The 56,352-nt window shown below is 72.9% G+C and carries 54 protein-coding genes and 1 pseudogene (2 of these 55 running past the window's edge); 36 read left to right on the top strand and 19 right to left on the bottom strand.

Annotated elements, in window-relative coordinates:
• On the top strand, positions 1-551 hold the 3' portion of the coding sequence (locus BMX74_RS05285) for an oligopeptide/dipeptide ABC transporter ATP-binding protein (protein ID WP_218153881.1). 415 nt of this gene lie to the left of the window's left edge; 551 of the gene's 966 nt are visible here — the last part of the coding sequence; the start codon falls outside the window, past its left edge; it ends in the stop codon at positions 549-551.
• Positions 552-562: 11 nt separating this feature from the next.
• Here the strand turns inward: BMX74_RS05285 and BMX74_RS05280 are convergent, their stop codons facing one another.
• Positions 563-1,255, bottom strand: coding sequence for a TetR/AcrR family transcriptional regulator (locus BMX74_RS05280; RefSeq protein ID WP_091098674.1), 693 nt, complete (start codon positions 1,253-1,255; stop codon positions 563-565).
• 53 nt (positions 1,256-1,308) lie between these two features.
• Here BMX74_RS05280 and BMX74_RS05275 point away from each other — a divergent pair, with 53 nt between their 5' ends.
• Positions 1,309-2,433, top strand: coding sequence for an FAD-dependent oxidoreductase (locus BMX74_RS05275; protein WP_091098672.1), 1,125 nt, complete (start codon positions 1,309-1,311; stop codon positions 2,431-2,433).
• A 12-nt stretch (positions 2,434-2,445) separates the two neighbouring features.
• Here BMX74_RS05275 and BMX74_RS05270 read toward each other — a convergent pair whose 3' ends face one another.
• Positions 2,446-3,585 carry a serine hydrolase domain-containing protein gene (locus BMX74_RS05270; protein ID WP_177227232.1) on the bottom strand — a complete coding sequence of 380 codons (1,140 nt, stop codon included), beginning with the start codon at positions 3,583-3,585 and terminating at the stop codon, positions 2,446-2,448.
• 122 nt (positions 3,586-3,707) lie between these two features.
• Between BMX74_RS05270 and BMX74_RS05265 the strand changes: the two genes are divergently transcribed.
• The 5 genes from BMX74_RS05265 (at position 3,708) to BMX74_RS05245 (ending at position 8,552) form a co-directional block, all read left to right on the top strand.
• Positions 3,708-4,013 (top strand): helix-turn-helix domain-containing protein, encoded by a 306-nt coding sequence (locus tag BMX74_RS05265; protein WP_055501862.1) that lies wholly within the window; start codon positions 3,708-3,710, stop codon positions 4,011-4,013.
• Positions 4,014-4,022: 9 nt separating this feature from the next.
• The gene (locus tag BMX74_RS05260) at positions 4,023-4,655 is read left to right on the top strand and encodes a TetR/AcrR family transcriptional regulator (protein ID WP_055501861.1); all 633 of its coding nucleotides are present in this window, start codon (positions 4,023-4,025) and stop codon (positions 4,653-4,655) included.
• Between the two features lie 59 nt (positions 4,656-4,714).
• Positions 4,715-6,238 (top strand): AMP-binding protein, encoded by a 1,524-nt coding sequence (locus BMX74_RS05255; protein ID WP_256256782.1) that lies wholly within the window; start codon positions 4,715-4,717, stop codon positions 6,236-6,238.
• Complete coding sequence (locus tag BMX74_RS05250; protein WP_091098666.1) at positions 6,235-7,023, top strand: enoyl-CoA hydratase/isomerase family protein; 789 nt, start codon at positions 6,235-6,237, stop codon at positions 7,021-7,023. Before BMX74_RS05255 ends, BMX74_RS05250 begins: the two co-directional genes overlap by 4 nt.
• 179 nt (positions 7,024-7,202) lie before the next feature.
• Positions 7,203-8,552: an amino acid permease gene (locus BMX74_RS05245; RefSeq protein WP_177227230.1), complete on the top strand. Its 1,350-nt coding sequence runs from the start codon at positions 7,203-7,205 to the stop codon at positions 8,550-8,552.
• 43 nt (positions 8,553-8,595) lie between these two features.
• On the opposite strand, the gene BMX74_RS05240 is transcribed toward BMX74_RS05245, so the two are convergent.
• Entirely contained in the window at positions 8,596-8,991 is a 396-nt protein-coding gene (locus BMX74_RS05240; protein WP_055501858.1) for a RidA family protein, read from the bottom strand.
• 137 nt (positions 8,992-9,128) lie between these two features.
• Here BMX74_RS05240 and BMX74_RS05235 point away from each other — a divergent pair, with 137 nt between their 5' ends.
• Positions 9,129-10,103, top strand: a complete 975-nt coding sequence (locus BMX74_RS05235; RefSeq protein ID WP_091098661.1) for a helix-turn-helix transcriptional regulator — start codon at positions 9,129-9,131, stop codon at positions 10,101-10,103.
• A 104-nt stretch (positions 10,104-10,207) separates the two neighbouring features.
• Complete coding sequence (locus BMX74_RS05230) at positions 10,208-10,735, top strand: pyridoxamine 5'-phosphate oxidase family protein (RefSeq protein ID WP_055501856.1); 528 nt, start codon at positions 10,208-10,210, stop codon at positions 10,733-10,735.
• A gap of 28 nt (positions 10,736-10,763) precedes the next feature.
• Here the strand turns inward: BMX74_RS05230 and BMX74_RS05225 are convergent, their stop codons facing one another.
• Entirely contained in the window at positions 10,764-11,564 is an 801-nt protein-coding gene (locus BMX74_RS05225) for an MBL fold metallo-hydrolase (protein ID WP_055501855.1), read from the bottom strand.
• Between the two features lie 260 nt (positions 11,565-11,824).
• On the opposite strand from BMX74_RS05225, the gene BMX74_RS05220 reads away from it, so the two are divergent.
• Positions 11,825-12,370 (top strand): YceI family protein, encoded by a 546-nt coding sequence (locus BMX74_RS05220; RefSeq protein WP_091098660.1) that lies wholly within the window; start codon positions 11,825-11,827, stop codon positions 12,368-12,370.
• A gap of 226 nt (positions 12,371-12,596) precedes the next feature.
• Here the strand turns inward: BMX74_RS05220 and BMX74_RS05215 are convergent, their stop codons facing one another.
• A complete protein-coding gene (locus BMX74_RS05215) occupies positions 12,597-13,196 on the bottom strand; it encodes a TetR/AcrR family transcriptional regulator (protein WP_091098657.1) in 600 nt (199 codons plus the stop codon).
• A gap of 178 nt (positions 13,197-13,374) precedes the next feature.
• Between BMX74_RS05215 and BMX74_RS43840 the strand changes: the two genes are divergently transcribed.
• Entirely contained in the window at positions 13,375-14,541 is a 1,167-nt protein-coding gene (locus tag BMX74_RS43840) for a YbfB/YjiJ family MFS transporter (RefSeq protein WP_177227229.1), read from the top strand.
• Between the two features lie 49 nt (positions 14,542-14,590).
• Positions 14,591-15,265, top strand: a complete 675-nt coding sequence (locus BMX74_RS43835) for an alpha/beta fold hydrolase (RefSeq protein ID WP_177227227.1) — start codon at positions 14,591-14,593, stop codon at positions 15,263-15,265.
• Positions 15,266-15,389: 124 nt separating this feature from the next.
• Here the strand turns inward: BMX74_RS43835 and BMX74_RS45410 are convergent.
• A pseudogene (locus BMX74_RS45410) lies at positions 15,390-15,557 on the bottom strand (DUF4158 domain-containing protein); the annotation flags it as partial.
• Between the two features lie 162 nt (positions 15,558-15,719).
• Positions 15,720-16,298, bottom strand: a complete 579-nt coding sequence (locus BMX74_RS05200; protein WP_055501850.1) for a TetR/AcrR family transcriptional regulator — start codon at positions 16,296-16,298, stop codon at positions 15,720-15,722.
• Between the two features lie 59 nt (positions 16,299-16,357).
• Between BMX74_RS05200 and BMX74_RS05195 the strand changes: the two genes are divergently transcribed.
• Positions 16,358-17,545 carry an FAD-dependent oxidoreductase gene (locus BMX74_RS05195; RefSeq protein ID WP_091098653.1) on the top strand — a complete coding sequence of 396 codons (1,188 nt, stop codon included), beginning with the start codon at positions 16,358-16,360 and terminating at the stop codon, positions 17,543-17,545.
• A gap of 60 nt (positions 17,546-17,605) precedes the next feature.
• Here the strand turns inward: BMX74_RS05195 and BMX74_RS05190 are convergent, their stop codons facing one another.
• On the bottom strand, positions 17,606-18,073 hold the full coding sequence (locus tag BMX74_RS05190) for a MarR family winged helix-turn-helix transcriptional regulator (RefSeq protein WP_055501848.1): 468 nt from the start codon (positions 18,071-18,073) through the stop codon (positions 17,606-17,608).
• A gap of 154 nt (positions 18,074-18,227) precedes the next feature.
• Here BMX74_RS05190 and BMX74_RS05185 point away from each other — a divergent pair, with 154 nt between their 5' ends.
• The 16 genes from BMX74_RS05185 (at position 18,228) to BMX74_RS05115 (ending at position 35,352) form a co-directional block, all read left to right on the top strand.
• A complete protein-coding gene (locus tag BMX74_RS05185; RefSeq protein ID WP_091098652.1) occupies positions 18,228-19,442 on the top strand; it encodes a cytochrome P450 in 1,215 nt (404 codons plus the stop codon).
• Entirely contained in the window at positions 19,436-20,122 is a 687-nt protein-coding gene (locus tag BMX74_RS05180) for a TetR/AcrR family transcriptional regulator (protein WP_091098649.1), read from the top strand. The genes BMX74_RS05185 and BMX74_RS05180 overlap by 7 nt, the downstream gene beginning before the upstream one ends.
• Positions 20,119-21,327, top strand: coding sequence for a cytochrome P450 (locus BMX74_RS05175; protein ID WP_091098648.1), 1,209 nt, complete (start codon positions 20,119-20,121; stop codon positions 21,325-21,327). The genes BMX74_RS05180 and BMX74_RS05175 overlap by 4 nt, the downstream gene beginning before the upstream one ends.
• A gap of 360 nt (positions 21,328-21,687) precedes the next feature.
• Positions 21,688-21,909 (top strand): hypothetical protein, encoded by a 222-nt coding sequence (locus tag BMX74_RS43830; RefSeq protein WP_177227226.1) that lies wholly within the window; start codon positions 21,688-21,690, stop codon positions 21,907-21,909.
• 33 nt (positions 21,910-21,942) lie between these two features.
• Complete coding sequence (locus BMX74_RS05165) at positions 21,943-22,398, top strand: GbsR/MarR family transcriptional regulator (RefSeq protein WP_091098645.1); 456 nt, start codon at positions 21,943-21,945, stop codon at positions 22,396-22,398.
• Positions 22,399-22,408: 10 nt separating this feature from the next.
• The gene (locus tag BMX74_RS05160; RefSeq protein WP_091098643.1) at positions 22,409-23,221 is read left to right on the top strand and encodes a class I SAM-dependent methyltransferase; all 813 of its coding nucleotides are present in this window, start codon (positions 22,409-22,411) and stop codon (positions 23,219-23,221) included.
• Positions 23,222-23,365: 144 nt separating this feature from the next.
• Complete coding sequence (locus BMX74_RS05155; protein ID WP_055501841.1) at positions 23,366-23,710, top strand: ArsR/SmtB family transcription factor; 345 nt, start codon at positions 23,366-23,368, stop codon at positions 23,708-23,710.
• Complete coding sequence (locus BMX74_RS44880; RefSeq protein ID WP_256256781.1) at positions 23,707-24,111, top strand: SRPBCC domain-containing protein; 405 nt, start codon at positions 23,707-23,709, stop codon at positions 24,109-24,111. The genes BMX74_RS05155 and BMX74_RS44880 overlap by 4 nt, the downstream gene beginning before the upstream one ends.
• Positions 24,078-24,803 (top strand): dihydrofolate reductase family protein, encoded by a 726-nt coding sequence (locus tag BMX74_RS44875; RefSeq protein ID WP_256256780.1) that lies wholly within the window; start codon positions 24,078-24,080, stop codon positions 24,801-24,803. Before BMX74_RS44880 ends, BMX74_RS44875 begins: the two co-directional genes overlap by 34 nt.
• 109 nt (positions 24,804-24,912) lie before the next feature.
• Entirely contained in the window at positions 24,913-26,298 is a 1,386-nt protein-coding gene (locus BMX74_RS05145) for a serine hydrolase domain-containing protein (protein ID WP_091098641.1), read from the top strand.
• A 134-nt stretch (positions 26,299-26,432) separates the two neighbouring features.
• Entirely contained in the window at positions 26,433-28,511 is a 2,079-nt protein-coding gene (locus BMX74_RS05140; RefSeq protein WP_091098639.1) for a dipeptide ABC transporter ATP-binding protein, read from the top strand.
• Complete coding sequence (locus tag BMX74_RS05135; RefSeq protein WP_055501839.1) at positions 28,508-29,458, top strand: ABC transporter permease; 951 nt, start codon at positions 28,508-28,510, stop codon at positions 29,456-29,458. Before BMX74_RS05140 ends, BMX74_RS05135 begins: the two co-directional genes overlap by 4 nt.
• Positions 29,455-30,330, top strand: a complete 876-nt coding sequence (locus BMX74_RS05130; protein ID WP_082534689.1) for an ABC transporter permease — start codon at positions 29,455-29,457, stop codon at positions 30,328-30,330. The genes BMX74_RS05135 and BMX74_RS05130 overlap by 4 nt, the downstream gene beginning before the upstream one ends.
• A gap of 47 nt (positions 30,331-30,377) precedes the next feature.
• Positions 30,378-32,228 (top strand): ABC transporter substrate-binding protein, encoded by a 1,851-nt coding sequence (locus tag BMX74_RS05125; protein ID WP_055501838.1) that lies wholly within the window; start codon positions 30,378-30,380, stop codon positions 32,226-32,228.
• Positions 32,210-33,307: an erythromycin esterase family protein gene (locus BMX74_RS05120; protein ID WP_091098636.1), complete on the top strand. Its 1,098-nt coding sequence runs from the start codon at positions 32,210-32,212 to the stop codon at positions 33,305-33,307. The genes BMX74_RS05125 and BMX74_RS05120 overlap by 19 nt, the downstream gene beginning before the upstream one ends.
• The gene (locus BMX74_RS05115) at positions 33,304-35,352 is read left to right on the top strand and encodes a prolyl oligopeptidase family serine peptidase (protein WP_091098633.1); all 2,049 of its coding nucleotides are present in this window, start codon (positions 33,304-33,306) and stop codon (positions 35,350-35,352) included. The genes BMX74_RS05120 and BMX74_RS05115 overlap by 4 nt, the downstream gene beginning before the upstream one ends.
• Here BMX74_RS05115 and BMX74_RS05110 read toward each other — a convergent pair.
• The 4 genes from BMX74_RS05110 to BMX74_RS05095 all read right to left on the bottom strand — a co-directional run bounded on the left by BMX74_RS05110 (position 35,330) and on the right by BMX74_RS05095 (position 39,742).
• Positions 35,330-36,976 (bottom strand): helix-turn-helix domain-containing protein, encoded by a 1,647-nt coding sequence (locus BMX74_RS05110; RefSeq protein WP_201784445.1) that lies wholly within the window; start codon positions 36,974-36,976, stop codon positions 35,330-35,332. The two genes, BMX74_RS05115 and BMX74_RS05110, sit on opposite strands and share 23 nt — an antisense overlap.
• An 87-nt stretch (positions 36,977-37,063) precedes the next feature.
• Positions 37,064-38,176, bottom strand: a complete 1,113-nt coding sequence (gene menC / locus BMX74_RS05105; RefSeq protein WP_055501835.1) for an o-succinylbenzoate synthase — start codon at positions 38,174-38,176, stop codon at positions 37,064-37,066.
• Positions 38,173-39,048, bottom strand: coding sequence for a GNAT family N-acetyltransferase (locus BMX74_RS05100; RefSeq protein WP_236714597.1), 876 nt, complete (start codon positions 39,046-39,048; stop codon positions 38,173-38,175). The genes menC and BMX74_RS05100 overlap by 4 nt, the downstream gene beginning before the upstream one ends.
• Positions 39,049-39,154: 106 nt before the next feature.
• Positions 39,155-39,742, bottom strand: coding sequence for a TetR/AcrR family transcriptional regulator (locus BMX74_RS05095; protein WP_055501834.1), 588 nt, complete (start codon positions 39,740-39,742; stop codon positions 39,155-39,157).
• Positions 39,743-39,803: 61 nt separating this feature from the next.
• Between BMX74_RS05095 and BMX74_RS05090 the strand changes: the two genes are divergently transcribed.
• Positions 39,804-40,628 carry a class I SAM-dependent methyltransferase gene (locus BMX74_RS05090; RefSeq protein WP_091098629.1) on the top strand — a complete coding sequence of 275 codons (825 nt, stop codon included), beginning with the start codon at positions 39,804-39,806 and terminating at the stop codon, positions 40,626-40,628.
• A 24-nt stretch (positions 40,629-40,652) separates the two neighbouring features.
• Here the strand turns inward: BMX74_RS05090 and BMX74_RS05085 are convergent, their stop codons facing one another.
• Positions 40,653-41,411, bottom strand: a complete 759-nt coding sequence (locus BMX74_RS05085; protein ID WP_055501832.1) for a PIG-L family deacetylase — start codon at positions 41,409-41,411, stop codon at positions 40,653-40,655.
• 422 nt (positions 41,412-41,833) lie between these two features.
• Between BMX74_RS05085 and BMX74_RS05075 the strand changes: the two genes are divergently transcribed.
• The 3 genes from BMX74_RS05075 (at position 41,834) to BMX74_RS05065 (ending at position 44,982) form a co-directional block, all read left to right on the top strand.
• Positions 41,834-42,799, top strand: coding sequence for an alpha/beta hydrolase (locus BMX74_RS05075; RefSeq protein ID WP_256256778.1), 966 nt, complete (start codon positions 41,834-41,836; stop codon positions 42,797-42,799).
• A gap of 61 nt (positions 42,800-42,860) precedes the next feature.
• Positions 42,861-43,982, top strand: a complete 1,122-nt coding sequence (locus BMX74_RS05070; RefSeq protein WP_256256777.1) for an acyltransferase family protein — start codon at positions 42,861-42,863, stop codon at positions 43,980-43,982.
• Positions 43,983-44,043: 61 nt separating this feature from the next.
• The gene (locus tag BMX74_RS05065) at positions 44,044-44,982 is read left to right on the top strand and encodes a hypothetical protein (RefSeq protein ID WP_091098897.1); all 939 of its coding nucleotides are present in this window, start codon (positions 44,044-44,046) and stop codon (positions 44,980-44,982) included.
• An 81-nt stretch (positions 44,983-45,063) separates the two neighbouring features.
• Here BMX74_RS05065 and BMX74_RS05060 read toward each other — a convergent pair whose 3' ends face one another.
• The 3 genes from BMX74_RS05060 to BMX74_RS05050 form a co-directional block, all read right to left on the bottom strand.
• Complete coding sequence (locus tag BMX74_RS05060) at positions 45,064-45,339, bottom strand: hypothetical protein (RefSeq protein ID WP_055501830.1); 276 nt, start codon at positions 45,337-45,339, stop codon at positions 45,064-45,066.
• Positions 45,340-45,896: 557 nt separating this feature from the next.
• Positions 45,897-46,328, bottom strand: coding sequence for a hypothetical protein (locus BMX74_RS05055; protein ID WP_091098622.1), 432 nt, complete (start codon positions 46,326-46,328; stop codon positions 45,897-45,899).
• 146 nt (positions 46,329-46,474) lie between these two features.
• Positions 46,475-46,948, bottom strand: coding sequence for a pyridoxamine 5'-phosphate oxidase family protein (locus tag BMX74_RS05050; RefSeq protein ID WP_091098620.1), 474 nt, complete (start codon positions 46,946-46,948; stop codon positions 46,475-46,477).
• Between the two features lie 154 nt (positions 46,949-47,102).
• Between BMX74_RS05050 and mgtA the strand changes: the two genes are divergently transcribed.
• Positions 47,103-49,838 (top strand): magnesium-translocating P-type ATPase, encoded by a 2,736-nt coding sequence (mgtA, locus tag BMX74_RS05045; RefSeq protein ID WP_091098618.1) that lies wholly within the window; start codon positions 47,103-47,105, stop codon positions 49,836-49,838.
• On the opposite strand, the gene BMX74_RS05040 is transcribed toward mgtA, so the two are convergent.
• A complete protein-coding gene (locus BMX74_RS05040) occupies positions 49,804-50,679 on the bottom strand; it encodes an alpha/beta fold hydrolase (protein ID WP_055501826.1) in 876 nt (291 codons plus the stop codon). The two genes, mgtA and BMX74_RS05040, sit on opposite strands and share 35 nt — an antisense overlap.
• Positions 50,680-50,764: 85 nt before the next feature.
• Between BMX74_RS05040 and BMX74_RS05035 the strand changes: the two genes are divergently transcribed.
• The gene (locus BMX74_RS05035) at positions 50,765-51,370 is read left to right on the top strand and encodes a CGNR zinc finger domain-containing protein (protein WP_091098616.1); all 606 of its coding nucleotides are present in this window, start codon (positions 50,765-50,767) and stop codon (positions 51,368-51,370) included.
• 123 nt (positions 51,371-51,493) lie between these two features.
• Here BMX74_RS05035 and BMX74_RS05030 read toward each other — a convergent pair whose 3' ends face one another.
• The gene (locus BMX74_RS05030; protein ID WP_177227224.1) at positions 51,494-54,547 is read right to left on the bottom strand and encodes an AfsR/SARP family transcriptional regulator; all 3,054 of its coding nucleotides are present in this window, start codon (positions 54,545-54,547) and stop codon (positions 51,494-51,496) included.
• Positions 54,548-54,701: 154 nt separating this feature from the next.
• Here BMX74_RS05030 and BMX74_RS05025 point away from each other — a divergent pair, with 154 nt between their 5' ends.
• A complete protein-coding gene (locus BMX74_RS05025; RefSeq protein WP_091098612.1) occupies positions 54,702-55,907 on the top strand; it encodes an MFS transporter in 1,206 nt (401 codons plus the stop codon).
• A 119-nt stretch (positions 55,908-56,026) separates the two neighbouring features.
• Here BMX74_RS05025 and BMX74_RS05020 read toward each other — a convergent pair whose 3' ends face one another.
• Positions 56,027-56,352 carry the 3' portion of a hypothetical protein gene (locus tag BMX74_RS05020; protein ID WP_091098610.1) on the bottom strand. Its footprint extends 133 nt past the window's final position, so the window shows 326 of its 459 coding nt (coding positions 134-459); its start codon lies beyond the right edge, outside the window; its stop codon occupies positions 56,027-56,029.

Genomic DNA, 56,352 nt, shown 5'->3' with positions numbered 1-56,352 from the left:
ACGCGCAGGTCCGGCCGGGCGCGCTCTCCGGCGGGCAGCGCCAGCGCGTCGCCCTCGCGCGCGCTCTCGCCACCCGTCCGGACGTGATCGTCGCCGACGAGGTGACGGCGGCGCTCGACGTCTCGGTGCAGGGCTCGGTGCTCAACCTGCTGCGGCGGCTGCGCGCCGAGACCGGCCTGGGCCTCTTGGTGATCTCCCATGATCTCGCAGTGGTCCGCTACCTCTGCACGGAGATCGCGGTCATGCACCTCGGGCGGATCGTCGAGCGGGCGCCGACGCCCACGCTGCTGGCCGCTCCGCAGCATCCGTACACCCGCGCGCTGATCGAGGCGGCCGCACTCGCCGGGCTCGACGGTGAGCAGGTCGCCGAGGGCGAGCCGCCGGACCCGCTGCACCCGCCGTCGGGCTGCCGCTACCGCACGATCTGCCCGGTCGGCCCGCTCGCCGACGAGTCGCGCCGGATCTGCGTCACGCTCGACCCGGCCGTCGGCGCCGACGGCCGCCGGCATCGGGCCGCCTGCCACTTCGTCCCGCCCGAGACGGTGGTGTGAGCAGCGAAGCGTCACGCCGGTGGCCGGGTGAGTCTGGCGGCCACGGCGTCGAGGACCCACTCCAGGCCGGTCGCGAAGGACGTCTCGGCGTCCACCTCCGTGCCGTCGTGCACGACCTTGGCCAGCGTCGGGAAGCGGCCCGTGGCCAGCATCCTGCTCACATGCGGGCCTGAGGCGCGCTGCCAGTCGCGCTCGGACAGGCCCGTGGCGCGCTCGGCCCGCAGGTTCGCGATCTCGCGCCTGATCGCGCCGGTGAAGTAGGCGCTGACGGTCTCCACGGCGCGCATGACGGTGTCGACGTCGGCGAGGCCGTCGAGGGGGGCCAGCGTGGCCTCGGTCACGGCGAGGGCGTTCGGGCCCAGGGTCGGACGGCCGCCGAGCAGGTCGGCCAGCCATTCGTGACGGAGGGCGGCCTGCCTGGTGCGGTGGGCGTGGACGCGCAGCGCCTCCCGCCAGTGGCCGGGCTGCCGCTCGGGGAGGATCTCGGCGTGGACCTCGTCCACCATGAGGTCGAACAGCTCCTCCTTGGTGGAGATGTAGCCGTAGAGCCGCATCGGGCCGACGTCGAGCCGGGCTGCGACCTTGCGCAACGACACCGCCTCCAGCCCGCCCTCGTCGGCCAGTGCGACGGCGGCGGCGACGATCCGCGCGCGGTCGAGCGGCGCGGGGCGAGTCGGCGGCTCCGGCCGGTCCCACACAGTCATGCATACATCGTACTGTTGCGATACGCCGTCTCGCAGAAATACAGTGTATCGACATGAGACATCGTATCGCGGTGATCGGAGCCGGCCCGGCCGGCCTCACCTTCGCCCGCGTCCTGCACCGCCACGGTCACCCCGTCACCGTCCTCGAACGCGATCCCGCCCCCGACGCCCGCCCCCCGGGCGGCACGCTGGACCTGCACGAGAACCTGGGCCAGCTCGCGCTGGGCAAGGCGGGGCTGCTGGCGGAGTTCCAGGCGCTGGCCCGCCCCGAGGGGCAGGCCATGCGCATCCTGGACACGGACGGCACGGTGCTTCGCGACTGGCGACCCGGTCCCGACGACCTGGCCAATCCCGAGATCGATCGCGGGCAGCTCCGGGACCTGCTGCTCGGCCCGCTGGACGTTCGATGGGGGAGGGCCGTGACGGAGGTGGTGCCGGGGACGCGGGACGGCGTGCTGGTCCGTTCCGCGGACGGGCGGCAGGAGACGTTCGACCTCGTGGTCGGCGCGGACGGCGCCTGGTCCCGGGTCCGCCCGGCGGTGTCGTCCGCGACGCCCCACTACACCGGCGTCACCTTCGTCGAGACCTCCCTGGACGACGTCGACACCCGCCACCCCGCCCTCGCCCGGCTGATCGGCGACGGGGCCCTGGCCGTGTACGGCGTCAACCGTGCCCTCGTCGCCCAGCGCAACAGCGGCGGCCACGTCAAGGTGTACGCCCAGTTCCGCGCGCCGCTGGACTGGCACACGGGCCTGGACCTGGCCGACGCCGAGGCCGTGCGATCACGCCTGCTGGCTCTGTTCGACGGCTGGACCGCTCCCGTCCTCGACCTCCTCCGCCACGGCACCGCTTTCGCCCACCGCCCTCTGCACGTCCTGCCGGTGTCCCACACCTGGGCCCACGTCCCCGGGGTGACGCTCCTCGGCGACGCCGCCCACCTGATGCCCCCCTTGGGCGTGGGCGCGAACCTCGCCATGCTGGAAGGCGCCGAACTCGCCGAGTCCGTCGCCGCCGCCCCCGGCCCTCGCGATCTGGACGAGGCCGTCCGCGCCTTCGAGGAACAGATGTGGGCACGGGCCGGCAGCTGGGCGAAGATGACGGCGGCCGGTCTGGAACGCCTCGTGAGCCCGGACCCCGCCCAGGCCCTCGCCCTCTTCGACGAAGTCCAGCCGTCCTGACCGTCGATCCGCCTAGTCGCGCTTGCAGAGGTCGGCGGGTGGCTTGCCGATGCTCACCAGGAGGGCGTTCTCGATGAACCACCTCGACTGCTCCTTGGCCGCCATCCCGGCCTGGGTGAGGGTGCCGGTCACCGCGACCCGCAGCTTCGGCACATAGACCTGGAGCGCGCCGAAGAAGCCGTTGTGCCCGTAGACGGTCTCGCCCGCCAGGCTCATCCGGGACATGCCCAGGCCGTACGCCGAGCCGGCCTTGACGCTCTGCGGGGTGACGCGCAGCATCGTGCGGAGCGTCGCCGGACGCTTGAAGACCTTGCCCTCGAACAGACCGCGCATGAACCGGTTGAGGTCGGCCGCGGTGGAGACCAGGCCGCCGCCGCCGAACGTGTCGAACGTCGGGTTGAAGTCGTAGGTGTCGCGCTCGGCGAGGTAGTTGTGGGCGCGCGGGCCGCGGTGCGCCTCCCACCATTCGAGGTAGGTGCGGTCCATCTTCAGCGGCCGTAGCAGCATCGACCGGTACAACTGGTGCAGCGGCCTGCGGCCGGCCTTTTCGATGATGAGCCCCGCGAGGACGTAGCCCGTGTCGGAGTAGTGGTAGCCCCGGCCGGGCGCGAAGTAGGGCTTACCCGAACGCAGCGCCCAGTCCACCAGTTCCCGGGGCTTCCAGGTCTTCTGCGGGTGATCGAGCACGTACTGGAACCATTTCTCGTCCGAGACGTAGTCGTACACCCCGGCGGTGTGGTCGAGGAGCTGCCGGACGGTGATCCGCGAGCCGTTCGGGATGCGCGCGACCAGCTTCCTGTCCAGGTATCGGCCGATGGGCGCGTCCAGGCGCAGGTCGCCGCGTTCGGCGAGCCGGAGCGCGACGGCCGCGGTCATCGTCTTGGTGACGCTGGCCGTCCGGAAGGCGTCGGAGGTGCGCAGGGCGCGTCCGCCCAGCTCGTACACGCCGGCCGCGCCCTCGAAGCTCCGGCCGGGCCCGGTCACGGAGAGGATCGCGCCGGGCACGGGTGGCGTGACGACGCCGTCCAGCACGCAGCGGAGCTGCGCGTTCATGGTGTCCCGGCCCGCGGCGGCGACGCCTGCCGTCCGGGCATGGGCCGGGGCGGCGAGGCCGCCGCCGAGCACCACGCCGGCCAGGACTGCGCCGAACACCCGGGACTTCTGGACATGGTGCCTAATTTTTGACCGCATGGCCAGAATCCAATCCAGATGGTATGAGTGACGCAAGAGGTCCGCGCAAGTTCTGCGGTTTCCCGTACCGAGGAGGTGCCGCCATGCCCGACTCCGGCTGGGACGACTCCCTGCTGCCCCGAGAGCGCCAGGTGCTCGCCCTGATGGCGGAGGGCTGGTCCAACACCGGCATCGCCGACCAGATGTACGTGTCGCTGAGGGCGGTCGAGAAACACGTCACCTCGGTGTTCGCCAAGCTCGGGCTGCCCGCGTCGGCGGCGAGCAACCGCCGGGTGCTGGCGGTGCTGCACTACCTCGCGGCGAACGGGCCGGTGAACGGCGCGGCGCGGGGTGGGGGAAACCGCACAGTCGCTGACCAGGGCTTGCCGCGCGACGTTCGCCAGGCTTGAATCCTGGCCATGCGGTCAAAAATCGTCCAGGACGGTCAGAAGAAGAAGACCTCGTTCATCGAGGAGGCCCGGCGGCGGCAGATCGTGGAGGGCGCCATCTCCACCATCGCCAGCGCCGGGCTGTCTCAGGCGTCGCTGGCCCGGATCGCCCAGGACGTCGGCATCAGCAAGGGCGTGATCTCCTACCATTTCGCCGGCAAGGACGAACTGATCCAGCAGGTCATCAACGCCCTGTTCACCGAGACCAACCGGTTCATCAAATCCCGGGTGGACCAGGCGCCTGACGCCCCGCGCCGGCTACGCGCCTTCATCGAGGCCAGCTTCGAGTTCATGGCGGCCAACCGCGCCAACTTCGTCACGCTGGTGGACATCTGGGGCAGCTTCGGATCGCCCGAGGCCAAGCGCCGTTTCAACGCCGACATGTACGACCCGTGCCGCCACCACCTGGAGGGCATCCTGCGGCGCGGCCAGGAGAGCGGCGACTTCCGCGACTTCTCGCCGGCCACGCTGGCCGCCACCGTCCAGGGGGCGATCGACGGCGTGATGCTCCAGTGGGTCTTCGACGAGGAGGCCATCGACCTGGCCGACTGCGCCGCCGAGCTGGTGACGATGTTCGACCTGGCCACCCGGCGGCGGGCGTGAGCGCCGCGCCGCCGCGCGGCGGGAGAGCGGCCGAGAGCATCGCGGGAGGCCTCGGCGGGTTGCTCCGGGACCGGGCCGCCACCGACGGCGATCGGGTGCTGTTCCGCTTCGACGGCGTCGAGACCACCGTCGCGCAGGTGGAGGACAGGACCAACCGGCTGGCGGACGTGCTGGCCGCGCACGGCGTCCGCCGCGGCGACCGGGTCGCGGTGATGCTGGCCAACGGCGTCGGCTTCCCGGTCGCCTGGCTGGCGATCGCCAAGCTCGGCGCGGTGATGGTCCCGGTGAACCCCGGCTACCGCAGCGCCGACCTGGCCCACGTCGTCAAGGACTCCGGCGCGGTGCTGGCCCTCGCCGGCTCGAACGCCGCGGCCGAGGCGCTCCTGGCGCTGGACTTCGGCGAGGTCGGGCTGCTCGACCCCGCCGACGCCGGTCCCGCCCCCGAACCCGTCCGGGCCGCCGGCGCCTTCGACGCGGGCGCCGAGCTGGCCGCCGCGCCCGGCGTCCGCGAGCTGCCCGACGTCGGCTGGGACGACCTGGTCAACCTCCAGTACACCTCGGGGACGACCGGGTTCCCCAAGGGCTGCATGCTCACCCACCGGTACTGGCTCCACCTGGCCGAGCTCGCGGCCGACGTCGCCGCCGTCACACCTGACGACGTGGACCTCACCGCGCAGCCGTTCTACTACATGGACCCGCAGTGGAACACGGTGCTGTGCCTGCTGACCGGCATCCCGCTGGTGATCCTTCCGCGCTTCTCCGCCTCCGGCTTCTGGCCGTCGGTCCGCGAGCACGGCGTCACCTTCTTCTACGTCCTCGGCACGATGCCGCTGCTGCTGCTCAAGCAGCCGCCCGACCCCGAACGGGACCGGGCCCACCGCGTCCGGCTCGTGCTGTGCTCCGGCATCACGCCCGCCCTGCACGCCGCGATCGAGGAGCGTTGGGGCGCGCCCTGGCGGGAGGCGTACGGCAGCACCGAGGCGGGGGTCGTGCTGGCCGTCAGCCCCGAGGACACCGCGTCCGTCGGCACCGGCGCGATGGGGCGGCCCGTCCCCGGCAAGGAGGCCAAGGTCGTCCGGGAGGACGGATCCGACGCCGCGGACGGCGAGGTCGGCGAGATCGTGGTACGCGGCGAGCCGATGCTGACCGGCTACTGGAACAGGGACGAGCCGCTGCTGCGCGACGGCTGGTACCCCATGGGCGACCTCGGCTACCGGGACGCCCGCGGCCACTACCACCTGGTCGGGCGGCTCAAGGAGATGATCAGGCGCGGCAGCGAGAACATCGCCGCCGCCGAGGTGGAGGCGGTCCTGACCGGCCACCCGGCCGTGCGCGCCGCCGCCGTGGTCCCCGTGCCCGACGAGCTGTTCGGCGAGGAGGTCAAGGCGTTCGTGCAGACCGCCGAGCCGGTCGATCCTGGCGAGCTGGTGGCCTACGTCCGCGCGCGGCTGGCCGACTTCAAGACGCCGCGGTTCGTGGAGTTCGTGGAGGCGTTCCCGATGACGCCGTCCGAACGCATCGCCAAGCACCTGCTGCCCTCGGGACGGGGCGGCGCCTACGACACCCGTGAGGAGAACCGATGAGCACCGATCTGCGGGTGCGCCGCGCCGGCTCGGCACTGCTGGTGGCCTTCGACCGGCCGGAGGTGCTCAACGCCTTCCGCCGGCGCACCTACGGCGAGCTGGTCGCCGTCCTGGACGAGGCCGCCCGCGACGACACCGTGGGCGCGCTGGTGCTCACCGGCACCGGCCGCGCCTTCTCAGCCGGCACCGACCTGAAGGAGGCCGGCGCGCGGCTGGCCGCGGGGTCCAACGCCGACCTGGTGGAGCAGACCGCCGCGCTCCAGGACCTCACCCGCCGCTTCACCACCCACCCCAAGGTGATCATCTCGGCGGTCAACGGGATCGCGGTCGGTGTCGGCGTGGAGCTGGCCATCGCCAGCGACCTGCGGCTGGCCGGCCACTCGGCCTCGTTCGCGTTCAAGGAGGTGCACCGCGGCCTGTTCCCGAGCAACGGGGTGCTGTACTCGCTGCCCCGCCTGGTCGGCCACGGTCGCGCGGTGGACCTGCTGCTGTCGGGCGAGACCGTGGGCGCCGCCGAGGCGTACGGCGCGGGGCTGGTCAGCCGGCTGGTCCCCGACGCCGACCTGATCGACACGGCGCTGGAGCTGGCCGAACGCGTCGCCACCGCCGCTCCCACCCCCGTACGCCTGATCAAGCAGGCCATGCAGCGGGTGTGGGAGCTGGACCTGGAAGAGGTGCTCGACCTGGAGACCGAGGGGCTGCTGGCCTGCCTGCGCAGCCAGGACGTGCTCGAAGGCGTCCGGTCCTTCATCGAGCGGCGCCCCGCCGTCTACCGCGGCGACTGACCGCCCCGCGGCGGGGCGCCGACCGCGCCCGCCGCCCGTTTCGCCCCGCTATCAACGAGACCCCGGCCCGCCCATGGGCCGGGGCCCGACCTCCCCTATCCCAGAACAGCAGGGAGCCGAACGCCATGACCGGGCACGACAGCGGGGGATCGCTCCACCGCGGACTCAAACGACGGCACATGACCATGATCGGGCTCGGCGGCGTCATCAGCGCCGGCCTGTTCGTCAGCAGCGGCAAGGTGATCGCCGACACCGGCCCGGCGGCGCTGGTCGCCTACGCCCTGGGCGGCCTGATCGTCGTCCTGGTGATGCGGATGCTCGGCGAGATGGCCGCCGCCCGGCCCTCGGCGGGCTCGTTCGCCGACTACGCCCACACCGCCCTCGGCCCGCGCGCCGGATTCCTGGTGGGGTGGTGCTACTGGCTGTTCGCGATCGTCGCGGTCGCGTTCGAGGGCGTGGCGGGGGCCAAGCTGCTGCACTCCCTGTCCGGCGGCGTCCCGGTGCTGCCGACGGCCGTCGTGCTGCTGGCGGCGCTCACCGCGGCCAACCTGGTCTCGGTGCGGCTGTTCGGCGAGACCGAGTTCTGGCTGGCCTCGGCCAAGATCGTGGTGATCGTGGCGTTCCTCGGGGCCGGGACGCTGTACGTCCTGGGCCTGTGGCCGTCCGACGGCGCCGGCGCCGGTCTCGCCCTGCTGACCGACCATGGCGGGTTCGCCCCCAAGGGCTGGGGGGCGGTCCTCGCCGCCCTCGTCACCGTGCTGTTCTCCTACTTCGGCGCGGAGATCGTCACCATCGCGGCCGCGGAGTCGGCCGAGCCCGCCAAGGAGGTCGCGCGGGCCACCCTGCGGGTGGTCTGGCGAGTCCTGATCTTCTACGTCGGCTCGGTGCTGGTCATCCTGGCGGTCGTGCCGTGGGACCGCGTCCCCGCCAACGGCACCGACAGCCCGTTCGCCACCGCCATCGCCGAGCTCGGCGTCCCCGGCGCGGCGACCCTGATGACCTGGGTCATCCTGGTCGCGGTCGTGTCGGTGATGAACGCCGCGCTGTACGCGGCCTCGCGCGTCCTCTGCGCGATGGCCGCGCGCGGCGACGCCCCGCCCGCGGCGGCCCGGGTCCGCGCGTCCGGAGTGCCCGCGCCGGCGCTGCTCGGCGGCGCCGCGCTGGCGCTGGTCCTGATGGTCGCCGCGTTCGCGGTCGGCGACGACGCCTTCGACCTGCTGATGAACACCGCCGGGCTGCTGGTGCTGGTGCTCTACGTCTTCGTGGCGCTCAGCCAGCTGCGGCTGCGCCGCCGCATGGAGGCCGAGTCGCCCGAGCTGCTCCGGCTGCGGATGTGGGGCTTCCCCTGGCTGAGCCGGGTCGTGGTGGTGCTGCTGGTCCTGGCTTTCGCCGCCGTCGCCTCGTCCCCCGGGGCGCTCCCCGTCGTCGGCGCGGTCGCCGCCGCCGTGGGCGGCACGCTCCTCGCGTACGAGATCAGGTCACGCCGCAGGGGGGCGGCCCCCGACGCCGTCGCGCGAGAGGGCGTCTGACGTCGCCGCCTCCGGCGGCCCTGCCGGAGGCGGCGAGCCCGTGTCACGCGACGGCGGTGCCCTCAAGCTCGACCATCAGGCCGGGGACCGCCAGCCGTGCCACCCCGAGCATCGTGGTGGACGGCGCCACCCCGGCGGCGCCCAACCGCCCCGCCAGCACGCCGTAGTGCTGGAAGAGCAGATCGACGTCGGTGGTGCAGACGTTGAGCCGGACCAGGTTCGCGAGGGACATGCCGGCCTCGCCGAGCACGGCCTCCAGGTTGTCGAGGCTCAGCGCCAGCTGCGCCGCCATGTCACCGGCATGCCGGGGCGTGCCGTCGCCGCTCATCGCGGCCTGCCCGGAGACGTACAGGGTCCGGGTGTGCCCGGTGACCAGCTCGCCCTGGTTGTACCCCAGCTCCACCGACCACGCCCACGGGTTGACCGCCGTTCGTTCCATTGCCACATTCGCTCCGTTCGGTTCGTCGACCTGACCTACGTCGATCGGCTCGGAAGCCGCCGTCTTCCTGATCGCGTCGATGAGCCTCCCAAACAAATCACGACATCCTGTGTCGTGTATTTCAGTAGGGTTCTCGGGTGCGTGCCGACCGGTTGGTCTCGCTGGTGCTGCTGCTGCGGCGGCACGGCCGGCTGTCCGCGGCGACGCTGGCCCGCGAGCTGGAAGTGTCCACCCGCACCGTGCTGCGCGACATCGAGGCGCTGTCCGCGGCCGGCGTCCCCGTCTACGCCGAACGCGGCCGGCACGGCGGTTTCGCGTTGCTGCCCGGTTTCAGGACCGAGCTCACCGGGCTGAACCCCGACGAGGCCCTCGCCCTGCTGGTGGCCGGATCGCGGCGTGGCGCGCAGGCGTTCGGCCTCGGCTCGGCGCTCGCCTCGGCGATGCTCAAAGTGGTCGACGCCCTGCCGGAAAGCTACCGCGACACCGCGGCCGGCGCGGCCGAGCGGTTGCTCATCGATCCGGAGACCGACCTCCTCTCCCGCCGGCTCGTCGCCGAGGAGGTGCCTGACGCCGTGTCGGCCGAGGTCCTGCGCGCGGTGTTCGCCGGGCACAGGCTGCGGATCCACTACGCGGCCGCGGGCCAGACCCCGAGGTGGCGCACGGTCGACCCGATCGGCCTGGTCACCGTACGCGACCAGGGCTACCTGCTGGCCACGAGGTCCGGCGCGGACCGTACCTACCGGCTGTCCCGGGTCCTCGCCGCCGAGGAACTCGCCGAACCCGCGCGGCGACCGGACCGGGTCGATCTGCACCGGGCCTGGCAGGAACGCAGCACCCGGTTCCGTACCGGCGGCGACCAGGTCACCGTGCTGGCACGGGTGGACCCGGCGCGGCGGGAGGACCTCCTGGGCACCGCGCTGGCCGTCCACGCCGAGGAAACCGAACCGGACGGCCGGCTGCGGCTGGAGGTGACCTTCCAAGATCCGAGACACGCCGAATGGGCGCTGTGGCAGCTCGGCACCGACGCGGAAGCCGTGGCCCCGCAGTGGTTGCGCGACTCCCTGCGCGAACGCGCCACCGCCCTCGCCACCCGCTACGGAAAGTCATCCTGACCGAAACACGACAGAGGGTGTCGGGTTTTGTGCCGAGTATGGTCTCACCGGTCGGCGCGTCCATGGCGGACGTGGACCGGGTCTACGGATAGACAAGGACACCGATGCGCGAAACGCCAGAAGAGATCAAAGAGCTTCAGGCCCTCCTGGAGGCCTCCCTCTCTCGCTCCACCTCACACCTCCGCTCGATCGTCACCGGACGCACCACCACCGCGGAGGAACTCGTCCAGATCCTGACCGGCATGTGCACCCTCGCCCTGTCCACCGTGACGGCGAAGGGCGAGCCGCGGATCAGCGGTGCGGACGGGCACTTCCTGCACGGGAAGTGGTACTTCGGCACCGCGCGCAACGCCGCCAAGGCCCGCCACCTCGCCGCCCGCCCCGCCGTCAGCGTCGCGCACATGCGTGGCGAGGACCTGGGCGTGTTCACGCACGGCACCGTGGAGATCCTCAACCCGCGGGACGGCGAGCCGGCCCCGGACTGGCCCGAACTGCTCGCGTACTTCAAGGGCTTCTACGGCGACGACGCCTTCGACTGGGACGACGACGTGGTCTACTACCGGCTGCATCCGCACTGGATGACCGTCTACGCCCCGGACATCGCGAAGCTGACGGCGGCGTCCCCGTCCTGAACGGCCGGGCGGCCGTCCCGCGGCTTCCTCAACTGAGCTGCTGGAACTGCCGCTCGTGCACGCCGCGCACCCAGTCGTACGTGGCCGACGGGCCGATCCGCGGGTCGCCGGGATCCTGGGCGTCACGCAGGGCGTGCACGTACGCGCGATCCTGCTCGATGCGGGCGTGCACCTGATCGGCTCGGCCGACGGACCCGTGGCCGGGGACGAGGACATCGACGTCGTCCGCCGCGCCTTCGAGCAGCCGCAGCGCGGTCAGGTAGTCCTCGATCGGGTCCGCGGCGCCGTTCACGTCGAGCATCGGGATCAGGACGTCGGACAGCATGTCGCCGGCGACGAGGACGCCGCGCTCCTCGATCAGCAGCGCCGCGTGGCCGGCGGCGTGCGCCTGATGCTCGATGATCCGGACGTGAGGGCCGTCCCAAGGGATCCGCGCGGTGCCGGCGGGCAGGCCGGTGATGAGGCCGAGCAGGTCCAGCGGCACCTGCTCGGCGATGTCCGGCGGTATCAGCCGGGCGGCGACGCGGGCCTTCGCACCCGCGTCCGGCAGCCGATCTCGGACAACGGCCGCGCAGCGGGCCGTGCCGTAACGAGGCGCCGCGCCGAGCCCGGCGTGCCAGAGCAGGTGGTCCCAGTGCGGATGCGTCGAGAAACCCGCCACGACGGGCCGGCCCCATGCGCGAAGGTCGTTCGCGAGGCAGGCCATCTCGTGGCCCTGCACCCCGGGGTCGATGAGCAGCACGCCGTCGCGGCCTTGCACGACGACGGCGTTGCTTCGGCAGAACTCGCTCTCGTGGATCAGCACGCCCTCCGCGACCTGCCTCAGCACGGCGGCCCCTTCCGCTTGTGATCTGCAACCACTTGCCGAGACGCTAGTACCGGCCGGTTGCCGATTGCAAGCAGTTGGGTGAAGCGAATGAGCCTCGGTCGGAGTGCCCGTTCAATGCCGCCTCGTCCCACCTCACATTCCGGGCTGCCGCGTCGTCGTACTGCTGAAGACCGCACATCGGCTCGCCGGGACGCTCCAGCCCAGGACGCGCGACCGGCCTGGGCCGACGTTCCGACCACCTCTGCAGGAGTTGCCCAAGCATGTCCACCACGACCCAGCTCGGCGGGCTGACCGGCGAGTACGTCCTCGACCCCGCCCGTACGACGATCGGCTTCGTCGCCCGGCACACGATGGCCACCAGGGTGCGCGGGCGGTTCGGCGAGTTCGAGGGCGGTGCGTACCTGGACGGCGGTGATCCGTCGAAGTCGCGGGTCCGGCTCGCCGTTCAGGCCAGGAGCATCCGGACCGGCGATCGACGGCGTGACGACCACCTGTGCGGGGCGTTCCTGAGGGTGGACGACCACCCGGCCCTCACCTTCACCTCGACCGGGGTGGAGCAGACCGGAGGCGCCGCCTTCGAGGTCACCGGCGACCTGGCCATCCGGGGCGTGACCAAGCCGGTGACCGTGAACTTCGAGCTGACCGGCGTCGAGGACGACCAGCGGGGCGCCCTCCGGGTCCGCTTCCAGGGCGGCGTCACGATCGACCGCAACGACTGGGGCGTGAACTGGAACGCCGCGACCAGGGTCATGGTCGGCCCGAAGGTGCTGCTGGAGTTCGACGTCACGGTGATCCGGCAGCCCTGAGCGCTCCGGCGCTCCCGTCGGCCCCTGCGGAGGGGCAGGCCTTCGCTCCCTGTCGCCAGGTGGACAGCCTTGGTGGGGGACGGCGGCTTGATTGGATCCGCCCGTGGGGGCGCAATCGGCCAGTTCGGCCCCCTGTAGCACCGTCCAACCGCAGTTCTGGTGTATCCAGGCAGCCATCGGGCCGTTGACGAAGTCCCCCGACCAGCAGCGGTGCGGCTGTGCGGCGTCAGGAGCCGGGCGGGGTGGCGGTGGCCGTCGCCAGCAGGATGAGGGCAGCCTCGCGGGCCTGGTCGGCGGTTCCGGTCGTACGGTGGTGCGCGGCGACGACGGTGGCGCCCTCGACCAGGATGAGCAGTTGGCGGGCGAGGGCGGCGGGGGCCGCGGCTCCGGCGCGTTCGGCGATGTCGGTGAGAAGGCCGAGGTAGCGGTCCAGGTGCCGTGCGGTGATGGCGCGCACGGTTTGGTCGTGGTGTTGGGCGGCCGCGTTCACCACGGCGCAGCCGCGGAAAGTCGGTTCCTCATGCCATTGCCGCAAGGCGTCAAAGATCGCGGCCAGCTGGTCGGCCGGGTCTTCTCCGGCCGCCGCGACGGCCGCGGCGAGCCAGTCGGACACCCGCTGGCTGCGCACCTCCAGCATGGCCGCGACGAGGCCGTCCTTGGTGCCGAAGTGCCGGTAGAGCGTTTCCTTGGACACCCCGATGCGCGCGCACAGCTCGGCGACACCGATGCCGTCGAGTCCGCGCTGGTACAGCAGCGGGGTGGCCGCCTGAAGGATGGCGGCACGGGTGCGCTCCGGGTCGATCGTCGTTCCCTTGGTCACTGGCACACACGGATGGTACCGCTCGGTTCGATTCACTGTTAGGGTCGCAGATCGTACCGATCGGTTCGATCTCATGGAGCGCCGTCAACGTGATCACTGTTCGTCGGGGCGATCGTCGTAGTGGGGCCGCTCTGCGCGGAATCGCCGAGCACCGTGCCCTGGCGGCCGGGTAGTGAGGCCACCGGTGTGGCAGGCGGTGCGACTGGCCGCGGGTACCGCCTCGGCTCTCGGCCTGGCCCGCTTCGCCTATGGCTTGCTCCTGCCGGCCATGCGCGATGATCTGCGCTGGAGCCTGACCCAGGCCGGGGTGATGAGCGCCGCCAACGGGCTCGGCTACCTGTTCGGCGCGCTGGTGACCGCCGGCCTGGTCCGGCGGGTGGGTAGCGCGGCCGCTTTCCGCTGGAGCATGGTGCTGACCGCGGTGGCGCTGGCGGGCACCGCGGTCAGCGGCCACTATCCGGCGCTGCTGGCCGTCAGGGCCGCGGCAGGCGTGACGGGGGCGGTGGTCTTCGTCACCGGCGGTGTGATCGCATCGCGGATCGCCACTCGCGCCTCCTCCGGCACCCCCATCATGGTCTACTTCGCCGGCACCGGGCTGGGCATCATCCTCAGCGGCGCGACCATCCCGGCACTGGGTGCTCACTGGCGCGTCGCCTGGGTCGGCATGGGGCTTGCCGCCGGCCTGGCCACCCTGGTGAGCTGGACGGCCGCAAGCCAGGGCATGGAGGAACCGGCCGCCACCACCCGAGGAGCGCGACTGCGCCCTCTGCGCCGCGTGCTCCTGGCCTACCTGCTGTTCGCAACCGGATACATCACGTACATCACGTTCCTGTCCGCCTACCTCGCCGAGCGCCATGCCCCACTCGCGCAGGTGGCGCTCATCTGGACGGCCCTGGGGGCGGCGGTCGTGGTGGCACCGGCGCTGTGGAGCCGTCCCATCACTCGCTGGCGCGGCGGCAGCGCGCTCGCCGCACTGCTGGTCCTGCTCGCCGGCGGAGCCGCACTGGCCCTGACATCCCCGGCCCTGCCCGTCGTCCTGGCGTCCGCGATCGTCTATGGCGCGACGTTCATGAGCGTGCCCGCCGCCGTCACCGCGCTGGTCAAGGCCGGAACCCCGCCCGCCGGCTGGACGGCCACGCTCGCGGCCTTCACCACCGTGTTCGCGGTGGGCCAGACCGCCGGTCCATGGCTCGCCGGCATCCTGGCCGATCACACCTCGACCGACGCCACGCTGGCCTGGACGGCGATCCTGTGCGCCGCCGCGGCGGCGATCGCCGCCGCCGCAGGCCACCATCGACCGCCCGCGCCGCCCGCCACGGCCGCCGTCGCAACGACCGAACCGGCACCCTGAGATCACCCGCACGCCGGCCTTCGCCGGCCATCGGACAAGGAGAACGACAGTGACCACCTTCGTGCTGATTCCCGGCATGTGCCATGGCGGCTGGTGCTTCCAGGAGCTCACCGAACAGTTGCGCTCCCACGGGCACCGCGCCTATCCCCTGACCTTGACCGGGCTGTCCGAGCGCAGCCATCTCCTGCATGGCGGCGTGAACCTGGACACCCACATCCAGGACGTGACCGGTGTGCTGGCGGCCGAGCGACTCCAGGATGCGGTCCTGGTCGGCCACAGCTACGGCGGAATGGTGATCACCGGAGTCGCCGACCGTGTGCCCGAGCGCGTCAGATCGCTGGTCTATCTGGATGCCGTCGTTCCAGCCGACGGCGAATCCATGTGGAGCCTGGTCTCCGACAACGAACGGCAGTGGTATCTGGAGGTCACCGAGACCGGCAACGCGGTCCGTCCGATGCCCTTCTTCGACCCGCGAGCCACCCCTCACCCCCTCGCCTCCCTCCTCCAGCCGCTGCGTGTCACCGGCAGCTCTGCTCAGAGCCGCCGCGACGTCTACGTGTATGCGGCAGGATGGCCGACCCCATCACCGTTCACTGCCACCTACCAGCGGCTACGTCAGGAGTCCGCATGGACCACCTACGCACTCGACAGCGGGCACAACCTCATGCGCGACGCTCCGCAAGACCTGCTGGAGATCCTGCTCGAAACCGGCGAAACCAGCTGACCCCCGACCACAGGCCAGTCCTCCACACCATCCTCATCAACCCCGAACGGGGCAGCGCGAGATAGATCAGAACACCGGCGGGGCCGAGGTCGGGTAGCCCTCGGCCTTGCCCTTGCACCTCGTCGGGCACGTCCAGCGGGTCGGTCGGAAGGCGCCCGACGTAGCGGGCTGTCGTCAACTGGAGGGCGAAGCCGAGGCGCGCGTGTGTCCCACGCCGTTCGGCGATCAGCGCCCGGTCCGCGTCGTCCAGGTAGAAGAACCGCTCCAGCTCCGCCCGCGACGGAGCACCCAGGAAACGGCCGCCTCACCGTCACTCAAGGACTCAACCGGCATGGACGACGGAACTTTTCGTTCGGATGCTCGTCATGCCCCGGCACGCGCACGGGGGGCGACCACGGGAGCCCGGGGCGGGCCTGCGCGCACGTCCCGCCCCCGGCGAACACCGGCCGCTTGATCAAGGCCGCCGCTGGGCGGGTCCCGCGAGGCCGTGCACGATGCCTTCGGCCACGTTCTGGACGACGACCCTGCTGACGCTCCCCGGCGGCGCGCTGACCAGGGTGAACAGCGCACCCCCGTAGAGCGCCATGAGGACGGGGATCTTCTCCGGCGGGGTGGCGAGACCGAGTTCGCCGTGGTGCCCGGCCGTGAGGTGCGACGCCGTGTCCTGCAGGCCGGCGAGCGCTGCGGCGAGCACCGGCCGCCGCGTGGCCTCCAGTTGCAGTTCGAAGATCGCCAGGTAGCGGCTGCGCAGGGTGGTCGCCGCGGTGAGCAGCGATTCCGTGAGCAGGTCGACCAGCGTCGCTGGCTGCTCGACGGCCCGGGCGGTGTCGGCGTGGTGCAGTCCGGCGATGCGCTCCGCGGCGGCCACCAGGAGCGCTTCCCTGCTGCGGAAGTAGTTCGAGGCGGTTCCCGCCGGCAGGCCGGCTGCCTTCTCCACCGCGCGGTGGGTCAGCCCGTGCACTCCGGACGAGGCCAGCAGCTCGATCGCGGCGTCGGCCAGGACTTGGCGGCGGGCCGGGTTAATGGGCGGCACACCACCATGGTACCAATAACCGTACTAGTACGATCGTAGTGAATGAGCGGGGAGGTCTCATGAGGATCGCGGTCGTCGGCGCCGGGCTCGGGGGAGTGGCGGCCGCGGCGGGACTGCATCGCCTGGGCCATGAGGTGACACTGTTCGAACGCGGCCCCGAGCTGCGTGAAGCGGGCACGGGGATCGTCGTCATGCCCAACGGGCTCCGCGCGCTGGACGCGCTGGGGCTGGGCGGCGACGTTCGCGGACACGTCATGCGAGTGAGCGGCGGGGGATTGCGGGACTGGCGCGGACGGCCGCTGCTGGTCACCGACCTGGCTCAGGCGCGGCAGGAGGTCGAAATGCCCGCCATGGCCGACCGCGCCGAACTGCACCGGGCGTTACGCGCCCCGCTCCCCGCCGGTCTGGTGCGGACCGCGACCCCGGTCGAGCGCCTGGAACCCGGCCCCGCCGGAGTGACCCTGATCAGCGGCGGCGGCCCGGTCGCGAGAGCGGACGCCGTGATCGCGGCCGACGGCACGCGCAGCACGCTTCGCGCGCAGCTCTTCCCCGGCCATCCCGGGGTGCGACGCACCGGCAGGATGGACCTGCGTGGCATGCTGCCCCGTCCTGCCGGCCTGGCGACGGAGCTGCTCGCCACCCAGCTGGTCGACCGTCGCAGCGGCGCGATGTTCGGGCTGTTCCCCATCGGGGAGAACCGCCTGTACTGGTTCACCGACTCCGTCCTGCACGGCGGGCCGCCCGGCGCGGACGAGGCGCGCCGGCAGATGCTCGCCCTGATGGCCGACTGGCATCCCCTCGTCACCGCGCTGATCGAGGCCACCCCGCCCGCCGACGTCCACGTGGACGCGATCTGCCACCTGGCCGAACCCCTGCCCGCGTTCGCGGCCGGCAGGGTCGCGCTCCTCGGCGACGCCGCGCACGCCATGTCGCCCGACCTCGGCCAGGGCGCCGCCCAGGCATTCGAGGACGCGGCCGCGCTGTGCCGCCACCTGGCCGGCGCCGAGCCGGCGGACGCGGCCCGGCGGCTCCTGGACTACGACGCCGAGCGCAGGCCCAGCGCCAACCGCGTCATGCGGGCGGCGTCCCGGCAGTCGCGTCTGACCTCCCGGACCGGCATCGCCGCGTCGCTGCGCGACACGTTGCTGCGCGCCGTGCCGTCGCGGCTGGCCACCCGCCGGCTGGCCGCCCTCTGGCACGTCCAGGACGAGCCGCCCGGCGCCCGCGACGTGGCCGCCGGACAGTGAGCGCGGGCTCTCCTCGGTGAGCCGGCCCTCCCGTTGCCGGCAGGCGGGATCGCGGTGCGGTCAGTGGGAGGTCTCGTCCGGTTCGAGGAAGACCGCGGGGGCGTTGTTCTGCCGGACCAGGCGGCCGAGGAGCTCGGCGAGGGTGTCGCGCTCGGCGGGGCCGAGGACGGAGGGCAGCTCGTCGATGCGGCGGCAGGCCGCCGTGTAGAAGGTCTCGGCGAGTTCGGCGCCCTGCTCGGTGAGCGCCACCCGGATGGCGCGGCCGTCGCGCGGGTCGGGCTCGCGGCGCACGAGGCCGCGGCGGGCCGAGCGGTCGACCAGCTCGGTCAGGCTCGACTTGGCCAGCCGCAGCATCGCGCTCAGCTCGCCCATGCCGTACGGCTGCGCCATGAGCACGCACAGGAGCTGCCCCTGCTGCGGTGTGATCTTGTGCTCGCGCGCCGCCTCGGCGTAGACGGCGTCGACGAGGAAGGCGGAGCGTACGAGCGCGGCGACGACGCCCAGCTGCTCACCTGTGTCCTTGGCCATGCGAGCGCCCTCCCCGTAGCCGCGTACGCGCTGCCGACCACCGTAGGGTCCGCCGCCCGCCCCATCAAATCCGGGCAGATTTTAAATCAGTCGCTTGACTTGCCGCCGCACGCCTGATTCTCTGGGCGACGTGAGCTGACTGGGGGAGGTCACGGTGAGTCAAGACAGCAGTGGTCAGGTGTTCGGCTACCCGATCCCCGGCGAGACGGCCCTGGAGCCGCCCGCCGCATGGGCCCGGCTGCGGCAGGAGTGCCCGGTGGCCCGGGTGCGGCTGCCGAGCGGCGACGAGGCGACGCTGCTCACCCGCTACGAGGACGTCAAGCAGGTCCTGGCCGACCCCCGCTTCACGCGCAGGCTCACGGCGGCCGACGCCGCCCGCGTGTCGGAGGCGGGCGGGGTGTTCGACGGCGACTTCGGCACCGCGATCCCGCCCGGCGGCGAAGGGCACCAGCGGTGGCGGAGGCTGGTCGGGCGGTGGTTCACCGCCAAGCGGATGACGGCGCTGCGGCCCGCCATCGAGGAGATGGCCGAGGGGCTCGTCGACGACATGGTCAAGCGCGGCGCACCGGCCGACCTGAAGGCGTGCCTGGGCTTCCCGCTCCCGGTGTACGTCATCTGCGAGCTGCTGGGCGTGCCCGCCGCCGACCGCGACAGGTTCTCCCACTGGTCCGACACCTTGCTCAACCTCACCAGGTACGGCAAGGCGGAGATCGCCGCCGCGCACGCCGAGTTCACGGCGTACATGACGGCGCATCTCACGGCCAAGCGGGAGCAACCGGGCGACGACCTGCTCAGCGAGCTGATCGCGGCCGGCGGTGAGGAGGACGGCGGGCTGTCCGACGCCGCGCTGGTGGCCACCGGCGTCGGGCTGCTGGTCGCCGGGCACGAGACCACCGCCAACATGATCGGCAAGATGACGGCCATGCTGCTGGCCGACCGCACCCGCTGGGAGCGGCTGCTCGCCGACCCGTCGCTGGTGCGCACGGCGGTGGAGGAGGCGCTGCGGTTCGACGCGAACGCGGGCTTCGGCCTGCCGCGCTACCTGGGGGAGGAGACCGAGATCGGCGGCGGGGTGCTGCCCGCGGGCACGACCGCGGTGTGCAACATGGCCGCCGCCAACCGTGACGACGCCGTCTTCGACCGGGCGGGGGAGATGGACCTCGGGCGCAGCCCGAACCCGCACCTCACGTTCGGTGTGGGGCCGCACTCCTGCCTGGGGCAGGCGCTGGCCCGCACCGAGCTACAGGCCGTGCTGACCGTGCTGCTGCGCAGGCTGCCGACGCTGGAGCTGGCCGTGCCGCCCGAGGAGCTCCGCCGCGTGGAGGGGCTCGTCGTGGGCGGGCTGCGCGACGTCCCCGTGCGGTGGTGACGGTGGCGGTCAGGGCCGAGCGGGTCGGAGCGACCCGGGAACGCATCCTCGCGGCGGCCGAGCGGCTGTTCGCCGAGCACGGCGTGGTGGCCGTCTCCAACCGGCAGGTCAGCGAGGCCGCCGGCCAGGGCAACAACGCCGCGGTCGGCTACCACTTCGGCACGAAGGCCGATCTGGTACGCGCCATCGTGCGCAGCCACGCCGAGCGGATCGAGGGCCTGCGGCGCCGGGCGCTGGGCGAGGCGGAGGGCTCGGCCGAGGTCCGCGACTGGGTGGCCTGCCTGGTACGCCCCATCACCGAGCACCTGGACGCGCTGGGCCGCCCCACCTGGTTCGCCCGGTTCGGGGCACAGGTGATGACCGACCCCGTGCTGCGCGGCATCATGATCGAGGAGGCGCTCACGTCGCCGTCGCTCGTCCGGATCGTCGAGGAGCTGGACCGGTGCCTGCCCGAGCTGCCGCCCGAGGTGCGGGCCGAGCGCAACGCGATGGCCAGCCAGCTGATGGTGCACATGTGCGCCGAACGCGAGCGGGCCCTGGCCGAGGGCCTGCCCACCCCGCGTCCGAGCTGGGACGATGCGGCCACCGGCCTCATCGACGCGATCACCGCTCTGTGGACGGCTCCCGTCACGGCGGTTCCGGCCCGCATGGGCGTCACCAGGCAGGAGGGCAGACGATGACCGACACGGCAGACGCGACGGAACTCCAGGCGTTCCCCGGCGTGCGGGCGGCGGGCTGCCCGTTCGACCCGCCGCCGGGGCTGCGGGCGCTGCAGGAGGAGGGCCCGCTCGCCAGGGTCAGGCTGTGGGACGGCAGCACGCCGTGGCTCGTCACCCGGTACGCCGAGCAGCGCGCGCTGCTCGCCGACCGCAGGGTGAGCGCCGACGTGACGCGTCCCGGCTACCCCAGGCACGTCCCGATCGGCGGCGGTTTCGCCAGCTTCATCCTCATGGACGACCCCGAGCACGCCCGCCTGCGCCGCATGGTGCAGGCGCCGTTCACGATCAGGCGGGTGGAGACGATGCGCCCGGCGGTGCAGCGCATCGTGGACGAGCTGATCGACGACCTGCTCGCCGGCCCCAAGCCCGTGGACCTGGTCGAGGCGTTCGCCCTGCCGGTGCCGTCGCTGGTGATCTGCGAGCTGCTCGGCGTCCCGTACGCCGACCACGCCTTCTTCCAGGACGCCAGCAAGACCGTCATCAGGCGGGACGCCCCGCCGGAGGAGCGTGCCGCCGCGGCGGCCAGGCTGACGGACTACCTGGACGGCCTCGTGGGCGACAAGCCGGCCCACCCCTCCGGCGACCTGCTGTCGCGCCTGACCGCCCGGGTCGAGTCGGGCGAGCTGACCAGACGCGAGGCCGCGCAGATGGGCGTGCTGCTGCTCATCGCCGGGCACGAGACCACCGCCAACATGATCGCCCTCGGCACCCTCGTCCTCCTGCGCAACCCCGCCGAGCTCGCCCTGCTGCGCGACGGCGGCGACCCCGAGCTGGTGGCGGGGGCCGTGGAGGAGCTGCTGCGCCACCTCACCATCACCCACAGCGGGCGCCGCCGGGTGGCGCTGGAGGACATCGAGATCGGCGGCCAGGTGATCCGCGCCGGCGAGGGCATCATCATGCCGAACGACATCGCCAACCGCGACCCCGGCGCCTTCCCCGACCCCGACCGCCTGGACGTGCGGCGCGACGCGCGCCGCCACATCGCGTTCGGCTTCGGCGTGCACCAGTGCCTCGGCCAGTCGCTCGCCCGCATGGAGCTGCAGGTCGTGTACGGCACCCTCTACCGGCGCGTCCCCACCCTGCGGCTGGCCGCCGACCTCGGCGACGTCCCGTTCAAGCACGACGGCCAGGTCTACGGCGTCTACGAGCTGCCCGTCACCTGGTGAGCGCGGCCAGGGGCCGGCCGCGAGGAAGAGGAGGCCCGCGCACAGGCACGGCGGCCTGCAGCGGGGGCGCGCGTCCGGACGCGGCGCGGGGGGCCGCGTGTCACAGGTGTGGAGATTCCCTGTCACGCGTAGATGCCGCCGATGCGCCGGAGTGAGCGGCGGTGCGCGGCTCCTTCCCTGAACAGGCATCCGCATTGACGTTGCTAGACATTTCAGTCATGATTGAAATGACTAGCCACGTCGAACGGAGCGAGCCGTGGAACATGTGACCTTCGGCAGCCTCGGCACCCTCTGCGCGGGTGTCGCCACCTTCCCGAGACGAGCGACCCGGTCCCCGGGCCGGTGCTCGGGCACGGCAGGGTGACGGTCAAGGAGGCCCTGGCGTTCTTCGCGCCGTACTTCGTCAGGGCCGGCTTCGCGGTGCCGGCCATCGGCTACCGCACGGTCGGTTCCAGCGAAGGCGGGCCGCGCGGCGTGGACCACCCGGAACGGCAGGTGGAGGACTTCCACCTGCGCAGGGCCCGGCTCGCGGACATCACCCCGACACCCGCCTACGAGTCGGTGGCCGCCATGACACAGTGAACCGGCACACGATCGACAAAGGAGAATCCGGCGATGAGCACTGAGGACCAGCGGGACCGGCTGCTTCGATGGGTGGAACGGGTGGCCGCCTTCTGCGTCGAGGAGTGGGGGCTGCCGCCCATCACCGGACGCATCCTCGGCTGGCTCATGATCTGCGATCCGGCCGAGCAGTCCGCCGGCCAGATCGCGGACGTCATCCAGGCCAGCCGGGCCTCGCTCACCTCGAACATGCGCTTCCTGACCACCATCGGCCTGGTCAAGAAGGTGAGAAGGCCCGGCGACCGCACCGCCTACTACCGCATCGAGGACGACGCCTGGCAGAAGGTCATCCAGCGCAAGCTCGAAAGCCTGAGCGCGTTCGGCGAGATCGCCGACGAAGGGCTCGACCTCGCCGGCGGCGAGGGGCGCCGCACAGAGCGCATCAAGGCCGCCCACGACTCCCTGACGTGGCTGCAGAACCTCGCAGCCCGCCATCCGCTACGCCGTTAAGGAAACCTCCATGCACCGCTGGCGACCCGAACTCGGGCTGATCCAGGAAACGCTGCTGATCACTCTCTACGCCAGAGCCCTGGACGCCAGGCGGCCCAGCCCGATCCTCGGCGACACGCTCTCCGCCGACCTGGCCGGCAACATCGACTACGACTTCGGCAAGCTGAAGGTCAAGCCCAACCTCGTCGTCACCACGGCACTGCGCGCCAGGAAACTGGACGACGCCGTCCGCGCCTACGTCGCCGCTCACCCCGGATGCGTGGTGCTCGACCTGGGCTGCGGCCTGGACACCAGGATGTCCCGCTGTGATCCACCACCGAGCGTCGACTGGTACGACATCGACTTCCCGGAAGTGGTGCACCTGCGATCCGCGTGTCTGCCCGGCCGTTCCCACCTGGTCGGAGCCGACCTCACCGACTCCGACTGGCTTACAGCCATTCCCGGAGACCGGCCGGCGATGATCGTCGCCGAGGGGCTGTTCCCCTTCATGTCCGGCGACTCCTTCCAGACGATGACCCGCGCGCTGGCCGACCGTTTCCCTTCGGGTGAGCTCGCGCTCAACGGCTACACCCGCTTCGCCGCCTGGGCCATGAAGTACCATCCGACCATCAAGGCACTCGGCATCGAAGCCGCCCAGGGCTTCGACGACCCGCGCGAGCCCGAGTCCTGGGGCGCCGGCCTCGAACTGGTCGAGGAGCAGTTGCTCACCCGCGCTCCGGAAGTAGCCGGATTCCCGCAACCCCTACGCGCGCTGACCCGTCTCACCGCCCGCAGCACGGCCTTGTCCCGGCAAGGGGCACGCGTTCTCCGCTACCGGTTCTGAGCCCTCGCGGGCGGCGGCGGCAAGCCGCGCGCCTTCAGCCTGTCACGTGCCGCCACCGGAAGAAGGTGGTCGCCGCCCTTGCTCCGGGCCGCCTCCGCACCTTATTGTCAAGGCATCGGTTGATAAAGAGGTTGGTTGATAAAGATGCCGGTTGATGACAACGAGGATCGCCTGGACCGGGCGTTCGCCGCGCTGGGCGATCCGGTCCGGCGTGCGCTGATCGCCCGGCTGTCGCGGGGCGAGGCGACCGTGAACGAGCTCGCCGAGCCGTTCCCGATCACCAAGCAGGCCGTCTCGCGGCACATCCAGGTGCTGGAGGCGGCCGGGCTGATCACGCGGAGCCGTGACGGCCAGCGCCGTCCGTGCCGGCTGAACCCGGCCGCGCTGGAGGAGCTGACGAGCTGGATCGACACCTACCGCCTCACCCGCGAGGGGCAGTTCCGGCGCCTCGACGACGTGCTCGACCAGATGAGGGAGCGGAAACCATGAGCGAGAACCCGACCACGATCACGGCCCAGCCCGGCAGCCCGTTCATCGAGGTCGTCCGCGACTTCGACGCGACCCCCGCGCAGCTCTTCCGCGCGTACACCGACCCCGAGCTGGTCACCCGCTGGCTCGGCCCGCGCGGGATCGAGATGCGCCTCATCGAGCACGACGCGCGCCCGGGCGGGACGTACCGCTACGCGCACCGCGACCGCGAGGGCGACGAGCACGTCTTCCACGGGGTCTTCCACACCGTCACCCCCGACGAGCGGATCACCAGACCTTCGAGCACGACGGCGCGCCCGATGTCGTCAGCCTCGACTCCGCGACGTTCGAGGACCTCGGCGGACGCACCCGGCTGCGGACCCGTTCCGTGTTCCCGTCCGTCGAGGCCCGCGACGCCATGATCGCCGGCGGGATGGAACGCGGCGTCCTCGACTCGATGGACCGCCTCGACGAGCTGACCCGCGACCCGGCCGAGGGCGGCCCGGAGGCGAGCGTGGTCGTCGTCGACATCTCGATGTCGCTCGACGGGTACGTCAGCGCGCCGGGCGTCGACCTCGAACACGGCCTGGGGGTGGGCGGCGAGCCGCTGCACGCCTGGGTGACGGACGGACGCACGCCGCGCGACGCGGAGATCCTCCACAGGTCCTTCACCGACACCGGAGCCGTCATCATGGGCCGGCGCACCTTCGACATCGTCGACGGGCCGCACGGATGGAACGACGAGGTGGGCTACGGCCACGACCAGGACCAGACCTCCGCTCCGCCCGTCTTCGTCGTCACCCACTCGCGGCCCGGGAAGGTGCGGCTGGGCGACCGGTTCAGGTTCGTCACCGAAGGGCTCGACAGCGCCGTGGAGCAGGCACGCGCCGCCGCCTGCGGCAAGGAGGTCGTGATCATGGGCGGTGGCGCGACCGCGCACCAGTTCCTGCGCGCCGGTCTGGTGGACGTGCTCAGGATCCACCTCGCCCCGATCATCCTCGGCGGCGGCACGCCGCTGTTCCCCGAGGGCATGCCGGAGTCGCTGCGGCTGGAGCCGCTCGCCTCGGTGTCCACCCCGGCCGCCGAGCACCTGACCTACCGCGTGCTCAAGTGAGGGCTTGGCCGAGCCCACGAACCAGCGTCCCGCTCGCCGTGGAACCGAACGAACAGCACGATTCCCTCCGGCTCTATCCTCGCTCGAAGTCGAGCCAGGAGGAACGTCCGTGTCGAAGCTGGATGAGGTCGGTGCGTGGTTGCGGCAGCGGTTGCCTGACCTGCTCACCGAGAACAAGGTGCCCGGAGCGGCCGTCGCGGTCTGCGCCGGTGACGAGACGGTCGAGGCCGCGGCGGGGGTGCTGAGCACGGCCACAGGCGTCGAGGCCACGACCGACTCCCTCTTCCAGATCGGCTCGATCACCAAGGTGTGGACCGCGACGCTGGCCATGCAGCTGGTCGACGAGGGGAAGCTGGACCTCGACGCCCCGGTGCGGGCCTACCTCCCCGAGTTCCGCGTCGCCGACGAGCGGGCAGCGGAGCGGATCACCGTGCGGCAGCTGATGTGTCATGTCGCGGGATTCGAGGGCGACGTCTTCACCGACACCGGCAAGGGCGACGACTGCCTGGAGAAGTACCTGGACGACCTGCGCCAGGTGCCGCAACTGTTCGAGCCCGGCGAGATGTTCTCGTACAACAACGCCGGCTACTGCGTGCTGGGCCGGATCGTCGAGGTCGTGCGGGGAGAGCCGTTCGACGTCTGCATGCGGACGCACCTGTTCTCGCCCCTGGGCCTGACCCATGCCGCGAACGATCCGTACGAGGCGATCCTCCACCGCACGGCGGTGGGACACATCGAGCGGACGCCGGGCGGCCCGGCCGAGCCGACCCCGGTCTGGGCGCTGGCGCGCTCGAACGCGCCGGCCGGGTCGATGCTGGCGATGCGCCCCCGCGACCTGCTGGCCTTCGCCCGCATGCACCTCGCCGGAGGCCTCGGGCCGGACGGCGCCCCCGTGCTGAGCCGGGCGGGTGTCAGCGCCATGCGGGAGCCGCAGGTCACGCTGCCCGACATCGACCAGGGCACCGCCTGGGGCTTGGGGTGGGAGCTCTTCGACCTTCCCGGCGGCCCGGTCTTCGGCCACGACGGCAACACCATCGGCCAGTCGGCGTTCCTGCGCGCGGTGCCGGGGAGCGGCGTGGCGGTGGCGATCCTCACCAACGGCGGCCTGCCGCGGCCGGTGCACGCCGAGATCGCCGGCCGCGTGCTCCACGACCTCGCCGGTGTCGAACTGCCCGGGGAGCCGATGCCCGATCCGGCCGCGCCCGCCGTGGACGCCTCCCGGTATGCCGGCACGTACCTGTCGAGCACGTGTGAGACCACGGTGAGCCAGGACGGGCAGGGGCGGCTGTGGCTGGAGCGCGTTCCCATCGGCATCACCGCCGAGCTGGACGAGGTGCCGTACCGGACGGAGCTGGTCGCCTGGCGCGGCGACACGTTCCTGCCGGTCGAGCCCGAACGCGGCGCTCGCGCGCCGCTCGCGTTCCTGGGCGACGACGGTGAGGGGCGCGCGGTGTACCTGCACACCGGGCGGGCCGACAGACGGGTGAACCCCTGAACGACCGGCGCCGTCGCCCGTTGTGATCAGTTCGTCCGGCCAGACGAACGCCGGCGTGAAGGTTCGATGAACGGAACGAACACCACCGGGTGCGCGCGTCCCACTATCGTCGGGTGGATTTGGAGAGCAGCGCCGTGAGCACGACCGATGGCGCCGAGAACGCGAGCGGGCCCGCGGATGCCGATCGCGTGCTGAGCATCCGCGAGCTGTCGGTCGAGATCCGGCGCGGTGAAAGGGTCGTCCGCCCCGTCTCGGACGTCAACCTCGTGCTGAACCGCGGCGAGACCCTGGGCATCGTCGGCGAGACCGGATCCGGCAAGTCCATGACCGGTCTGGCCGTCATGGGCATGCTGCCGGCCGGCGGCCGGGTGACCGGCGGATCGATCGTCCTGGACGGCGAGGAACTCGTCGGGCTTCCCCCGGCGCGGTACCGGGCCGTCCGCGGCAACGACGTCGCGATGGTGTTCCAGGACTCGATGACGGCGTTGAACCCGACCCGGCGGATCGGTGATCAGGTCGCCGAACCGGTGCGGCTGCACCGCGGCGCGTCGAAGCGGGCCGCGCGCCGGAGCGCCGAGGAGATGCTGGCCCTGGTCGGGCTGCCGCGGCCGGCCGAGCGGCTGGACGACTATCCGCATCAGCTCTCGGGCGGCATGCGGCAACGCGTGATGATCGCGATGGCGCTGGTGTGCGAGCCCAAGGTCGTCATCGCCGACGAGCCGACCACGGCGCTCGACGTCACGATCCAGGCGGAGATCCTCGACCTTCTCGACGACCTCAGGTCCCGGCTGGGCATGTCGATGATCCTCATCACGCACGACATGGGGGTGATCGCCCGGCACGCCGACCGCGTCGGCGTGATGTACGGCGGGCGCATGGCCGAGACCGCCCCGACGCCTGTGCTCTTCAGCCGGACGCGGCACCGCTACACGCACGCGCTGCTGTCCTCGATCCCCTCACTCACCCACGACAGGCGCGAGGAGCTCTTCAGCATCCCGGGCGCGCCGCCGGACCTGACCGTGGCCCAGGCCGGCTGCCCTTTCGCGCCGCGTTGTGACGCCGCGACCGATCGCTGCCGCGAGGAGCTGCCGGCCCCCTCGGCGGGGGAGGACGGCGCGGAGGACGGCCATGTCCACGCCTGCCTGCACCCGGTGTCCGGTCCGACGGCCAGGGTCCGCTCACGGTTCGCCGCCCCGCCGGCGATCCTCCCCGAGCGGGAAGCGGCGCCCCGATTGCGCGTCGTCGACCTCAGACGGGAGTACCCGGCGGGCGGCCCGGGGCTCTTCGGCGGGCGCCGCACCGTGAAGGCGGTGTCGGGCGTGAGCTTCGAGGTGGCGGCCGGCGAGACGTTCGGGCTCGTCGGAGAGTCCGGCTGCGGCAAGTCCTCACTGGGCAGGATGCTCGTGGCCCTGGACCGGCCCACCGCCGGTGAGGTGATCTTCGACGGCGAGCCGGTCAGCCGGATGAGCGCACGCGCGTTCGGGCCGCGCCGTGCCCAGCTGCAGATGATGTTCCAGGATTCGAACGCCTCCCTCGACCCCCGGATGCGCATCGGCACGATCCTGCGCGAGCCCCTGGCGATCCACGGCATCGGAAGTCGCGCCCAGCGGACCGTTCGTGCCCGCGAGTTGCTGCACGACGTGGGTCTGCCCGCGAGCGTCATGGAGCGCTACCCCTACGAGCTCTCCGGCGGGCAGCGCCAGCGGGTGGGCCTGGCCCGCGCGCTCGCCCTCGACCCGAAGGTGCTGGTCGCCGACGAGCCGGTCAGCGCGCTGGACGTCTCCATCCGCTCCCAGGTGCTCAACCTGATGCGCCGCGTCCAGCTGGAGCGCGGGCTCAGCAGCGTGGTGATCTCCCACGACCTCGCGGTCGTGCGGTACCTGGCCGACCGGGTCGGCGTCATGTACCTCGGCAAGCTGGTCGAGGTCGGCACGACCGACGAGGTGTACGGCGCCGCCGCCCACCCCTACACCGCGGGCCTGCTCGCGGCCGTCCTGGACGCGGACCCGGAAGCGCGGCGGCCGGAGGGGGTCGAGAGGGTGCGCGGCGAGCTGCCGAGCCCCATCGACCCGCCCAGCGGCTGCCGGCTCCGCACCCGGTGCGCGCTGGCGACCGGCCGGTGCGCCGAGGCGGAGCCTCCCTTGCAGGCGGTCACCGGCACCCACCAGGTCGCCTGCCACCACCCGTTGCGGAGAGGGGACTCACACTCATGACTTGGTACGTGGCCCGACGCCTGGTGATCTCCTTCCTCGTCCTGCTCGGGATCTCCGCGGTGGTCTTCTTCCTCCTGCACCTGGTTTCGGACAGCCCCGGGCGGGTCGTCCTGGGCCAGCGCGCCTCGCCCGAGGCGGTGGCGGACTTCAACCGCCAGCACGGGTTCGACCGCCCGGTCGTCGCGCAGTACGTCAGCTACCTCGGCCGGCTCGCGCAGGGCGACCTGGGCAGGTCGTACAAGCTGAACGAGGACGTGGGCACCCTGCTGTGGCAGAACGCCGGCCGCAGCGCGATGCTCTCGCTGGCCGGGCTGGTCCTGGCGCTGGTGATCGCCGTCCCGCTCGGCGTCCTGCAGGCGGTCAGACGCAACCGCGTCGTCGACCGGGTCGCCACGGCGGTGTCCTACGTGCTGTATGCGACGCCGTCGTTCCTCCTCGGCCTGATGCTGATCGCCGTCTTCAGCCAGAGCCTGCCCGTCTTCCCTGCCGAGGCCTCCCAGTCGCACTCGCCCTGGGTGGTCTTCACCGATCCGCGAGCGATGGCGCTCCCCGTCATCACGCTGGCGGTCACCAGCGTCGCGGTCTTCGCCCAGTACCAGCGCTCCTCCGCCCTGGACCAGCTCGGCCAGGACTACATCAGGGTCGCGCGGGCCAAGGGCCTCCCCGAACGGCTGATCCTGACCCGCCACCTGCTGCGCAACGCCTGCCTGCCGCTGATCACGCTGGTCGGCACGCTCGTCCCCACGCTCCTGGCGGGCAACCTGATCGTCGAGTCGCTCTTCAACTACCCCGGGCTGGGCCTGCTGTTCCTCAACAGCCTGCACCGCGAGGACTACCCGGTGCTCCTCGCCTACACCCTCATGGGCGGCGTCCTGACCGTGGCCGGCAACTTCGTCGCCGACCTCGCGGTCGCGGCCGCCGACCGCCGAATCGAGCTGAGCAAATGACCTCACACGCTGTGGACGCCGAGATCACGACGGCGAGAAACCCGGTCTCGGCGCTGCGCCGGCTGCGGCGGCATCCGCTCGGCCTCGCCGGCGGGCTGCTCCTGCTGCTCATCGCCGGGTTCTGCTTCCTCGGCCCGCTGCTCCACCCCACCAACCAGACCGACGTGGACCTGCTGAACGCGGCCCTGCCCCCCGGCCCCGGCCACCCGCTGGGGACGGACACGAACGGGTTCGACGTGCTCGGGCGGCTGATGGCAGGCGGGCAGGTGTCCCTGCAGATCGGGCTCCTCGCCGCGCTCTTCGCCACCACGATCGGCACGGTCTACGGCGCCGTCGCCGGGCTGGCCGGGGGCGTGGTCGACGGGTTCCTGATGCGGCTGGTCGACGTCATGCTGTCGATCCCCTTCCTGTTCTTCGTCCTGATCCTGTCGGCCCGCTTCCACGCGAACACGCTGTCGCTGAGCCTGGTCATCGGCGGGTTCTCCTGGCTGCTGTCGGCCCGGCTGGTCCGCGGCGAGGTCCTGACGCTGCGGGTACGGGAGTTCGTGCTGGCCGCACGGGTGATGGGCGCGTCCCGCCGGCGGATCATCCTCACCCACCTGATCCCGAACGCGCTCGGCGTGATCATCGTCAACATCACCTTCCAGGTCGCCGACGCGATCCTCGTCGTCGCCGCCCTGGGGTTCCTGGGCTTCGGCACGACGTACCCGACCGCGGACTGGGGCAGCCAGCTCGCCAGCGGCGTCACCTACATCTCCGCGGACTACTGGTGGCTGATCTACCCCGTCGGCGGCTGCATCGTCCTCACGGTGCTGGCGCTCAACCTGCTCGCGGACGCCCTCCGCGACGCGGTCGGACGACGGGCGGACTGAGCGCCGTCCGCGCACCTTCGATTCACATCACATGCAGGGAGCCATCAATGACACACGTCTCCGGTAGGCAGCTGTCCGCGGCGCTCGCCGCGATCGCCGTGCTCGCCACGGCGTGCACCGGCGGCGGGGGCTCGACGAAGGACGTCGCAGGCAGCTACGCCACCCCGCCGAAGCAGACGGGCACGCCCAAGGACGGCGGGACCGCCACGGTCGCGCTGACCCCGGGACTCAGCCCCAACTACATCTACCCCTACCCGCCGGCGTCCGCCAACGGGACCGTCATCGCCCGCGGGCTGATGTGGCGCTCCCTCTACCGGCCCAGCGGAGCGGGCGACCAGATCATCGACGCCGAGCTGAGCCTGGCCGAGCAGCCGTCCTACAGCCCCGACCGCAAGACCGTGACCATCAGGATGAGGGACTACACGTGGTCCAACGGCACCCCCGTCACGGCCGATGACGTCGTCTTCTCCTTCGCGCTGCTCAAGGCCGCGCTCGCGGAGAGCCCGGCCAACTGGAGCTTCTACACCCCGGGCCAGTTCCCCGACGGGGTCAGCGCCGAAGCCACCGCGCCGGACACGCTCACCCTCAGGCTGGAGACCGCGTACAACCCGTCGTACCTGCTGTCCATGCTGACGCTGCTGTACGTGATGCCCTCCAAGGAGTGGAACATCGCCCGCCCGGGAGGGCCGCACCTGGACTACACGCAGCCGAAGCACGCGAAGGCGATCTACAAGTACCTCACGAAGGAATCCGAGTCCCAGTCCACCTTCGCGAGCAACCCACTCTGGCAGGTGGTCAACGGCCCGTACCGGCTCAAGAGCTTCGACTCGACGACCGGCTCGTTCTCCCTGGTCCCCAACGAGTCCTACAAGGGTCCGGGTGACTCGCGACTCGACCAGATCGACTTCAAGGCCTTCACCTCCGCCGCCGCGGTGCTCAACCAGTTCAAGGCCGGCAACCTGACCGTCGGCACGCTCGACTCCAGCTTCATCACGCAGATCGGCGCGCTGAAGGCGAAGGGGTACAACGTCTACGGCGCGCCCGCGCCCGCCCGCTTCGACTCGCTGACCATCAACTTCAAGAACACCGCCGGCAACTTCGACAAGATCATCGCGCAGGCGTACGTCCGGCAGGCCCTGCAGCGCCTGATCGACCAGCAGGGGTACATCGCCAGCAGGGGCATCTACAACGGCGCCGGCTCCCCGAACTACAGCACCGCCGGCAACGGCTCCCCCTACCCGCCCGCGTTCGGCGACAAGGCACCCTTCCCGTACGATCCCGCCGCCGCCGAGAAGCTGCTCACGGACAACGGCTGGAAGGTGGTGCCGAACGGCTCCACCACCTGCGAACGCCCCGGCACCGGGCCGGGCGAGTGCGGGGCCGGCATCCCGCGGGGGCAGACGATCAGCTTCACCCTGGCCTCCGCCAACACCCCTGCCTACGTCGGCGCCCGCGACGTCGCGTTCGCGTCGGCGGCCAAGAAGCTCGGCATCGACGTGAAGATCGTGACCAAGGCGCTCAACTACATGTACGCCAACTACGGCAACACCTTCGCCCCCGCCACCACGAACGAGTGGGCGATGCAGGACTTCGGGCCGCTCTACCTCGCGGCCGGGTACCCGAGCAGCAACACGGTGTTCAACACGGAGGGCAGCTTCAACCTGGGCAGCTACCACAACGCCGAGGTGGACAAGTCGATCGACGCCTCGACGTTCGGGGCGGACGCGAAGGCCCTCTCGACCGAGGTGACCCGCCTCGCCGAGGACCTGCCCGTGCTCTTCCTCCCGACCCCTCACACCCTGGTGGTGTGGAAGGACACCCTGTCAGGTCCGCAGTCGTCGTTCAACGCCCTGCTCAGCTTCCTGTACACCCCGGAACTATGGTACTTCCACGACTAGTCCGCGACCTGGTCGGCGACGCGCGGGTGGTGGCCGTCGGCGAGGGCGCGCACAACATCACCGAGTTCTACGAACTCAAGGACCAGTTGCTCCGCGTCCTCGTCCAGGATCTCGGGTTCTCGGCCTTCGTGATGGAGTCCGGTTTCGCCGAGGGGCTCGCCGTCAACGCGTGGATCCACGGCGGTCCCGGGCAGGTCGAGCAGGTCGCCCGCGACGGCATCACCTACCGGTTCGGCGAGTGCGAGCCGATGCGGCGGCAGCTGCGCTGGATGCGCCGCGAGAAGGTCAGCTTCTACGGCATGGACCTTCCCGGCTCCTCCACGTCGCCCGGACCCGCCGTACGGGCCATCCTCGACCGGATCCCGGGCGACGAGGAGCTCCTGCGCCTGAGCGACCTGGGAGGCAGGACGGAGGCGGCGGTCCGCTACGCGGCCATGCCCGCCGCCGACCGCACCCGGCTGCTCGACGGTCTCCGCGAGCTGGTGGAGCGCGCGTCCCTGGCCGACGACGAGACCGTACGGCGGTGCGCGGCCTCGCTCCAGGCCTTCGTCGAGGAACTGGATCCGCCGCCGGCCGGGCCGTACCCGCGGGACGCGTTCATGGCGGACACCGTGAAGTGGGTCCTCGGGCGAGAGGACCGCATCGTCGTGAGCGCCCACAACGCGCACGTCCGGCGCACGCCGTTCCTGGGCCGGCCGATGATGGGCGGCCTGCTCGCCTCCTCGCTGGGAGCCGACCTCGTCGTCATCGGGATGACGTACGGCTCCGGCCCCGAGGTCCGGTTCACGCAGCGCTCCCCGCGCCCGTTCGACTGCGACGTCTCGCTCGAAGAGCGGACCCTGCCGCCGAACTGCGTCGAGTCGCGGCTGGACCGCGTCGGCGGGCCCGTGGCCGTCGTGGACCTCCGGCGGGCGCCGGGCGGCTTCTTCGACGGCGTCGAGGGCACGCTGGCCGGCGGCGGGATCGACCCCGTCGACGACTTCCCCGCGGCCTACGACGCGCTCATCCACGTCCGCCACGCCACCCGCGTCCCCGGCGCGTTCGAGCGCCTCCGCGCGGAGTTCGAGGAGTCAGCATGACCTACCCGCCCACCCGCACCGTCGAGGTCTTCGAGGACGTCGCGGGCGTCCGCGTGCCGGACCCGTACCGGTGGCTGGAGGAGGAGACACCCGAGGTACGGCGATGGCAGCGGCGGCAGGCCGAGCTCGCCGCCTCCGTCATCCACGACGGACAGGACCGGGAAACCGTCCGGGCCCTGATCGAGGCGTACGACAGCGGGTCCCGCCCGGCCCTGCCCAGATACGCGGCGGGCCGCTGGTTCCGCGCCGCCGGGTCCCTGGTCGTCGTCGCCGACGAGCCGTACGGCCCCGGACGACCGGTGATCGACCTGGCCGGGTTCGGCAGCGAGCGCAACCCCGCGTTCCTGTCCTGGCTGGCGCCCGCGCCGGACGGCCGCGTCCTGGCCCTGGGCGTCTGCACCGACGGCAGCGAGCACAACACCATCCGGCTCGTCGAGGTCGCCTCGGGGCGGGTGCTCGACGGCGCGCCCGAGCAGGTCCTGCACAGCGCGTGGGCCGGCGGCGTCTCGTGGCTGCCCGACAGCAGCGGCTTCTACTTCTTCGCCCTCACCGGCTCACCGCAGGAGTTCCGTCAGGAGGTGTTCCTCCACCGGCACGGCCGGACCACCGTGGAACCCGTCCCCGTCGGCGAGGGTTCCCGGGAGTACACGCTCGTGCAGATGTCGCCGGGCAGCCGGTGGGCCGTCGCCAGCCATCGGGTGGGCAGCCCGATCCCGGTCGCGGTCCGCGACCTGTCGGAGCCCGGCGCGGCGTGGCGGCCCTTCGTCACCGCGTGCCGAGGAACGATCGCGGGCCACGTCGTCGGCGACCACTACGTCGCCGTGACCGACGTCGGAGCTCCTCGCGGGCGGGTGGTCGCCATCCCGCTCGACGCGGCCGACCCCGACGACCCGGCCGGGTGGACCGAGCTCGTTCCCGAAGGCGACACGGTGCTGCGGTCCCTCACCCCGGTCGGCGAGCACCTGTACCTGAGCGAGTTCGACCAGACGTTCGCCAGGGTCCGGATCATCGACCGCTCCGGCGCCATCACCGGGGAGGTCCCTCTCCCCGGCCGCGGCGCGCTCGCCGCCCCCTTCTTCGCGCTGACCGCCCTGGCCGTCGGGACTCCCGCGGACGACTTCGTCTTCGCCTTCTCCACGCTGACCAGCTCGTGGGGCGTCTACCGGCACCGCCCCGGCGACACCGGGATCGAAACGCTGTCGGCCCCGGCGGTCACGCTCGACGCCGAGCTGGAAGCGGGGCAGGCCGTCGCGCCCGACGGGGTCGCGGTGCCGTACCACGTGGTGCGCCCGTCCGGGAGCGACCCGACGCGACCGGCGCCGACCCTGATCTCCGCGTACGGCGCGGCGAACGTGCCCCTCCTGCCCCAGTACCAGCCCGACCTGGCCGCCTTCGTCGCCGCCGGCGGCGTCCTCGTCCAGGCCTACCTGCGCGGGGGCGGCGAGTTCGGCCGGGACTGGTACCTGGCCGCGCACCGCGAGAAGCGCCACGTCCGCGACGGCGACCTCGTCGCGGTCGCCGAGCACCTCATCGCCGAGGGCGTCACGACCGCCGACCGGCTCGCGTTGACCGGTGGGTCCGACGGCGGCCTCATGTGCGGAGTCGCCGTCACCACCCGGCCCGACCTGTGGCGTGCCGTACTCCCGCGAGAGCCCCTGCTGGATCTCATCGGCGGCACCCGCGACCCCTACCTCGACTTCGTCATCCGCAAGGCATGGGCGGACCCCGACGATCCGGCGGAGGTCCGCCGGCTCCTGCGGCTGTCGCCGTACCAGCTGGTCAGCCCCGGCGTCTTCCCCGCGGTCTACATCCAGGCCGGGGCGACCGACCCCCGGTGCCGGCCCTGGCACGCGCGCAAGTTCGCCGCCCGGATGCAGGCCGCCCAGCAGGGGGACGCGCCGATCCTGCTGCACGTCTTCGACAACGCCGGGCACGGCGCGGCGACCGCCCACGACGTCGCGGTCGCGCAGGACACCGAGTGGCTGGCGTTCCTCGTCAAGACCCTCGGCCTGCCGGTGGGTCTCAGCCGTCCGAGGACGACCTGATCGACATCAGGCGCAGCTGCAGCATGGCGGACAGGCGCGCGTCCGGGTCCTTGAGGTCGATGCGGCCGACCTCGGCCGCGCGACGCAGCCGGTAGCGGAACGTGTTGGGGTGCACGTACATCGCGGCGGAGGCCACCACCACGTCGCCGAAGGCGTCGAGCCAGGCGCGCAGCGTCTCGACCAGGCTGCTCTGCTGCTCCTTGTCGTAGGCGGCGATGCGCGCGACGGCGCCGCTGGGGATGTCTCCGCGCGGAACGAGGTCGGCGAGTTCGAGCAGCAGCGCCTCGACGTGGACGTCGTCCAGGAGGGCTACCTGCCGCCCGCCGGCTCCGGACCGCAGGACGCGCAGCGCTCGTTCGGCCCCGGAGCGCGACCGGGCGAGCGCCGAACTGTCGGTGGCGAGCTGCCCCACCCCGACCAGCGGGCGCAGCCGGGAACCGACCCGGGCCAGGAACTGGCCCGCGATCCAGGCCGCCCGTTCCTCGCCGTCCTGCCGGGTCTGCGGAAGCGGGAGGATGCCGTAGGCGACGTCGCCGATCAGCGCCGCCGCGGCGCGCGGGTGCACGGCCGACAGGTGCATGGCGAAGGCGTCGGCGAGCCGCTTGCGTTCGGTGGCGAGCTGGGCGGGCAGGGGATGCTCGCCCGGCGGGCCGACGACGGTGAGCGCGAGGACGACCGCGGGCTCGTCCTTCAGCCCGAGGCGGCGGACCGCCTCCAGCGACCCCGGCCCGCTCTCCAGTGCGGTGCTCAGCAGCTCCGCGCGCAGCCGCCGTTCCCTGTCCGAATCGGCACGCTGCCACACCATGTGCATCGCGACGAGCTTGGACGCCTCGTAGAGCGCCTCGCCGTGCTCCTCGCTCAGGGGCTCGGGGACGACCACCCAGATCGTGCCGAGGATCTCGTCCCCGGCGCGCACGGCGATCGCCGCGCGGGGCAGTTCGCCCGTCTCCGGCAGCGGCGCCACGAAGACCGGCCTGTCGCTGCGATAGATCGCCTGGAACACCCCGCGCTCCTCCAGGATGCCGGTGTAGTGCTCCGGCACCTGCCGGCCCAGGATCGTCTGGACCCGCGACGGGTCCGCCTCCTCCTGCCGGCTGGAGAAGGCCAGCAGGCGCGAGTTGCGGTCCTCGATGGTGACCGGCGCGTCGAGCAGCGCGGCGATGGCGTTGGCGACCGAGAAGAGGTCACCGGAGCGGATCCGGCCGAGCGTGTGGGCGTCGGCCTGGTCCAGGCCGCTCTCGGCGGTCAGCACCCGGAGCATCCCCGCCAGGTGCGTCCACGACGCGCCGCGGGCGAACGCGAGGACCGCCACCCCCGATTCGCGCGCCGCCGCGACGAGCCGCTCGTCGGGGACGACGGGCGCGCGGACCACCAGCCCGGCGGCGTCGCGCTGCCCGAGCCGCCGCACGACCCGCGCGATGTCGGCGGGGTCGTGCAGGCCGACGCCCATCACCAGCGCGTTGCCCGGCAGCTCCGGCTCGTCGAGCGGGTCGTAGATGACGACGCCCCCGATGTCGCCGGCCTGCTCGACATCGCCGCAGACCACGTCGAGCAGCGTGGTGCCGAGTTCCTCCAGGACGCGTGCGAGGCTGGCTCGCGGGAGACCGCTCACGGGGACGGGCACGCGTCCGACGTCAGCGCGGCGCCGGTGGGTCGTCGTTCATTCCGCATGACGAAATGATGCCATTCCTGTCCATTGAACAGGACATTCTCATCGGGGTGTGACGGGCAGCACTCGCGTCGTGACCGTGACGGCGTCCAGGACCTCCGGGATCGGGGTGACGCCGAGCCCCGGCCCGGTCGGCACGGCGAGGTGGCCGTCCTCCAGGCGGAACGGCGGCGTGATGTCGGTGCGGTAGTAGCGGTCGGACGCCGAGGTGTCACCGGGCAGGGTGAACCCGGGCAGCGCGGCGAGCGCGACGTTGGCGGCGCGCCCCAATCCCGTCTCCAGCATGCCGCCGCACCAGACCGGGACGTCGTGCGCCACGCAGACGTCGTGGATCCGCCTGGCTTCGAGGTAGCCGCCGACCCGTCCCGGCTTGATGTTGACGACCTGGCAGGCCCCGAGCGCGATCGCGTCGGCCGCGGCGCGGGCGGAGACGATCGACTCGTCGAGACAGATCGGCGTGGTGATCTGCCTGGCGAGCTCCGCGTGTCCGATGAGGTCGTCCTCGGCCAGCGGCTGCTCCATCAGCAGGAGGTCGAACGGGTCGAGCCCGGCCAGGTGCCGGGCGTCGCCACGCCGGTAGGCGGTGTTGGCGTCGACCTGCAGCAGGATGTCGCCGAACCGTTCACGCACGGCACGGACCGGCTCGACGTCCCAGCCGGGCTCGATCTTCAGCTTGATCCGCCGGTAGCCCGCGTCCAGGTACCCGGCGACCGTGTCGAGCAGCGCGGGGATCGACTCCGCGATTCCCACGGACACCCCGCACGGCACCCTGTCTCGCACGGCGCCGAGGGCGTGGCCGAGAGAGACTCCGCGCGCGCGGAGATCCGCGTCGAGAACCGCCATCTCCAGCGCGGCCTTGGCCGTGCGGTGGCCCTTGAAGGGGGCCAGCGCGGGGGCGACCCGGTGCGCGTCCAGATCCCGGACCTCGGCCAGCGCCGGGACCAGGAAGCGGCTCAGCACGTCGGCGGCGGCGTGGGTGTACTCCGAGGAGTACAGGGGTGCCGTCCCCGCTCCGCACTCGCCCCACCCCTCGGCCTCGTCGGTGACGACGCGCAGCACCACTGCCTCTCGCACGGTCTCCGTGCCGAACGACGTCCGGAACGGCGCCACGAGCGGCACCCGGACGGTGCGGATCTCGACCTCGGTCAGCTTCACTCTGCCTCCTGCCTGTCCACGATGTACCAGCCTGTACGGTCGAAGCCGCGCACCCGCGCGCCCTCCGCGAGCAGTCCGCCGAGAACGTCCCGTACCGCCTTGCGCCACTCCGCGGCACAGGCCGGGTCGCTCTGCCGCAGGGTCTCGATGTCGTGGGGGACGCCGACGAGCACGGTGCGCGCGTCGGCACGGCCGGCGACCGGCCCTCCACCGGCGGAGACGCCCAACGCCACGGCGGCACCCGCCTCCGTTTCCGTCACCCGGGGCCGGCCCGCGCAGGCCGCCTCGGCGTCGGGCGACTCCAGCCTCCACCGGACCAGGACCCGGTCGGTGTCGTCGCTGCGGTTGACGTCGTCGTCCATCGGACCGTAGAAGTTCGGCAGGTACTCGGCCGGGTCGGCGGCCAGCTTGGCGATGTTGAAGTACGCGTTGCGCCGCACCAGAGGGTCGTACGTCCAGCAGATCTCGCCGACGCCGCGCAGCATCGCCCAGGCCCGTTGGTGCAGCTTCAGTGCGAAGCCGACATTGCGTCCCTGCATGCGCGCCAGCACGCCGGCGATGTGGCTGTGCAGGGCGCCGCGCGCCGGCGGGGAGAAGAAGCCGAAGCAGGCGCCCACCAGCTCGCCCTCGTCGAAGGCGCCGCTCACGTAGCTGCCCGCCTTCGTCATCGCGCGCAGCAGGTCGGCGGTCACCGGAGGGTTGTTCTCACCCGTGCGCCAGATGCGCTCGTACAGGCGGCGGACGGCCTCGAGCTCGCTGACGCTGTCCAGGAGCCGGATGTCGACGCCCGCGGCGCGCGCGGCCACCTCGGAGGCGGCGCACGCCGCGTCGACGGGCCGGGACTCGCGACGGTCGCGGATGAGATCGGTCACGCCGGTCATGGTCTCAGCCGGATCCGCGCCGCAGCTGGTCGGACAGCACGGGACCGCGGGGCCCGATTCGTTCGGACGGACAACCCGCCGCCGCCCGCGGCTACGGCTACCTCAGGGAGCCCGCCACGACCGCGGTCACGGTCCTCACGACGGTGGCGGTGTCGGGGGGGCCGCTCTCGCGGTCGGCGAACAGCAGGTGCCCGGCGCCGACCAGCGTGGGGGCGAGGACGTCGACGTCGGCGTCGGCCGCGACGCGGCCGCGCTCCTGCTCGGCGCGGAGGTAGGAGGCGATCATGCCCGCCGCCTCGTTGAGGAGCGGCACGCCGGCCCGCCCGGCCTCGCGCAGCCGGGCGCGCAGGCCGTCGCGGGAGATGACGAGGGCGACGATCGCCACGGCGACCGACTCGAACAGGTCCGTCAGCGCGGCGGCGACGTTGCCGGCGACGGTGCCGGCGCCCGCCCGCCCGCGCAGGGCGGCGGCCTGCCGGTCGAGCCTGGCGACGCGGTCGAGGACGAGCTCGGCGAGGAAGGCGTCGAAGTCGGCGAAGTGCCGGTGCAGGACGCCCTTGGCGCAGCCGGCCTCGGTCGTGACCGCGCGGCTGGTCAGCGCGCTCGGCCCGTCGCGCAGCAGGACGCGTTCCGCGGCCTCGAACAGCTGCTCCCGCGCGTCGCGCAGGGCCACCCCTGTCGGCATCGTACGGCTCCTCCCGGTTCACGGCGTTGCGAGTGGGCACTTGCCCACTTATAGTGGGCGCATGCCCACTATACCTTCGGAGGGCTCGCGCCCGCCTGCCAGCGCGCCCCACCAAGCCCGTGAGATGGCCGAATCGTTCGGCACCGACCCCGAACGCTACGACCGGGCCCGCCCCAGCTACCCCGACGCCATGGTGAACCGCGTCGTCGCCGCGAGCCCCGGGCATGACGTCCTCGACGTCGGCATCGGCACCGGCATCGCCGCCCGGCAGTTCGAGGCCGCCGGCTGCGTCGTGCTCGGCGTCGAGGTCGACCCGCGCATGGCCGGCTGGGCGCGGCGGCGCGGGCACGAGGTCGAGGTGGCCGCGTTCGAGTCCTGGGATCCCGCGGGCCGGACGTTCGACGCGGTCGTCTCCGCACAGACCTGGCACTGGATCGACCCCGTCGCCGGCGCCGCCAGGGCGGCCGAGGCGCTGCGGCCCGGCGGCCTGCTCGCCGCGTTCTGGAACGTCGAGCAGCCGCCGCCCGACGTGGCCCGCGCCTTCTCCGCCGTCTACGAACGCCTCCTGCCCGGCTCGCTCACCGCCCGCCAGTGGGCGGCCACCGGCCACGGGTACACCGCGCTCCTCGACCGGGCGGCCGACGGGATCCGCGCGTCCGGCGCGTACGGCGAGCCCGAGCAGTGGCGGTTCGGCTGGGAACGCACCTACACCCGGGACGAGTGGCTGGACCTGGTGCCCACGAGCGGCACCCACACCCGGCTCCCGCCCGGCACGCTGGAGGAGGTGCTGGCGGGACTCGGCGCCGCGCTCGACGCGCTCGGAGGCGGCTTCACCATGCGCTACTCCACCGTGGTGGTGGCCGCCACGCGCCACCGCGCCACCTGACGCACCCCCCGGCGGGGAGCCCGGTCAGACGAGGGCGTCGTGCGGGCCGTCCTGGCCCGACACCCGGCGGTACCACTCCGTGGAGAGCATCTGGGCGCGGGCCGGCTCCGGCAGCGACGTCAGCAGCGTCATCGACGCCCCGCGCGCGACCTCCGAGGCGTGCGCGTGCATGGCCTCCCACTTGCGCCCGGCCCACCGTCCGACGTCGAGCGTGGTCGTGACCTGCTCGTCGGGGACGCCGGGCAGCGTCGCGCCCGGCTCCGGCGGCGCGCCGAACACGGCCTGCCACTGCGCGAGGACGACGGACCGGGGGAGCGTCGCCAGGTGGACCGAGCGAGGCCGCCAGGGGGCGCCCGTTCCGGGGTAGAGCTGGTCGTACCCGGCGGCCTCCACCGCCGCGAGCGTGACCCGGTGGGCGTGGACGTGGTCGGGGTGCCCGTAGCCGCCGTAGCCGTCGTAGGTGAGCACCACGTCAGGCCTGAACTCCCTGATGTGCTCGACGACGCGGCCCACGGCCTCGTCGAACGGGGCGTCCAGGAAGCGCGGGGAGCCGGAGGCCGAGTCGGGGTTGCGCGCGTCGGCGTAGCCCAGCAGCCTGGGCGGGCCCGCCCCGAGGATCTCCAGCGAGCGCTCCAGCTCGGCGGCCCGCACGGTGCCCCCGTGCCAGGTGCAGGTCACGACCGCCGTCCGCGCGCCCTCGTCGGCGTACCTGGCGAGGGTGCCGCCCGTCCAGATCGCCTCGTCGTCGGGGTGTGCGTGGACGCACAGCACGCCGAGATCCACCGGCTGTCCTCCTCATGATCGGCCGGCTGCCCATCGTAGGGCAGGATCAGCCGCGTACGACGGCGGCGAGACGGACGGCGCCGGCGTCCCGGTAGACGGTCTCCAGCACGAAGTCCTCTGCGTGTCCCAGTGGAAGAAGATCGCCCCGGGCAGCGTGGGGGGCCCGGACTCCCCGGGGAGCCTGATCCGCACGAGGAACGTGAACACCAGGCCCGCCCACCACGCCAGGACCGTCCACACGCCGGGCGGCACCCGCTTCAGCGGCGGCAGGGGCGGCGTGACGTGCATGACCAGGATCGTAACGGGGCGTCCTGCGCCCCGGCATCGGACCACGGGGGTACGACCAGGGTCTACCCGCGCCACCGCGAATGGCTACGGCGGTCCGATGTGGCGGGGGCATCGGCTGCGGCACCGTCGATCGGGTGATCCACCTCAACGTGTCCGGACTGCGCCGCGGCCTGCTCTGCGCGTCCATCGCCGCCGCCGTGGCGGTCCCGGTGACCGGCGCGGCACGCCCCGGCGCCGTTCCCGCGCCCGTCCCCGCGCCCGCGGCCCCGCTGCGGGCGGCGAGCCCCGCCGCCCTGGCCGCACGGTACGCGGCCACCCGCGCCGCCATCGTGGCCGCCGGGCGCACGGCCGCGGAGCACGGCCACTCGTGGCGCGCCAGGACGCTGCGCGACCTGGCCGATCCCGCGCGCCGGTTCCTGGCCTTCGACGGACGCGACGGCGGCCTGGCCGTCGAGGTCGTCGGCGACCTCGCGACCGCCCGGCGGATCGCCGTGCTGGTCCCCGGCGGCGACACCCACCTGGACAAGTACGGGCTCCTGCGCGGCGGCGCGCTCAGACTGCGGCAGGCGCTCGGCGACGACTCGGCGGTCATCGCCTGGCTCGGCTACCGCACCCCGAACACGGTGAGCCTGGCGGCGCTCACCACCGGCCGCGCCGACGAGGGCGCCCCCGCGCTGCGCGCCTTCGTCCGCGAGTTGACCGCGCTCAAGCCCGCCGCCCGTGTCTCCCTGGTCTGCCACTCCTACGGCAGCGTCGTCTGCGGGCGGGCCGCACCCGGACTGGCCGTCGCCGACATCGTGCTGGTCGGCAGCCCAGGCGTCGCCGCCGACGACGTCGCCGCGTTACGCACCCCGGCGACCGTCTGGGCCGGCAGGGGGAGCGGGGACTGGATCGCCTTCGTGCCGCACACCCGGCTCCGCCTTCCCCGCGTCACGCTCGGCTTCGGCGCCGACCCGGTCGCCCCGCCCTTCGGCGCCCGCGTCTTCGCGGCCGGCGACGGCGGCCACAGCGACTACTTCAAGGCCGGTTCGCCCGCGCTCGCGAACATCGCCCGCATCGTCTCCGGACGACCCCCTGCGGAGGCGCGCCATGCCACCTGAGGCCGTGCCTTACTCGGCGCCCGGAGCTGTGCCCGGCCCTGTGTCTGGCGGGGTGCCCGGCGTGGTGTCCGAGTTGAGCAGGCGCGTCGAGTCGGCCACCCCCGCCGGCCGTGATCGCGGGCTCGACGCGCTGCGCGCCCTGGCCATCGGCGGCGTGGTGCTCGGCCACTGGCTGGTGACCGCGCTGGTCCTCGACAGCGGCGCCCTGCGCGTCGCCAGCCCGCTGCGGAACATGCCGTACCTGGCTCCCGCGTCGTGGATCTTCCAGACCATGGCGGTCTTCTTCCTGGTGGGCGGGCAGCTGGCCGCCAGGAGCCACGCCTCCGCGCGGACCCGCGACGTCACCTACCGGCGCTGGCTGGGCGCGCGGCTGGCCCGCCTGTTCCGGCCGGTCACCGCCGTGCTCACGGTCTGGACCCTGGCGGCGGCGGTGATGCTCGCGCTCGGCGCGGACCTCGCGACCGTGTACGCCCTGGCCAAGCTGGTGTGGTCGCCGCTGTGGTTCCTGCTGGTGTTCGCCGCGCTGACGGCGCTCACCCCGCTGGTCGCCCGGCTGCATCCGGCGTGGCCGCTGGCCACGGTCGCGCTCGCCGACCTGGTCCGGTTCGGGCCGGGCGGGCCCGCCTGGATCGGCTGGGTCAACCTGGCGGCCGGCTGGCTGGTGCCGTACTGTCTGGGCGCGGCCTGGGCCCGCGGCAGCCTGCGCAGCCGTGCGGCCGGGTGGGCGTCGCTGCTCGGCGGCGCCGCCGCCACGGCCGCGCTCGTGCTGTGGGCCGGCTACCCGGCCTCCATGGTGGGGGTGCCGGGCGCCCCGGTCTCGAACCAGTCCCCGCCCACCCTCGCGGCCGTCACGTTCGGTCTCGCCCAGTGCGGGGCGGCGCTGCTGCTGCTCGGGCCGCTGCGGCGGGCGCTGTCGCGGCCCGCCGCCTGGGCGGTCGTGGCGCTCGCGAACCTCTCCGCGATGACGATCTTCCTCTGGCACCAGACCGCCATGATCATGGTCAGCGCGCTCGGCCTGCTCACCGGCCGGGCCCTGCCCGGCCTGCACACCGTTCCCGACGGTCCGGGATGGGTGCTCGCCAGGCTGGCCTGGCTGCCCGCGTTCGCGCTGGCCCTGCTGGTGTGCCTGGCCGCCTTCCACGCCCGCGAACGCCCGCCGCGCGGTGGAGGGCAGCCGCGCTGATCACCGTCTCCGGCCGTCCCGCCTTGACTCTGACACCGTGTCAGGCGGGACGGTGCTGCGCATGTCAGTCACATATGTCGGCTCCGGGCCGTACTGCTACGCCAACTCCCTGGCGATGATCCTGGGCGGTGAAGCTCCGCCTCCGGCCGTGATCGAGGTCCTGACCGGCTCCCCATACGGGATGCAGCTGATCGGCGGGCGGCTGCCGCTGTTCGACCCGTTCGGCTGGGACCCCGAGATCGGGCTCGACGCCGCGATCGGCCTGCTCGGGTGGGAGTGCGAGCGCGCGGACGGCGGGACGGCCGAGGAGGCGCTCGACCGGCTGCGCCGCGCCTGCCAGGACGGCCCGGTGCTCGTGGGGCCGCTCGAGCTCGGCCTGCTGACGTACCAGCCGGGGTCGGGCCAGGCGGTCGGGGCCGACCACTATGTGGTGGTGCTGGAGGCCGGCGACGACACCGTGCTGGTGCACGACCCGCAGGGCCACCCGTACGCCACGCTGCCGGCCGGCGACTTCGCGCAGGCGTGGCGGGGGGAGCTGATCCCGTACCTGCGGCGGCCGTTCCGGATGCGGCACCGGTTCACCCGGAGCGCCCGGGTCAGCCAGGAGGAGGCGCTGCGGCGCTCCCTGCCCGCCGGAGTGGCCTGGCTGGCCGGGCGGGCGGACGTGGAGGTCCCGCCCGGCACGCTGGGACAGGCCGAGGCCGCGGAGCGCACGGCCGCGCTGGTGGAGGAAGGGCTGGACCCCGACGTCAGGGCGCTGTGGCAGGCGTTCGCGGTGCGGGTGGGCGCCCGCCGTCTCAACGACCTGGCGGCCTGCCTGTCCTCGCTCGGCCTCGACGCGGGCGCGTCGGTCGCGGCGGAGCAGGCCAGGGTCGTGGGCGGGCTGCAGGGTCCGCTCGTGTCGGGCGACGATCCGGCGCTCGCGGCCGGGCTGCGGCGACTGGCTCCGACGTACGAGCGGCTGCGGGACGTCCTGGCCTCGCGCGTGGGAACGTCCTGAGACGCGCCTGCCCCGGCGGGCGGCGCGCACGGACGGACGCCCCGCGAGCGGGGCTCGCGGGGCGTCGGTCCTCGCACGGGCTCAGTGGCTGCCCTGTTCGGAGCTGCCGTGGGAGCTGCTGTGCTCCGAGCTGCTCTCGCAGTACTGGCGCTCCCAGTGGCCGTTCTTGTAGCAGTAGTAGCAGTGCTTGTGGTGCCACCACTTCCACTTGCACTTGTACTTCTTGGCGGTGTGGGTGGTGACGGCCGTGGACTGTGTGCAGTCCGTGGTGGCGTTGGCCGCGTTCGTCGTGATCGTTCCAGTGATGAAGAATGCCGATGCCACCATCGAGGCGGCGACAAGGAGACGCTTGAGCATCGCTCACTCCTGTTCGCTGTCTTTCCGCCCAGCGGGCTGGGCGGTGCGGAGCGTCGTTCTTGCGTTCCCGGGACACGCCGATACGGCGCTGAACATCTCTCAAGCTAGCCACGGCGGCCCGGCGCCGTCGCCCGAAACGGGGCAAAAGCCACATATCCCGAAATATCGGGAAATGGGGCGAGGGGTCGCTCGCGGCCTTCCCCCGAAAGCCCAACCCAGGCCCGCCCGTACGGTAAAAGCGGTCACAGGGCGGCAGGGCGGACGGCGGGAAGCCCGGCAAACCATGCCCCGCCTCCCGCAAAACATCACCAAACGCCACGCCACCGGCCGGTAGCCGGTTACAGAACGCGACGCCCCGCGCACGCGGCCGTCGTGCCGGTCAGGAAGGGGAGGCGCTCCTCGTCCGGCGTTCTCCGTCGGTCCCGGGGTGATGCGGGGGAGCGCCGTCAGGTGCCGACGCCGGCGGTGAGAGCGTGGCTGGTAGACGGAACGCCGCTGCCGCGGTTGCCGCTCCACCCGTCGTCGCACACGGGAAGGAGATCACCCGTCATCGTCCGCTACTCGCGGCAGATCTCACCCTCGAAACGAACGACGCCTACGGCATGCCCCTGAAGCGCGTCGTCGCCTTTCGGCGTGCTGACCCAGCCTCGGCTTCGGAAGACGCCGCCGTAACCCGCGAACCGCCCCGTGGCTTCGACCACGCTGTACTCGACCTCCAACGTGCTGAATCCGTCGTCCGTTGGCGTGTGCAGGACGGCCTGGTCGTGGGTGCGCAGTCTGGAGCCGTCCTTGTCGAGGAAGACGTGGTACATCGTGTACTCGTAGCGGCCATCGCCGACGTCGGCGGGGTCGCTCGTCGGCTCCCCGTAGGCCGCACCGTCGATCGCGCCCGTCATGGCACCGATGCCGGACTTCTCGGTGAGGGTGAAGAGGTTGGCCGTGCCGCCCATGCTGATGCAGGCAGGGGCCTCGGCGTGACGCTGGCTCATGTGATTCGTCCCTTTCCCTGTGCAGGAACGCCAGGATCGGCGCCAGCACCCCATAGCGGCAATCAACCTTGCCGCTATGGCAAAACGGGCGAGGCGGTGGGCAGCGGACGCACCCGTCCTCCGGCGTCCGGTGCGTGTGGGGCCGGTCAGGGCTCGTCGAGGCGTTCGGCGGTGACGCCGCCGGGGTGCATGGGCAGCCGCCGTCCCGTCACGCGCTCGGGGACCAGCCGGACGAACAGCGGATCGGGCAGCCGCGCCCACGGCGCCAGCCGCAGGCGTTCCAGGTAGTGCACGACGCCGGGGTCGGTGACCAGCTCGGCGCGGCCGGTGACGAGGACGCTCCACCCAGTGCGCAGCGCCGGCTCCATGTCGTCGGCCTCGAAGGTGAGCGTGCGGCCCGCCTCGACCGCCTCGACGAGCTCGCCGCCCCGCGTGGTCTTGACGACGACCGTGCGGCCGTCGAGCGCGAAGTTCACGGGGATGACGACCGCCTCCAGGTCGGCCGTGGACCAGGCCAGGCGCCCGATGGCGACGCTGCGCAGCAGCAGGAGGCAGCTGTCGCTGTCCATGGTCTGGATGCGGCTCGCCCCCGCCTCGTCGGCTCCCCCTGCGGCTCCCACTGCGACTTCCTCTGTGACTTCCCTCTGCGGCTTCTCTCTGCCTCGCTTCACGCGGCGTCCGATCGCCCGTCCCTGGCCACCCTACGACGCCGTCCGGCCCGGCGACGTCGCCTTTTGTCGTTCCTTGGCCGGAGAACGGGTAAGCAGGACCGAGATGAGCACACCGGGGACGTCAGGGGGCACGCAGCCCGCGACCGGGGCGGGCGGCGTCGAGATCACAGCCGCCGCCGCGCTGACCGCGGACGACGTGCTGGTCAGGCTCCGGACCTCCCCGGGCGGACTGCCTGAGGACGAGGCGCGGCGCCGCCTGCGCACGGTGGGCCCGAACGCCCTGCGGACGCACCGCGCCCGCGGCCTGGCGGTGCTGGCCCGCCAGCTCCGCTCGCCCCTGCTCGTGCTGCTGGCCGTCACCGCCGTCGCGTCGTTCTTCGTGGGCGAGCGGGCGGACGCGCTGATCATCGGCGTGATCCTGGCGGCGTCCGTCGGGCTGGGCTTCTTCAACGAGTACCGGGCGGAGCGGGCGGCCGAGGCTCTGCACTCGCAGATCAGGCACCGCTGCCTGGTGCTGCGCGACGGGCGGCCCCGCCTCCTCGACGTGACCGACCTGGTCCCCGGCGACGTCGTCGAGCTGCGGCTGGGCGACGTCGTCCCGGCCGATCTGCGGCTGCTCGCGGTGGCGGACCTGGAGTGCGAGGAGTCGGTGCTCACCGGGGAGTCGCTGCCGGTGGCCAAGTCGCCCGAGCCCGTGCCGGAGGGGGAGTCTCTCGCCGAGCTGGCGAGCTGCGCGCTGATGGGCACGGTGGTGCACGCCGGTTCGGGGACCGGCGTGGTGGTCGCGACCGGGGGAGCCGCGGAGTTCGGGCGGATCGCGCTCCAGCTCGGCGAGCGTCACCCGGAGACCGAGTTCCAGGTGGGGCTGCGCAAGTTCTCCCTGCTGCTGGTACGGGTCGCGGCGGCGCTCACCGTCTCCATCTTCGCCATCAACGTGGTTCTCGACCGCCCCTTCATCGACGCGCTGCTGTTCTCGCTGGCCATCGCGGTCGGGATCTCGCCGCAGCTGCTGCCGGCGGTCGTCTCGACCGGCCTGGCCGCGGGCACCCGCCGGCTGGCCCGGCACAAGGTGCTGGTCAAGCGCCTGGTCTGCATCGAGGACCTGGGCGACATCGACGTGCTGTTCACGGACAAGACCGGGACGCTCACCGAGGGGCGCATCACGTTCGCCCGCGCGCTCGGCCCGGACGGACGGCCGTCGGACGAGACGCTGGAGCTGGGGCTGCTGTGCAACGAGGCGGTCGCGGCCGGCGACGAGGACGCCGGGCCCGGCCCGGCGTCCGGCATGCTGACGGGCCCCGCGCTGGACGTCGCGCTGTGGGAGGCGCCCGGCGCCGGGACCCTGCGCCCGGAGCTGGAGCGGTGCCGGCGGCTGGACATCCTGCCGTTCGACCACCAGCGGCGCGCGGCGTCGGTGATGGTCCGGCGCGAGGACGGCGGCACGACGCTCGTCACCAAGGGCGCCCCCGAGTACGTGCTCGCCCGGTGCCCCGCCGCGGGCGGGCAGGCCAGGTCGATGCTGGAGGCCGAGTTCGCGGCGGGCAACCGGGTGGTGGCGGTGGCCACCAGGCAGATCACCGAGGGGGAGCGGCAGGGCGCGCTCTCCCCGGCCGACGAGCGCGACCTGACCTTCCGCGGCCTGCTCGTCTTCCTCGACCCGCCGAAACCCAGCGCCCCGCACGCGCTCGAACGGCTCACCGCGCTCGGCGTCACCGTCAAGGTGCTCACGGGCGACAACGCGACGGTCGCCGCGAAGCTCTGCGCCGACCTCGGCCTGCCGCCGGGACGCGTCCTCACCGGGCACGACGTGGACGCCGCCGGCGACGACGAGCTGGCCGGGCTGATCGAGCAGGCCACGGTGTTCGCCAGGGTCAGCCCCGAGCACAAGGCGCGCATCGTGCGGACCCAGCGCCGCGCCGGCCTGGACGTGGCCTTCCTCGGCGACGGCGTGAACGACGCGATCGCGCTGCACGCCGCCGACGTCGGCATCTCCGTGGAGACCGCCACCGACGTCGCCAAGGACGCCGCCGACGTGCTGCTGCTGGAGAAGAACCTGGACATCCTGGCCGACGGCGTCGTGCAGGGCCGGCGCATCTTCGCCAACACGATGAAGTACGTGCTGATGGGGACGTCCAGCAACTTCGGCAACATGTTCTCGGCGGCGGGGGCGTCGGCGTTCCTGCCGTTCCTGCCGATGCTGCCGTCCCAGATCCTCCTCAACAACCTCCTGTACGACACCAGCCAGCTCGCCATCCCGACCGACACGGTGGACGCCGAGCAGGTGGCCCGCCCGACACGGTGGGACGTGCGGCTGATCAGGCGGTTCATGCTGTTCTTCGGGCCGATCAGCTCGGTGTTCGACTTCGTGACGTTCGGGATCATGCTGTGGGTGTTCCACGCGGGACCGCCGCTGTTCCGCACGGGCTGGTTCGTGGAGTCGCTGGCCACGCAGACCCTGGTGATCTTCGCGATCCGGACGCGGCGCATCCCGTTCTTCCGCAGCCGTCCGAGCCTGGCGCTGCTGCTGGCCACGCTCACGGTCGTGACGGTCGGGGCGGTGCTGCCGTTGACGCCGCTGGCGCCCCTGCTGGGCTTCCAGCTGCTGCCCGCGCCGTTCTTCCTCGCGCTGGGCCTCATGGTGGTCGCCTACCTGGGGCTGATCGAGGCCGGCAAGCGGTGGTTCTTCCGCGCCGCGCCCCCGTCCGCCGCCGGGCGCGAGCGGACCCCGGCCCATCGCACGCATCGCAGGGCGCACCGGTTCACCACGGCGGGCGCGCTCCGCCACGGACGCCGGCGGGCGGGGTTCACGGCCGGACGCGGTCGAGGAAGGCGGCGATGAGCGGCGCGATCCGCGGCAGGTGGTCTTCGAGGGCGAAGTGTCCGGTGTCGAACAGGTGGAGCTCGGCGTCGGGGACGTCGCGCAGGTAGGCGCGGGCGCCCGGCTCGGGGAAGAACGGGTCGTTCGCCCCCCAGGTGATGAGGGTGGGCGGCCGGTGCGTACGCAGCCACTCCTGCCAGCGGCCGTAGCGCGCGACGTTGGAGTGGTAGTCGAAAGCCAGCTCGACCTGGGCCTCCTTGCGGCCGGGCAGGTCCAGGAAGTGCTGGTCGAGGGTCCAGCCGTCGGGGGAGAGCAGGCCGGGGTCGGCGACGCCGGTCTCGTACTGGCCGCGGGTGCCCTCCGGGGTGAGCAGTTCCCGGATGGTCCGCTCGGCGCCGGGCGTGCCGGGGCGCAGCGCGATGAAGTCACGGGCGCCCTGCGACAGGCCTTCCTCGTAGGCGTTGCCGTTCTGGACGACGAGGCCGGCGATCCACTCGGGGCGCCGTTCTGCGAGCCGGAAGCCGACGGGGGCGCCGAAGTCGAAGACGTACATGACGAACCTGGTCAGGCCGAGGCGTTCGACGAAGCCCTCGGTGACGTCGGCGAGCCGGTCGAAGGAGTACGTGAAGCCGTCGGGGGCCCGCGTGTGGCCGAACCCCGGGTAGTCGGGGGCGATGAGCCGGTAGCGCGAGCCGAGGACGTCGATGAGGCGGCGGAACTGGTGCGACGCGGACGGGAAGCCGTGCAGGAGCAGCAGCGTGGGCGCGTCCGGCCGGTCGGGCAGCGACTCGCGGTAGAAGACGCGGACGCCGTCGACGTCGAGGTGGCGGTGGGCGGTGCGGGCGATCGGCGGGAGTGACATGGCTAATGCCTTTCTTCGGGGGAGACGCGTTAGATGTAACCGCCGATCTTCTAATGTGTCAACGTGTCGATGTAGCATTAGTGGCATGAGCGACGTCGTCCCCCTGACCGGGGAGCCCCTGGCGCTGGACCTGGTGAACACCCGCCCGTCCGTCGGCGACCTGCTCGCCACCGCCGACCGGCTACACGCCTGGCTCGCCCTGCAGGCGGACCGGTTCCCGGAGGCCCGCGCGCTCGCCGCCGAACTCGGCGCGCTCACGGACAGGCCCGGCGAACGTCAAGGCGGGCTCGACGACACCGGCCTGGCCGCCGTCCACGCGGTCCGCGACCACGTCGCCCGCGCGCTCGACCGCGTACGGCACGGCAGCCCTCCCGACCCCGCCGACCTGGAGGCGCTCAACGCCGCGCAGCGCGCCGCGCCCGCCGTCATCGAGCTGGCCTGGGACGGCGCCGCCGTCACCGCCGTACGGCGGCGCGGCGGCCCGGCAGGGGCGCGGCTGGCCGCCTGGCTCGCCGAGGCCGCCGCCGACCTGCTGACCGACCCGGCCGTCACCGCGATCCGCGAGTGCGCGGCCGACGACTGCGTCATGCTGTTCCTGCCCGCCCACCCGCGCCGTCGCTGGTGCTCGGCCGCGCGCTGCGGCAACCGGGTCCGCGTCGCCCGCCACTACCGCCGCCGCCACCCGTCCTGACGCCGGACCCGGCGGCCACCGCCGGCGGAGCCGCCGTCGGAGCCGCCGTCGGAGCCGCCGTCGCGGTGACGCCCGCCGTCATCGCGAAGTGGGCGGGCATCCCCACCCGGCGCTCGCGCAGGGTCAAGGCGGATTCGCGGAACGGCGCGTCCCGGCCGTGGCCTCGGCGAGGAGGCGCAGCGCCCGCCCCTCCCACAGCCGGTATCCGGCGGCCCGCGCGATCGCCAGTGCGTGTTCGGCGTCGGCGACCGTCCCCGCGGTGTCGCCCGCGGCGAGGCGGGTCGCGGCGCGATCGAGCCGGATCCTGGTCTCCAGCAGGCGGTGGCGGGTGACCTCCGGGACGGCCAGGGCCCGGTCCAGGTGGTGGAGCGCGGACGGCAGGCGTCCCAGGCGCCGGTGCGCCGTGCCGAGGGCGGCCATGGCGGTGGCGCGTGCCCGCCCCTCGTCGTCGCGCGCGGCGTGGACGGCGGCCTCGGCCAGCTCCAGGGCCCGCTCGTGCCGTCCGAGGTCGCCGTGCACGTCGGCGAGCGCGGCCAGCACGACAGGCTCCTCCACGGAAGGCCCGTGCCGCCGGTACAGCGCGAGCGCCCGCTCCAGCCGGCCGAGCGCCTCGCCGAACCGGCCGAGGAGGTGGTAGACGTGGCCGAGGTCGGTGAGCACGGCGGCCTCGCCGTCGGGCGACCCGTCCATGCGGTACCGGGCCAGCACGCGTTCGCCGTACGCCACGGCCTGCTCCAGGTCTCCCGCGTGAGACGCCACGTACGCCAGGTTGGCGAGGCTGACGGCCTGCCCCGCCGGGTCGTCGCAGCGCCGGCTGAGCTCCAGGGACCGGCGGTAGTGCTCGGCGGCCTGGGGGAGCCTGCCCTGCTCGGCGTGCAGCGTGCCGAGCGCGACGAAGGCCGACGCCCGGCACCGCGGCCACTCCACCCGGCCGGTCAACGCCACGACCTCGGTGAGGTGGCCGAGCGCCTCGCCGAACCGTCCGAACCGGGTGAGCATCTGGCCGAGGGCGAGCCGGGCCGCCGCCTCACCCCGCAGGTCGCGGGCGGAGCGCGCCGCGGTGAGTGCGGCCGTCGCCACGGTCACGGCCGCGTCCGTGTCGCCGGTCATCCAGAAGTACCCGCGCAGCGCCAGGGCCAGGTGCCACGCCTCCTGCCTCCCGGCCCCGGCCGCCTCGACCGCCGCCGCGACCAGGTTGGCCGACTCGGCGTCGAGCCAGGCGCGGGCGTCCCCCGCCCCGCCGAACCGCATCGTCGACGTACGGGGCGGCGGCAGGCGCACCATGTGCCGGTAGAGCAGCTCCGCCGCCGAGTCTACCGCGGACAGATACCAGTCGTACGTCCGCTCGACGGCGGCCTCGCGCTCGCCGGGGCCGTCCTCGGCGTGCGCCGTGGCCCTCGCGTGGAGCCGGACCAGGTCGTGGAAGGCGTACCGGCCGGGCGCCCGCTCCTCCAGCAGATGCCGCGCCGCCAGCCGGTCGAGCAGCCGTTCCGCCCGGTCCCGGCTCAGGCCGGCGGTGGCCGCGGCCCCTTCGGCGGTGACGTCCACGCCGGGCGCGATGCCGAGCAGGCGGAACATCCGCCGCTCGCCGGCGGCCAGCGCCGCGTAGGACAGGTCCAGGGCCGCCCGCACGGCGGTGCCGGGATCGTCCTCGATCTCCAGGCGCGCCAGCGGGTCGCCCCGGCTGAGCTCGTCCGCGTAGTCGGCGATCGGCCGCAGCGGACGGTCCAGGAGGTGGGCCGCGGCGATCCGCAGGGCGAGCGGCAGCCGCCCGCACGATGCGGTGAGGGCGGCGGCGGCTTCCGGCTCCGCGGCGACGCGCGGCTCGCCGAGGACCGCGCCGAGCAGTTCCCCTGCCTCCGCCGGCGTGAGGAGGCCGAGCGTGATCCGCCGCGCGCCGTCCTGGGCGACCAGACCGCTGAGGCGGTCACGGCTCGTGACGAGCGCCAGGCAGCCGGGAGCGCCCGGCAGCAAGGGGCGGACCTGCTCGGCGGACGCGGCGTTGTCCAGCACCACGAGCATCCGCCGGCCCGCCACGAGCGAGCGGTAGCGGGCCGCCGCCTGCGCCACGTCGGCCGGTATCCGCTCCGGCGGCGTGCCCAGCGCTCCCAGCAGCGTCGTCAGCGCCCGCGCCGGGCTCAGCGGCAGCTCCGGGGAGTAGCCGTGCAGGTCGAGGTAGAGCTGCCCGCCGGGGAACCGTTCCGCGACCCGGTGACCCCAGTGGACCGCGAGAGCGGTCTTGCCCACGCCCGCCGGCCCGGCGACGACGGTGACGACGCCCCTGCGGCCGTCGCCGCGCGGCGTCTCGTCCAGTGCCTCGTCCAGCGTCTCGTCCAGCGTCTTGAGCGCGTCGGCGCGGCCGGTGAAGCCGGGCGGGGGCGCGGGGAGCTCGCGGGGCACGGGGGTCGCAGGCTCGCGCCCCGGGAGCAGCAGGGGGAGCAGCAGATCCTCGTCGGCGCGCAGGATCGCCTCGTGCAGGCGCCGCAGGCGCGGGCCGGGCTCGATGCCGAGCTGCTCGCCGAGCAGCGCGCGGGTCTCCATGAAGACGTCCAGCGCCTCGCTCTGCCGGCCGCACCCGTAGAGCGCGAGCATGAGCAGGCCGCGCAGGCTCTCCCGGTAGGGGTGCGCGCGCACCAGGCCCTTCAGCTCCGCCGGCAGCTCGGCGTGCCGCCCCTGCTCCAGGTCCACGCCGACGCGTTCCTCGGTCACGCGCAGGCGGTCCTCCTCCAGGCGGGCCGCGGCCTCCCTGATCAGCGGGGTGTGCGCCAGCTCCCCGTACGCCGCCCCCCGCCACAGGGCCAGCGCCCGCCCCAGCAGGTCGCGGGCCCGGTTCAGGTCCCCGGCCTCCCTGGCCAGGACGCCTTCGCCGGCCAGCTCGCCGAACCGGTCGGCGTCCAGCTCCCCGGGACGTACGACCATCAGGTAGCCGGAGCCGTGGCGGACGATGCGCCCCGGCTCGGCCAGCACGCGGCGCAGCCGGTGGATGTAGAGGCGCAGGTTCTCCGGGGCGGACGCTGGAGGGTCCTCCCACAGGGCCTCGGTGAGGCGCCGCGCGGGGACGGCGGTGTTGGCGTGGCCGAGCAGGGCCGCCAGGAGGGTCCGCTGCTTGGCGGAGCCCAGGGGCAGCGCCGTGCCGCCGGACACCACGGTGAGCGGGCCGAGTACTGCGAACTGCACGATGGGCTCCCTGCGCTGGGGGCGCCGCCGCGGGCCGCGGCCGGGCGGGCGGGGGACGCCGGCTTGGGGCAACGACGAGATCAATATACGGGTCGTATACGGCCGTCCCCGATGCTGCTGATGACAGCTGCGAGATCGCCGAGAGGACGACAGCATGACCTCCACCGCGGCGGGGACGGTGAGGTTCCGCGAGGTGCTCGCGGTACGCGAATACCGTGCCCTGTGGTCGTCGGGGCTGATCTCACGGATGGGGGACCAGCTCGCCCGGGTCGCGCTCGCCGTGCTGGCCTACGAGCTGACGGGGTCGGCGACCGTCACCACCTTCACCTACGCCCTGACCTTCGTCCCGTCGCTGCTCGGCGGGCCGCTGCTCGGCGGCCTGGCCGACCGCTTCCCGCGCCGGCGCGTGATGGTCGTCTGCGATGTGGCCAGAGCGCTGCTGGTGGGACTCATGGCGCTGCCCCAGGTCCCCTTCCCGGCGCTGTGCGCGCTGCTCCTCGTCGTCCAGCTGATCGACGCGCCGGAGAAGACCGCGCGGATCGCCACCACGCCCGACGTCCTGGAGGCGCGGCTGTACCCGGCGGGGGTCACGCTCAGCCAGATGACCTCCCAGCTCACCGCGCTGGCCGGGTTCGGCGCGGGCGGCGCGATCGTCACCGCCGCCGGGCCTCGGGCGGCGCTCGCCATGAACGCCGCCTCCTTCGCGCTGGCCGCGCTGATCGTGGCGGCCGGGGTGAGGCACCGGCCCGCGTCCAGGACCGGCCGGGCGGTCTCCCTGCGCGAGACGGCGGCAGGCGTCCGGCTGGTCGCCACGGACCCCCGTCTGCGCGGCCTGCTCGGGTTCGCGCTGCTCGCCACCTTCTCCATCGCGCCAGAAGGGCTGGCCGTCCCTTACGCGGACGCGCTGGGCGGCGGCGCGGTGGCGGCGGGCCTCCTGCTGTGCGCCATCCCCGCGGGGAGCGTGGTGGGGATGTACCTGGTCAACCGGCTGTCGGCGGGGCCGCCCGCGCTGGCGCCGCTGGCCGCGCTCTCGTGCCTGCCCCTCGTGGTCAGCGCGGCCGAGCCCGGGGTGGCCGTCTCCGTGGCCGCGTGGTTCCTGACCGGCGCGCTGTCGGCCTACCAGGTGATCGCGAACGCGGAGTTCGTCCGCCTCGTGCCGGCGGAGCGGCGCGGCCAGGCGGTGGGCGTCGCGGCCTCGGCGCTGACCGCGGTGCAGGGAGTCGGGGTGCTGCTCAGCGGCCCGCTGGCCGACCTCGCCGGCCCGGCCGCCGCGATCGCCGTGTACGGAGCCGCCGGCACGATCGCCGCCCTCCCTCTCGCCAGATCCTGGCGCCGGAACACGACGACCGTTCGCGCCTGACCCCGTGGCCGCCGCACGCGCCGTTCCAGATCTGCGCGGCCCTTCACGTCGGCTTCCATTTCGTCGATATGCGGGGGACGTGAAAGGCCGCGAATCAATGACGATGAACGGTCACGAATTCAGCAGGGGTCGTAAGCGCGCGAGATGGCTTTGCGTCTGCTGTCGCCGATAACGTACGCGGCCTTGACGCGGTAGGTGAACGAGCATTTGTAGGTGAAGTTCCCCGAGCGTCCCATGACGTGGTCGTAGCCGTCGGCGACGAGGGCCGTTCCCGAAGCCCTGCCGCTCGACGAGAACAGCCAGCAGCTCCGCATGCGCAGGTGCCGCCCTTCTCCGCCGCTGAGCTCGCACGTCGCCCGGAGGAAGTACCGGCCGCCGTCCCTGTGCTTGCGGATGGTGAGCGTGAGCTGCGCGCCGTGGAGGCTGCTGAACGTGTGCTCCATCA

The sequence above is a fragment of the Nonomuraea pusilla genome (assembly GCF_900109355.1).
GTDB classification, from domain to species: Bacteria; Actinomycetota; Actinomycetes; order Streptosporangiales; family Streptosporangiaceae; genus Nonomuraea; species Nonomuraea pusilla.
This window is presented reverse-complemented; position numbering and strand designations above follow the sequence as displayed.

Coding starts and splice junctions, on each gene's coding strand:
- BMX74_RS05280 (WP_091098674.1), bottom strand. CDS start 1,255: ATGACTGTGTGGGACCGGCCGGAGCCGCCGACTCGCCCCGCGCCGCTC.
- BMX74_RS05275 (WP_091098672.1), top strand. CDS start 1,309: ATGAGACATCGTATCGCGGTGATCGGAGCCGGCCCGGCCGGCCTCACC.
- BMX74_RS05265 (WP_055501862.1), top strand. CDS start 3,708: ATGCCCGACTCCGGCTGGGACGACTCCCTGCTGCCCCGAGAGCGCCAG.
- BMX74_RS05260 (WP_055501861.1), top strand. CDS start 4,023: ATGCGGTCAAAAATCGTCCAGGACGGTCAGAAGAAGAAGACCTCGTTC.
- BMX74_RS05250 (WP_091098666.1), top strand. CDS start 6,235: ATGAGCACCGATCTGCGGGTGCGCCGCGCCGGCTCGGCACTGCTGGTG.
- BMX74_RS05245 (WP_177227230.1), top strand. CDS start 7,203: ATGACCATGATCGGGCTCGGCGGCGTCATCAGCGCCGGCCTGTTCGTC.
- BMX74_RS05240 (WP_055501858.1), bottom strand. CDS start 8,991: ATGGAACGAACGGCGGTCAACCCGTGGGCGTGGTCGGTGGAGCTGGGG.
- BMX74_RS05230 (WP_055501856.1), top strand. CDS start 10,208: ATGCGCGAAACGCCAGAAGAGATCAAAGAGCTTCAGGCCCTCCTGGAG.
- BMX74_RS05220 (WP_091098660.1), top strand. CDS start 11,825: ATGTCCACCACGACCCAGCTCGGCGGGCTGACCGGCGAGTACGTCCTC.
- BMX74_RS05195 (WP_091098653.1), top strand. CDS start 16,358: ATGAGGATCGCGGTCGTCGGCGCCGGGCTCGGGGGAGTGGCGGCCGCG.
- BMX74_RS05190 (WP_055501848.1), bottom strand. CDS start 18,073: ATGGCCAAGGACACAGGTGAGCAGCTGGGCGTCGTCGCCGCGCTCGTA.
- BMX74_RS05175 (WP_091098648.1), top strand. CDS start 20,119: ATGACCGACACGGCAGACGCGACGGAACTCCAGGCGTTCCCCGGCGTG.
- BMX74_RS05165 (WP_091098645.1), top strand. CDS start 21,943: ATGAGCACTGAGGACCAGCGGGACCGGCTGCTTCGATGGGTGGAACGG.
- BMX74_RS05160 (WP_091098643.1), top strand. CDS start 22,409: ATGCACCGCTGGCGACCCGAACTCGGGCTGATCCAGGAAACGCTGCTG.
- BMX74_RS05155 (WP_055501841.1), top strand. CDS start 23,366: ATGCCGGTTGATGACAACGAGGATCGCCTGGACCGGGCGTTCGCCGCG.
- BMX74_RS44880 (WP_256256781.1), top strand. CDS start 23,707: ATGAGCGAGAACCCGACCACGATCACGGCCCAGCCCGGCAGCCCGTTC.
- BMX74_RS05135 (WP_055501839.1), top strand. CDS start 28,508: ATGACTTGGTACGTGGCCCGACGCCTGGTGATCTCCTTCCTCGTCCTG.
- BMX74_RS05130 (WP_082534689.1), top strand. CDS start 29,455: ATGACCTCACACGCTGTGGACGCCGAGATCACGACGGCGAGAAACCCG.
- BMX74_RS05125 (WP_055501838.1), top strand. CDS start 30,378: ATGACACACGTCTCCGGTAGGCAGCTGTCCGCGGCGCTCGCCGCGATC.
- BMX74_RS05120 (WP_091098636.1), top strand. CDS start 32,210: ATGGTACTTCCACGACTAGTCCGCGACCTGGTCGGCGACGCGCGGGTG.
- BMX74_RS05115 (WP_091098633.1), top strand. CDS start 33,304: ATGACCTACCCGCCCACCCGCACCGTCGAGGTCTTCGAGGACGTCGCG.
- BMX74_RS05095 (WP_055501834.1), bottom strand. CDS start 39,742: ATGCCGACAGGGGTGGCCCTGCGCGACGCGCGGGAGCAGCTGTTCGAG.
- BMX74_RS05090 (WP_091098629.1), top strand. CDS start 39,804: ATGCCCACTATACCTTCGGAGGGCTCGCGCCCGCCTGCCAGCGCGCCC.
- BMX74_RS05065 (WP_091098897.1), top strand. CDS start 44,044: ATGTCAGTCACATATGTCGGCTCCGGGCCGTACTGCTACGCCAACTCC.
- BMX74_RS05060 (WP_055501830.1), bottom strand. CDS start 45,339: ATGCTCAAGCGTCTCCTTGTCGCCGCCTCGATGGTGGCATCGGCATTC.
- BMX74_RS05055 (WP_091098622.1), bottom strand. CDS start 46,328: ATGAGCCAGCGTCACGCCGAGGCCCCTGCCTGCATCAGCATGGGCGGC.
- mgtA (WP_091098618.1), top strand. CDS start 47,103: ATGAGCACACCGGGGACGTCAGGGGGCACGCAGCCCGCGACCGGGGCG.
- BMX74_RS05040 (WP_055501826.1), bottom strand. CDS start 50,679: ATGTCACTCCCGCCGATCGCCCGCACCGCCCACCGCCACCTCGACGTC.
- BMX74_RS05035 (WP_091098616.1), top strand. CDS start 50,765: ATGAGCGACGTCGTCCCCCTGACCGGGGAGCCCCTGGCGCTGGACCTG.
- BMX74_RS05025 (WP_091098612.1), top strand. CDS start 54,702: ATGACCTCCACCGCGGCGGGGACGGTGAGGTTCCGCGAGGTGCTCGCG.